Consider the following 57,671-nt stretch of genomic DNA (forward strand, 5'->3'; position numbering starts at 1 on the left):
AAGGTTGGTTTAAGATAAAGTTATATAAGACAAAGCCCATCAACTGAGGAGTTATCATGAGCCATTTAGTCATTCCGAGCCATTGGAAAATAAAACGGTCCACTCATTTTTTTACTAAGGATAAAGTACCCACAGCCTTATTAAACCATCACAATACCGCTGAAGGTGTTTACGGCCAAATTTGCGTCATGCAGGGAACCGTTACCTTTTACGGATTTGCTGATGAGGCCGCCACCGAACCTGAGCAAACTATAGTAATTGCAGCAGGACAATTTGCCGTCAGCCCACCTGAATATTGGCATCGGGTAGAATTAACAGATGACGCCCAGTTCAATATCAACTTCTGGACGGAAGGCGATACTGGCAATAAGTCGATGTTCAACAGCTCTAAGATTCACAGTAAACCGATTGAAGCCTTGTTTGATAAATCAGACGATGACAAACCAGCTGAGTAATAACCAACTACTCAATATATGCATGTTTTCAAGGCGCTGACTCTCAAGAATCAGCGCCTTATTTTTTGGCTTGCTCATAGGTTTTGGTATACTTAAACTCGTACATCAATACTTTTTACTCGGCTGTTAGCTCAACAAGTAGGTCATGTATTTCGTTCTTAAGTGCTTTATCTTCAATTTTGTTCGAACTAATTTTTGCGTTTTGCAGGTTAACGACAGCAGCTTCAATTTGGCCTAATTCAACTTGCAATACCGCCATAGAAAAGGCAATCGAGGACATAAAGTCTTTTGAATTAATCTTAATGGCTTTTTCCAAAGCTTTTTGATAGATAACTAAAGCCTCGTCTAATTCCTCGGTAAAATCAGCAAGGGTCTCCCATTGTACGGGATGGTCTTTATCGGTATTTTCGTTATCGGTACATATAGTTTGCAGATCTATATAAAGCGCATCGAAAGCCTCTTGATTATGTCTATTATTAGCCTCTAATAGCTCTTCAGCTAAGATGTAAACTGACTTATATATTTTGGTATTGACCATTACTCATTTCCTTTTTTCTACTACTAATAAAATAACAACAAGTGAATTAATAAATGGATTTACTTATTAATTGGGTAATAAAAGCTTTAAGGTTAACTCTTTTACGTTTGCCCAGATAAATATAGCTTTTGCTATAGTCAGTTCAAAATCAAAGAGAGTCATTCATATCAACAAGCTACTGGTATAAATTTTTCTGGCGTGCTGTTCGCAAACGGGACAGAGGCTGCAAAAAATTCATTCCAGTAACCCAGTAACCTTGTATCGTTTTTAAATTGGATCGACGATAACGTGCTATCTACGTTTACTTTTTATAACCGACAAATTGCACCACTGCGCTGAGGCCTTGATGGCGCGTTCCTTCTGAAACAGTACGTTGCTTTTCAATACCTATTACTTCCTCAAGCTCTACAAGCTCACTCTGCAAATCTTCTAATGAGACAAATCTGTCTTTTTGCGTAGCAGGCGGCCCACCGACTCCTGTCATGGTAGTCTGCTGATAAGTATAAGCTTCTAGAATAAACACCCCGCCCTGCTTTAACGCCGGTGCAACCTGCGCATGGACGCGCTGCTGTATTGCTTCAGGCATATGCGCCCAAATAGAGACAATGCCATCCCATTGCTGCTCCCCTAATGCATAGTCTGCTAAATCTGCAACTTGGGTTGAGATAGTAACGCCTTTATCGCTGGCTAATTTTAGTGCTTTATTTAAACCAACTTTAGATAGATCCATAGCAGTGACTTGGTAGCCGTTTTGCGCTAAGAATACCGCATTTCTCCCCTCGCCCTCAGCTAAGCACAGCACACGCCCGCCTGCTGGTATTTTGTGAAATGTCTCTTTTAAAAAGTCATTAGCTTCTGTACCGTAGGCAAAACCTGCCTCATTATAGCGCTGATCCCACATTTTATTCTCCTTCTATGGTTTCTATTGCTTGATATTCAGTCTTATTTTACTATCTAATCAGTGCTATTGTCTGCGCTGATGGTAAAACTTGTATTATGTGCAATGTTTACCATTAGCGTGACTGAAGCGAAAGTATGATCCACGTTAGCTCCTGTGCCAATAATGCTAGCTTCTAACCTACTAAATATCGATGATTTGCAAGGATGCAACATGGCCACTCTGATACAAACGCTTAAAGAAGATTGGTCACTCTCAGCATCTATTGCAGGTTTTTTAGCGGTACTCATCGCTTATTCTGGCCCGCTGATTATTTTCTTTCAAGCGGCACAAGCAGCACAGGTTTCAGATGCCATGATGGCGTCTTGGATTTGGGGGATTTCTATAGGGGCAGCGATACCTAGTATTTATTTGTCCATCAAATATAAGACTCCTGTGGTCATGGGTTGGTCTGCCCCAGGGACTGCTCTGTTAATAACACTATTTCCACAGATGAGTATCAACGAGGCGGTTGCTGCTTATATTATCTCAGCCCTAGTTATCTTTATCATTGGTGCCACAGGCTACCTTGATAAAATTCTAAAGTTGATTCCTCCTGGCATTGCGGCTGGGATGATGGCCGGTATTCTGTTTCAGTTCGGCTTAGAGTTATTTGTCGCCACTGACACCATGCCATTTATCGTCTTCAGTATGCTGGCTTGTTATCTATTAGCCAAGCGTTGGTCGCCACGCTATACCATGATTTGGGTATTACTATGCGGCGTTATCTTAAGTGTGGTATTTGGTAAGATGAACCCTGTCGATATCAACTTCTCGATAACCATACCCACCCTCATCTGGCCAGAATGGTCATGGAATTCAACGTTTAACCTAGCCATTCCGCTTATCTTAGTGAGTTTAACTGGACAGCTCTTACCCGGTATGGCCATTTTAAGGTTGAGTGGTTACGACATTCCTGCCAAACCTATTATTACGGTCTCCAGTATTGCCTCGTTAGCCGTCGCGTGTGTTGGCGGTATTACGGTTATATTAGGGGCTATTACCGCCGCATTATGCACGGGAAAAGACGCGCACGAGCTCAAAGAAAAGCGCTATATCGCAGGAATAGCCAATGGTATTTTTTACTTATTAGGGGGCTTATTTGCGGGTAGTATTGTGACCGTATTTAGCTTGCTGCCCAAAGAGCTAGTCGCAGCCTTAGCAGGTCTCGCATTAATTGGTGCCATTTCTGCCAATATTACCGTTGCGATGAAAGATGATAACCAAAGGGAATCGGCGTTGATTACCTTTTTAGCCACGGCCTCTGGAATGCAATTTTTGGGGCTTAGTTCAGTGTTTTGGGGGATTTGTATTGGTATGATTGCGCATTATATATTAACTAAGAAGCGTGTGATTGATGTTGCTGTATAATTGGACTTGAAGCTGAGTTTATTGGGTGTTGAATATCTGTGTTAACTTGAGGATAAAGTAAGACTTGCATGTCCTCAGTAAGTGTTCATTAAACAAGTATTTTTTGAACAGTACATATACCTTTAAGAAATTTTATAATCAACAACTATAAGTTAGTTTTAGCGTGTAGCTACCACAGGTAATACACTCGAAAAACAACTATATCTCGCTGTCAGAAGTATTATGTTTCAATAGAAAAATCACTACCTGAAAGTTGGTTCATGTTTAAAAGCGACCTGATAAAATTCATGTTATCTACAGAGAGTAACGATAAGCTAGATGAATGGTATCTTTCTAAAATTGCTGAAAGAAGAAGCTTTCACAATCTATTTGAGTGCTCTAACATTAAGTGGTTTGAGTGACTATTTTATATGTGTCTATTAGCTAAACGTCTTCTGAGCACTCTCATAAAATCCGTTAAAAGCTCTAAAACAAGTGTTCAAAACATAGTGCGTTTAGTACCGTTTAGAAAGTAATATTTATAAAGATAGTAAACAGTAGCCATATTCAATCCTAACTTACCTTCTCTAACGTCTTACTTAAAAGCTTCGGTGATACGGCCATACTCGTTTTAATTAGTTGAAAAAACTAAGCACAGAGTGCACTAACGGTAATTTGGTTTTGATACTTGCTTAGAGGACCATATCCACCTTCAGAGCTGATATTACCAACGACACAGGTTTCAAAAAACTTATAATATCCATTTTGATTTATTTTATTTGAATACTTTATTAATAATTGGTCTGGATCTGATACGTAATAGGTTATACCATTAGCTTCTAGCTCATAAATTTCAAAACTTCTTTTAAATTTACCCTGTAGCTCTACCTCTTTTGCTACTACTTCTCCTTTTTGTATTGATATTTCTTTCACCTGATTATTGTTGTTAGCTAATGTTTTATCACAGCCTGTACTCATGAATATAGTTGCCATAAACCCCAATACTACCCATCTATAGCCAACCATGACTGTGTCCTCTGTTAAATATTAATGTATCAAATGAAATTAAGAAAACTTAGTTTTGAGAAAAAAATAGCCCCTTATCTTAGTCGAATATTATCGAATAAGATAAGGGGCTATACAAGAGAGTTGTAACACGTCGTCAGTGCATAAACTAAACAATTAAACTAACTTTTAACTCACCTTATCCCACATTTTACTGAGACGCTTCGGTGATACGGCCATGCGGGTTTTCATCGGCTGTGCAAACAATTGGATACGGTACTCTTCAACCAGCCAGCGGTATTCGCTGATAGATTCAGCATTGGCACGTCCTGACAGTCGCTCCATATGTAAATCCAATGCATAAACCCCGTCAAGATCCGCTTCAATATTGTGCTCAAGGCGCTCAAGGCGAATCTCCAGCGCCTCTAAATAACGCGGATACTGCTGCCAATGGCTATAATCCATCCGGTAGACAAAATTGGCTAAATACAAGTCTTCCAATTGATCTTCCATATCATCAATGGACTCACCAAATATTTCCCGATCGAGCATTAGTAACCCTTGGCGGATACGCTGCCAGCGGGTATAGACATTTTTAAGGGTCTTAATCACTGTCTGACCAGTTAACAGGAAGTTACTAACCACCACATCTGAGGTTTGCTGATACTCTTCTAAAGTGAAGGGTAGCTCTTCAGCCAGGCTTATAGCAATATCACCAGCGCTCTCAGGCAAGTCGTCACTATGATCAAACAAGATATAATGCTCTTCAAGAGCAGCATCTAACGCGGCATCAATAACGATTGTTTTTAACTTTTCCATATCACCAAGCGGTGCAAACGCCAATTTAAACATTTTATCAATTTGACTGGTCAGCTGCTTTTTCTTCGCGCCAAGCTGCCCTTTCATTAAAGTCAGCACACCAATACGGTGCGCCTGCAAAGCTGCGCTCACATCAGTATATTGATGAATCGAAACCGCCTCGCCTGCTTCATCAATCACTAAGGCAGCAAACTGCTTCATGACTACACCAGCGCTATGATGGTTTTTGCTAAACTTGAAATGCTCAGGGAAGCTGCTATGTACGCCTTGCTGCTCAGTCACGGCTTGACTGGTTTCGCTAGCATGACGGACTTGTAATGTCTGTAAGTCACGACCTTTTTCAATAATGCGATTCTTATCATCGACCACACAAATTTGCGGCTGTAGATAACGGTCAATGGTGGATGGATTGAAGTTATCAGGCGTTACCGACATAATCCCGCGGCGATTTAGCGCTTGACACAGTTGCTTTAATAACCCTTGCGATTGCGCAGGCTGTAGCTCATCAAATAAACTGTCAGCCGTATCAGGAATCGGTACTATCTGTCGGCGAATGTCTTTTGGTAACGATTTTAGTAGCTGTAACACTAACTCAAAGCGCCAACCAGGTACGCCCCATAATAATTCAATCGCATCCAACTGCGGTAACGCGGCTAATGGCACACGAATAGTCACGCCATCTTCGTCGCTTGACGGATCAAAGATATAGCGCAGTGGTAGCTTCAAATCACCTAATTGCCAAACTTCTGGAAAGTCACCGGTGGTAGGTGCTTGGCTATTAAGAATGTCATCGTCAGAGAAGAATAGGTGTTTGCTGTCTGTCTTTTCAACTTCCGCACGCCAATCTTCAAACGCTTTACGACTGGCAATATGCTCGGGAACTTTTTGATCATAAAATTGATACAGGGTTTCTTCATCGACCAATAGGTCACGGCGACGCAACTTATCTTCGATACGCTCAACATGAGCCACTTTATCCATATTGTGCTGTAAAAATGGTGCTTGCCGACCAAAGTTACCAGTCACTAAGCCATCACGAATAAATATCTCGCGTGCCTCAACCAGATTAACTTGTTCATAATTGGTTAGCTGTTTAGCAATGATAATTAGCCCAAATAAGCTAATTTGCGCATAAGCTTTTACCCGGCCGGTCTTCTTCGACCAATGCGGCTCAAAGTAATGATATTTTAATAGGTTGCCAGCGGCTGAGATAATCCATTCCGGCTCAATCTTGGCAACCGTACGCATAAAGACCTGTGAGGTTTCTACCATCTCAAACGCCATCACCCACGGTGGTATTTGCTTAAATACGGTACTGGCAGGAAATATCTTGGCCTTTTGCTGGCGTGCGGCTAAATATTCACCGCGATTTTCGGTTTTATGAGCAATGATAGATAATAAACCAGTCAATAATGCACGATGTAAATTGGCATATTTAACCGCTTTTAGTTCCTCATCATCAATACCTGTCGGATCACTATTAGTATCGAGCTCATCAAGGTTATTTTTAGAACCATTTTTAGTACTGGCTTTTGAACTGCTGACATCTTTCAGCTTCAGCTCGGTGACCATTTGTACCAGCTGACGATGGGTCTGATGCCACTCACGCACACGCGGAAAACTTAGATAGTTCTTTTTGGCAAATTGCCTACGCTGATTACCAGACAGCTTATTACCATCCTCATCTTTTTCAAACAGCATTTTCCAAAGACTGAGATAAAATAAGAAGTCGGAATCATCTTGGCGGAACTCTGCATGCTTTTGATCCGCTTGCTGGCGCTTATTAGCAGGACGCTCGCGTGGATCTTGAACCGCAAGCGCTGCAACTACAATCAGCATCTCACGAATACAATCAAAGTCACTACCGGCAACTAGCATACGTGCCAGCCTTGGATCTATTGGCATCCGTGCCATTTTTTGTCCGGTAGACGTAAGATGCAGATGGTCTAAGCCTTTACGTTTTGGCTTATTGTTTGTGTGATTAGTTGCCTCTTCATTTTTGGGTGTAATCGCGCCCAATTCATCAAGTAATTTATGACCATCAGTAACCAAACGACTATCAGGCGGCTCAATAAAGTCGAAGTCATCAACACTGCCTAAGCGCAGATTGGCCATCTGTAAAATCACTGAGGCTAAGTTGGTGCGTAGAATCTCCGGCTCAGTAAATTCAGGACGGCCACTAAAGTCCTCCTCGCTATACAGACGAATACAAACGCCAGGCGCAACCCGACCGCAGCGACCTTTACGCTGATTGGCTGCTGCTTGAGCAATGGCTTCAATCGGCAAACGCTGCACACGCGAGCGGTAGGAATAACGAGAAATACGTGCAAACCCTAAATCAATCACATAACGAATACCGGGTACGGTCAAAGCGGTCTCAGCGACGTTGGTAGCAATAACAATACGTCGACCTCTACCTGACGGTTGGAAGATACGCTGTTGCTCTTCATAAGTCTGCCGCGCAAATAATGGCAATACTTCTGTATGCTTTGGCCCATGACGCTCAAGAACTTCTTGGAGCTCACGAATTTCAGCTTCGGTAGCGGCAAACATCAAGATATCGGCTTGATCAGCATGACCTTTGTTTTGCGCGTCACTAAAACACTCATCTACGGCAGCAACCACAGCACGTGGTAGATTTTCTTCAAAATCATCGTAACTGTCATCATCTGAGCTGGTCACAGGCTCATCGGTTAGCGGACGATAACGTACCTCGACCGGAAAGTTACGTCCTTCTACATTAAAAATAGGCGCCGGTATTTGCCGTTTTAACTTGGCATCATAGCGGCTAAAATAATCACTAAAACGTTGGGTATCTAGGGTCGCTGAGGTAATAATAACTTTTAAGTCTGGCCGTCTAGGTAGCAATTGCTTTAAATAACCCATGATAAAGTCAATATTTAAGCTACGCTCATGCGCCTCATCAATAATAATGGTGTCGTATTTACTTAAAAACCGATCATGACCTAACTCAGCCAGTAAAATACCGTCGGTCATCAGCTTAATCACTGACTGCGCAGTACCTTGCTCATTAAAGCGAATTTTAAAGCTGACCGTATTACCTAACTGTTCACCCAACTCTTCCGCAATTCGGTTTGCCACACTACGCGCTGCCAGCCTACGCGGCTGAGTATGCCCAATCTGCCCTCTTATACCACGACCTGCCAGCATCGCTAATTTTGGTAGCTGGGTAGTCTTACCAGAGCCCGTCTCGCCAGCGACGATAATCACTTGATTATCAATAATTGCCTGCACTAAATCTTCGGCACGCTGGCTTACTGGTAAATCAAGATTTAACTTCGCAGCTAAATTGTCTGGAATACTATCCATACGCGCTTGTACTACTTGCTGTGAGCGAGTTTTTAGCTTTTCAAATTGTGCCTGCTTTTTCTCTAAATCATCACTATTTTTAGCATCGTGTTTGGCATCTGTATTAGGCTTTTTATTAGACGAAGAATTTCTAGACGAAGAGCCACGCTTCAACTCACGTTCAAGTTTGCTTAAATAAAATTCATCTTTAGCAAGTACTGGTAAATCAGCTGCGACTTTAGGCTGAGAAGCTGCTTTATCCTCTACCCGATTTTTGATATCAATATTATCATTTAGGTCGTTATTTCTTGAATTTTTGGTACTTTCTAAAGTATTAGTCATATTCACTTAGGCTATTTTTTTATATGAAGAGTGGGTAGGTTATGGGGCTAATTTGGCTGCGATTCAAGATAGCAGTAGATGGGATTATTTGAAATATAAAGGTTACTATCTTTCATGTTTTATTAAAATAAGGCTTTCATAGCTGTGACGTTGAGTGAATAACTATCTAAAACCTCTCAAAATTACGCTATTAAATGTTATTGGTCAAAAGTGAAGCATTAACTTGTCAATACTCGCCCCGTCCTCAGCGCAAATGCCCAATCCTCACGACCATTTATTAGAGCAAGATTGGCTGCCGCTTCATGATCGTAGGGGACTTTGATATGCTGAGTTTGCCAGCGGCTGCCCTGCGCAGTTTCGATACATTCAATTAAGGCGTAATTGGCATGCGGTGAATAGGTTTGCATTTTATGTATAACGGGCAAATTATCTTCATAGGCGGGATAACCAACACTGCCTGTATTAACAATCATCTGACCTGTTGACAGCATTACTGTTCGCGGAATGTGCGTATGACCACATACGATCATTTCAGCTTTGACGCCATTTAATAATGTCAAAATATCTACGTCACTACGTACATTAGGCCGACCGCAACTCACATCTTCTAACAGGTACATCATGTCATCGGTTGGCGAGCCGTGGCATAAATATACGCCTTTACTCAAATGATAATCAAAAGGCAACGCGCGCATCCACTCAACGGCGGCTGTTGGTAAATCGCGCATAATAAAGGCCAGTGTTGGATTGCTAGCGATATCCGCTGCCGTAGCATCGTAAATCTGTCGATCTTGATTACCACGGCTGCTAATAATATCGCCTTGATTTGCCATCAACAGCCCGTAGGTCGCTTTTGGCGCAATCGGGCCGTATAGAATATCACCAAGATTAACGATTTGACTGACAGCGCGACGCTTAATATCCGTAAGCACGGCTTCTAGCGCAAATACGTTGCTATGAATGTCTGAAATGGCAGCGATTGTCGCTATCGGTTTGGTTTTTAAATTAGTCATATGAGTCAATACTTAGTTTATGCTTCAATAAGTTAGCCAAGGGCATCTAAGCCGGAATAGAGTTATGATAACGACTTACCCCCGCAACTACCGTCTGCTCAATCACTCTATCATCGCCTAACATCATCAGCACAAATAGACGCTCATCAAGCGATTTGGTTTGTGTCATACGGCGCTCAAGTAATTCAGTCGCACCCATATCTATAACTACAAAATCTGCCTCTTTATTAGGCATAAAGTTACCGAGTTTATTATTTAATAATAATGACTGAGCATTGCCCAAAGTAATCTGATACAACCCTTGATGAGCGGGTAACGGATTACTTTGTAGTTGCTGGACTTTATACGCCTCTGACAAGGTAGTCAGCATCGATAGACTGGTTCCCGCGCCCACATCAGTAGCAATACTGACGCCGGTATAGCTTAAGGTTTTGGACAAATCAAACAGCCCACTACCCAAAAATAAGTTGGACGTTGGGCAATGTGCTATTTGTGTGCCAGTCTCGCGCAGCCTTTCATACTCTGAAGTCTCAAGGTAGATGCCATGCGCCAAGGTCGTACGCCGACCAAGTAGCCCCATATCTTCATAGACGTCCAAATAGCCTTTATGATTGGGATAAAGCTCGCGCACAAAAGCGACTTCATCACGATTTTCCGCCACATGCGTTTGCAAATAAACGCTGTCGTAACTGGCATATAACTCACCGGTTAGTCGCAGCTGCTTTGGAGTCGACGTAATAGCAAATCTTGGCGTAATGGCCACATGCTGACGTCCGCGCTCATGCCATTTATCTATGATATTTTGAGTGTCACGAATACCCTGTTCAGCAGGAACACACAAGTGCGCAGGCGCGTTTTGATCCATCAGTACATTCCCCGTAATCATACGGGTATTTAAGCGCTGGCTTTCAGTAAAAAACGCCTCCACTGATTGCGGATGACTGGTAGAAAACACCAAGGCGCTGGTCGTACCATTGGCAAGCAATTGATTTAAAAAGAACTTTGCGGTGTCATGCGCAACCTTTGGATCCTCGAAATTAGCCTCAGTGACAAAGGTATAGTTATTGAGCCAATCAAGCAGCTGCTCACCAAAAGCGGCAATCATATCTATCTGCGGATAGTGCACGTGGGTGTCAATAAAACCGGGCATGATCAGTTTATGCTGATAGTCATGAATCTTTACCGGTTCTCGTCCCTCTTCGTCTCCTGTATTACCGTAACCCTCTAACATCGCCTTACTGCTACCATAATCTGCAATAAGACCGGTCGCATCGTCGACGACCAGTGCACCATCGGCAATGTATTCAGGATAAACACTCACGCCTGCGACAACGGGTATTAGCGTGATATTTTTATCAACCGTCGTAGTTGTTGGTGAGCGCTCAGCCCTAGCTTTAACGTCATCTTCGGTAAGATAGTGTAGCAACTGGGCTTGATAAATATGTAGGGTCATTTATAGGTCTCATATTGTTTGATAATACGGTTTTGATAATACAGGGCATTTTAGCCAAAAGTTAACAGTAGAGTTGGAAGTCAATACTCTTTAGAATCGTTTAAATTATTGCTGGTGATAATCGTGGTTGTGGTAATGCTGCAAAATTTGGGCAGCCATAGACACGGCAACGGCCATCGGCTCTTTACCACCGATCGGTAGTCCGATTGGCATGGTCAGTTTATCGACTATCTGCTCACTATAACCACGATGAATCAGACGGTCTTTAAAACGTTTTGCTTTGGTTGCTGAGCCAATACAACCAATATAGGGTGCTGAAACTCGTGGATTGCTAGCTAATATATTAGTATCTAAAATTACATCTACAGACGCGCGTACTAGCTCAAAATCGACACCGTGGTCATGGGTCATGATAAGAATAAAGCGCTGAATGCCTGAGCAAGGTGGAGAATTTTGAGAGTTATCAATGATAAACGGACGAATAAAATCAACAGGCTCATCACTAACATGCGGACGGATATGCGCAGGAAGTTGATAAACAGTAGATTGATCGGTTTGATTCGCTCTATCTATTAAATAAGGTTCAAACCTCTCAGGGCGACTGTCTACCCAGTCCACTTGACAAGGTAATTCAGCAAGTATCGTCATCAAAGCCGCTGCCACATGCCCTGCCCCAAATACCAATATCGATAGCGGCGGCGTCACATTAAAGCACTCAAACATGACCGTGACACTACCACCGCAGCACTGTGCCAATTTGGCACCAAGAGGATAATGCTTGGTATAAACCGTATCGCGGTGTACTACTTTGGCTGGCTTCGACTCCATTTCACTACTAATAATTTTTTTAGAAATTTTATCTTTTTTAGAGCTCTTTGATACGGTTGCCTCTATCTCACCATTGAGCAATTGCCGCGCGGTAGTCATAACGTCATGCTCCAGACCACCGCCGCCCAGCGTGTCGCAACAGCTATCATGCGTGATAACCATTTTAGCTTGTAGCGCTCGGGGCGCTGACCCGTTAACGGTAACCACAGTAGCCAAAACGTGTGCGACACCTTGCTGCTGATATTGCGCTAGACCGTCATACCAGCGTGTGGGCGGCATTGTCGGAGCTGATGATAAATCATTCACTGTGCGCAGGCCCTCTAGCCGTTGACACGTTAGGATGTTCTATCGCTTCAGGCTGGTCGTCCGTTAATTTACCTTCGACCTCTGGTGGATTTACATCTTTACCATGAGGTACTTGCTGCGGCATAACTCGATCATCATCAATACCACAGTCATCATCAACCGGAGTTAAACTATCAATAGTGTCACCATCTACCTTAGCTTTAATTTCCCATTCCTGCCCTTGCATACGCATTACTGCTTTTAGTACGGCTTCTGGGGTCGCAGGCATAGTAAGCTCTGGATTTTTCTTATAATCGCCTAAGCTTGCTACCGCATTATTAATAGCGCACCAGACACTAGCGGCTAACATCAACGGCGGCTCACCCACTGCTTTAGAATTGTAAATGGTCTGCTCTTCATTTTTACGTTCAAACAGCTTAACCTGCCACTGCTTCGGCAAATCATGGGCCGTAGGAATCTTATAGTTGGCCGCACTGTTGGATGCTAAGTTGCCTTTTTTATCCCAAGTAAGTTCTTCAGCCGTGAGCCAACCCATACCTTGAATAAAGCCACCTTCAATTTGACCGATATCAATGGCAGGATTTATCGACTGCCCCACATCATGTAAAATATCGCAGCGCAGTACCTTGTACTCACCCGTTAAGGTATCAATTTCAACCTCAGAACACGCCGCACCCAATGCAAAGTAAAAGAACGGTCGACCCCAAGCTTTGGAGCGGTCATAAAATATCTTCGGTGTTTTATAATAACCGGTAGAAGACAGACTGATACGATGTTGATACGCCAACTGAACCATCTCAGCAAAGGTGAAGTTTTCTTTATCACCGATATAGACATGATTACGCTCAAATCGTATATCCTCTTCTGCTACGTCAAAATGCTCAGCAGCAAACTCAACGATGCGCCCTTTAATGGTTATACAAGCGTTCTGCGCTGCTTTACCGTTAATATCCGTACCCGATGAGGCAGCAGTCGGTGAGGTGTTGGGTACTTTATCCGTCCGTGTTGCCGATACTTTAACAGTGTCTAAGTCAACGTCGAATTCATTGGCAACGATTTGGGCAATTTTGATATAGAGCCCTTGTCCCATCTCAGTACCACCGTGATTGAGGTGGATACTACCATCGGTATAAATATGTACTAGAGCGCCACCTTGATTCAGCGTCTGCACTGTAAATGAAATACCAAATTTCACAGGCGTTAAAGCCAGACCAAGGCGCTTATCACTGCCCTCAGCTTCGGCTTGCTGATTGGCCTTCGTAATTTGCTGGCGACGCTTATCATACTCACAGTCTTCTGCCAGTGTATTGATGATAGTTGCCAAATCAAAATGCTCAATCGGCTGTCCATAATGAGTGCTTTGTCCATTCTGATACAGGTTGTTTAGTCGCACTTGTAAGGGGTCTTTTCCTAACGTATAAGCAATATCGTCCATCATATATTCAGCAGTGATAAGACCTTGCGGCCCACCAAAACCTCGAAAAGCAGTGTTAGATACCGTATGCGTCTTGCAACGATGTCCTGCGACATGGGCGGCAGGATAATAATAGCCATTATCACAGTGAAACATCGCTCTATCGACAATCGCATCGGATAGGTCTGGCGCATAACCACACAATCCTGCTAACTGCATATCGACCCCAAGTACTTGGCCTGATTCATCTACACCGACTTCATAACGATTGGCAAATTCGTGACGCTTACCGGTCACCACCATGTCATCTTGCCGATCTAAACGCATACTGACTGGCACATTATGGCGTTTGGCGACGATACCGCACAGGCACGCCCATGCTGCTGCTTGGGTTTCTTTGCCACCAAAACCACCGCCCATTCTGCGCACTACGGTATTGACTGCATGAAAGGGTAAATCTACCACTTCAGCGACCAGCTGCTGCACTTCACTTGGATGCTGGGAAGAGGTGTACACTTCAAGTCCACCATCATCACTAGGCACTACGTACGACACTTGACCCTCAAGATAAAAGTGTTCTTGGCCCAACATGTGAATGTGCCCTTTGATGCGAATAGGCGATTTCTCAAGCGCAGCTTCAGTATCGCCGCGCTGCATAGTATGACTAGGACGAACAAAATAATCCTGTTCTAACGCCTCATCAACACTAAGCACTGCTGGTAATATCTCATATTCTACAACGGCTTTGAGCACGGCTTTTTTTGCGGCGCGGTGATTGGTGGCTACCACCACAAATAGCGTCTGACCTGCATACTCAGTGATTTCATCCACCATTAGTGGCTCACCGTCAAACACCGCACCGATATCGGTCTTAGCAGGTAAGTCTTTAAAACTTAAAACATCCAACACCCCATCGGCTTCTCTCACCGCACTCAGATCCATACTCAATACGCGTGCATGAGCATGAATACTTTTACCCACTGCTAAATGCAAGGTTTCTTGTGGCTTTAAAATATCGTCCACATAAGTTGCCGTCCCCATGACATGACTAATCGCACTGTCATGCTTGGCTGAAGTACCGATTTTATTTTTGGCCGGACGCACTCGGCGGATGCTGTAGCTGTCAAATAACGAAGATTCATGGCTCATAGTGGCTCTCTCTTTTATTGATGCTCTTTTATTTTAATAAAATTTATGCTGTAGCAGTTTTATAGTTGGCAGATCATAATTAGTACTAAATAAAATGGATGCCAATAAATTTTTCATATAGCAGGTAAAAATTTTTCTAGCTTGCTGTGTGACTGAGTCACTCCAGAGGCTTCGAAAATTTCTCCCAGCCATACTGACTTTTTCAAAGTGGCTCAACGGTACCCCGTTAGGCATTCTCAGTTTGCAAATTTCTTACTAATTGCTTACCACACTTAATTAATAAACGCTGCACCACATGCAAGCGATACTCACGACTGGCTCTAACATCCGTTAATGGTGAAACGTCTAAAGGTAGCGCTTGTGCCGCCATCGAGAAGCTTGCAACCGCAACAGGTTGTCCGATAAGTGCTTGTTGACAATGTGCCGCTAATAAGGGTATCGCTGCCATACCGCCTAGACCGAATCTTGCTTGATTAATGGTTGTACCATCCGCTGAAAGTTCTATTTTTGCCGCGAGTAGACAGGCAGAAATATCATCTTCGTAACGCTTACTAATCTTATGAATAAACAAGTGCTGATGGTCTTGCATCAGTGGAATATGAATGGCGACCACATAACTGCCGGCTCGCAACTTGGTTTTTTTATAATCTAGAAAAAACTCTGATAAAGGTATTATTTCGTCAGTACAAGATTGTTCGTTACCATCACTGTCACCGTTAGCCTGGCTATTAGCATCAGGGCCGCAGTGACGCAAATGAATACGCGCTTCCAATGCTAGCAAAATCGGCGGTAAATCACCGATTGGAGAAGCATTGGCAACGTTGCCACCGATGGTGCCCATGTTACGGATTTGCGGTGAGGCAATCCGTTCAAACAGTTGCGCAAATTCAGGGAAATATTGTTCAAGTACTGGTAGCATCCCTTTATAGCTCATGCCAGCGCCAAACACCAAATCCTGCCTCGCTGTTTGAACTGCTGCTTGCTTAGCATTACTGTCAGTGGACTCATCTACATCGGACAGCGACCAAGATTTCAGCTCCTCAATAGCCGACAGCTGAATAATCACTTCATGATCGACCAAGTGCTGAGTCACACTCAACCCCAAGTCCGTACCACCTGCCCAAATAGTCGCTTTTGGATTCGCAGTTAGAACCCGATTAAATTCCTCAATAGAGTGTGGAATAAATAGTTTCCGCGATCCTTCAGTAAGTGCAGGTTCGATAGACGCGGTTGACGACTCTTTTGTGCTTGTCTTATTACTTGTGTCAGTACTTATGTTATTACTGCTGTTGGTATTTGCCATCGCATCAATAGCTAAGTTGATAGTTAAATCTTTCACTGCCGTCTGATCAGCTTCTCTTTGCTGGCCAATTCCTTCCATTGCCAGACCTGCCTCGATGATAGGTCGATAGCCTGTACATCGACACAGATTGCCTGATATTGAGGCGACAATGTCATCGTAGCTTAGGTCGTCATAACTTAAATTATTTTCGCTTGGCTCATTACTTTTAACACTCTGCTCTTTACGCATAAGATTATTTTCATATACAGAAGCAAGAGACATCACAAAACCAGGGGTACAAAAACCGCACTGCGAGCCATGACACTCGACCATCGCTTGCTGTGCCGGATGCAACAGCGCACGCTCTGGGTGATTCTCAGGATTGTCTGCCAGATAAGAAGCCGTCATAAGATGATGACCATCCATGAGCGACAGCAATGTAATACAAGAATTCAGAGTATAAAAAGGAGAGTTGGCATCGGCATCATTATTGGAGTTGTCAGTAGCGTTAAAAGGCAATCGTTGGGCCATAATAGTACAAGCACCGCAATCCCCACTACCGCAGCCTTCTTTGGTATCCGTTTGACGCACGTATAGGCGTAGGTACTCAAGCACCGTCGTATTAGGATTCAATTGGGTTAGCTCGTGGCGCTTTCCGTTCAGATAGAAATTAATCATAGCAAGACTCGGCTTAATAAAATAATAAGTATTGAGCTTCATAAAACATGAAGACTTGAACATTTAGAGTAGGCTCTTAGTACATCAAACTAATCGACCAGTAGATATTTAATTAATATTATATAGTAGCTACTTCTAATGGCTGCTTCAACAACCTTTTATCCACAGCTTATCAGCGCTTTGTACGTCCACGGGCAAAAAAAATCAGTACTATTGTTGTTATAGCGCCTATTGTCACCGAGGAATATTGGTAGTTTATGATAACGCATAAAAAAACGATCAGTGCCTACTTACTAAAGAAACCAGTAAGCAAACATTGATCGTAGTTTGGGCTAGATTAAACACTACTCAGTTTCTATAATACTAAACCAAACAGTGCTTTACTAAGCTTCTAATGAATTATTCAGTACCCAACTCTAGCAAACTCGCATTACCACCAATCGCGGTAGTATTGATCGTTTTCACTCGTTCAGTGATAAAGCGATAGAGATAATCTGGGGTAAGCATCTCCGATAAGCTTTCCATATCAGTCACTGCAATCACTTGCGTTAAGATACCGTCAGTATTAGCAAGCTCTTGGCTAACTTCTTGTACTTCAGCGTGGCTGCCAGCGACTGCAACTTGTGCAAGACGGTCAATATATAGCAGGGTAATAGTCTGCGAATCGTTAGCAATACTGATCACATCCTCGCTAATACCGGTCTCATAAAGCACTTTCACTGCTTCTATGCACATCTCATCTTGGCTTGGGCAATGTAGTATCACCTCATTACCGGTTAATAATGCGGCGATAAGCTGCCCAAGTACCGCCATGGTTTTGGCAGATTCGCCACCAATCACCATGGTTTTACCACGAGCAGTCACATATAAATCATTGGACTCGCCAGTCGCACCGGTCATGCGCTGCACCTTATCAAGCTTAGGAGCAAAGCTTAATAGATGATTAAACAGACGCCGCGCTTTATTACCATCACCGGTAAGCAATGCTAATTTAGGAATGGCCGCTTCAAGATAGGCGGCGCGATTGACTGCGCCCAGTAGTCGCCAAGCTTCACAAACTTGGGCATGATTTTTTTTGAATTCAGTCGCCATGTTGCTACTCCTTATGCGATGTTGGTTTGAGTGGATGAATGAGCCGTATCGTTGGCGTTGCTTTCAGTAATAAAACGCATTAAACGTGCCACATAATGCGGGCCACCTGCTTTGGGGCCAGTACCTGATAGACCACAACCACCAAAGGGTTGGACGTTAACCACCGCACCTATTTGGTTGCGGTTGATGTAAGTGTTGCCAACATAAGCACGGCGCTCAATGTGCTCAGCGATATTTTCAATACGGCTATGGATGCCTAAGGTTAAGCCAAAGCCAGTTCCATTAATCGCATCAATGAGCTTGTCTAAATCACGCGCCTGATAACGCAAGACGTGTAATATCGGACCAAAATGCTCACCGCCGATGACGTCAATACTTTGTACCTCTATCGCAGTTGGCAATACAAAGGTAGACTCATCTTCACTAACTACAGAGCTAGCACTCATCGGCGTCTGCGATAAAATAGTGGCTGTTGACTCAGATTCCATACGTGCAATATGAGCTTCTAAGCCTTGTTTGGCATCACTATCGATCACTGGGCCTACATCAGTGGTGGCATAAGTAGGATCGCCCACGATTAACTCAGCCATATTGCCTTGCAATAGCTCAATGATGCCATCTGCAACTTCTTCTTGTACACATAAGATACGACAAGCCGAGCAGCGCTGACCCGCTGAGCCAAAGGCAGATAATACTGCGTCTTTGACCACTTGCTCAGGCAAGGCCGTTGAGTCAACGATCATAGCATTTTGGCCACCGGTTTCAGCAATCAATACTGGCAACTCACCGCTGGTTTGCGCATGATCATTCAAGCTTTGGTTAATACGTTGTGCCGTTTGGGTCGAGCCGGTAAAGATAACGCCAGATAAATTATCTGCTGCCGTTAATGCCCCACCAACTTCGCCAGCACCCGTGACGAACTGTAGCGCTTCTGCAGGAACCCCTGCTTGATACATCAGTTGGGCGCCAAAGTGAGCAATCAAACTGGTTTGCTCAGCAGGTTTTGCTACGACTGTATTACCAGCAGCTAATGCGGCAACGATTTGACCCGTATAGATCGCCAATGGAAAGTTCCATGGACTAATACAAACGAATGTGCCACGTGGCTTATAGACTTGGCGCGCTTGCTTGCCAGACAAATCTATAAATTCATATACTTGAGTCTCTAAACGCTCAGCTTCATCCGCATAAAAGCGGCAAAAATCAACCGCTTCTTTGATTTCATCAATGCTGTCTTGCGTGGTTTTCCCCGCCTCAACTTGACATAATGCCATGAACTCAGCGTAGTTTTCTTCGTATAAATCCGCCGTTTTGCGTAGTATGGCAGCACGCTGAGACGCCGGTACCGCTTGCCAGCTCTCTTGACCAGCAACGGCTGCATCGATAGCTTGGCGCGCGATATCAGCATTGGCATATTGCACTTCACCAGCGATAATATCGTGATTCCAAGGTGCACGAATGCTGTGGCTATCAAGCTTATGTTGTGCACCATCAACCACATGTCCACTAATAGCCTGGCCATTGATAATGGGCGTTGCTGACCATGTTTTAGTCAACTGACTGTCAATTGCCGCTTTAAACGGCTGCCACTGCGACTCTACAAATATATTAGGGCCAAAACTAGCACGACGCTTGCCGTAAATGTCAAGTGGCAATGGAATATCTGGATTATGTAAGCTTTCATTGGTTAGCAGTTTGTCGTATGGATGCACGACCAACTTATCGATAGGATATGTTTTATCTAGTAATTGATGCACAAATGAGCTATTCGCCCCGTTTTCAAGTAAGCGGCGTACCAAATACGGTAGCAAGTCTTTATGCGCGCCAACCGGTGCATAAATACGCACAGGGATTTTATAAGCTTGCAAAATATGATCGTATAGCGCATCGCCCATGCCATGCAAACGCTGAAACTCAAAGTCTCTATGAGTGCTCATGGTCATGACTGTCGCTAGTGTGTGCGCGTTGTGAGTCGCAAACTGTGGCCAAATTAACCCACGCAAATGATCTGCTAATAAGAAACGCGCGCACGCTAAATAAGCAGTGTCTGTGCCTTCTTTACGCGTCCATACCGGATAGCCAGACAGACCTTTTTGCTGTGCCAGCTTAATTTCAGTATCCCAATATGCCCCTTTTACTAGGCGTAACGGAACACGGTCACCGACTTCAGTTGCCAAACGTGCCAACCAAGCAAAAATAGCAATAGCGCGTTTTGAGTAGCCTTGAACGACCAGACCAAGACCATCCCATCCAGCCGTTAGTGGATCACGATATAGTGATTCAAACAGCTTTAAAGATATTTCTAAACGATCGGCTTCTTCAGCATCAATGCTGAGATCAACGTTCACTTCACGTGCCGCTTCAATCAATAATAAGCAGCGTTGACGTAGTAAACCCATTACTTGCGCTTCTTGGGTCGCTTCATAGCGCGGATGCAAGGCTGATAACTTGATAGAAACGGATGGCTTAGGCATACCTTCTTTTACTTTAACATTAGCTGTTGACTTAATGGCATGCAGATAATCGTTAAAATATTTTTCGGCATCTTTATGGGTAATCGCCGCCTCGCCGAGCATGTCAAACGAATAGGTATAGCCTTTATTACGGTAGCTTTGGCTGTTTTTATTGGCATCTTCGATGGTCTCGCCCAATACAAACTGATGTCCCATGATGCGCATGGCTTTTTGCATGGCACCGCGAATCATCGGCTCGCCCATCTTTTTGGTCATTCGATCCAAAAATCCTGATGCGGTAGTACTGCTGTCAATGCTTACCACACGGCCAGTCATCATCAAACCCCATGTCGAGGCATTAACGATCATACCGTTATCATCTTTGAGATGTTTTTTCCAATCTGCTACGCTCATCTTGTCGCGAATCAGGGCATCAGCAGTATAATTATCAGGCACTCGAATTAAGGCTTCGGCCAAACTCATCAGCAAGATACCTTCCTGGGTATCTAAGCTATATTCGAGCAGTAGTGAATCGACCATTTTGACTGCTTTGCCATCATTACGGACATGCTCGACCAGCTTACGCGTCTGCTCAGCACTAGCATCACGCTCTTCATCGGTAGGTTTGGCAAGGGGTAATAATTTGGTTAACCAGCGGTCTTCATCAACGCTATATAATGGCGAGATACAAGCATACAGCTCATCTGCTGTCTGCTTAATATACTCGGGCGCCAGCATATCGACGGGGTTAAATAAAATCGGCTCTTTCGGGGTAAACTGGTCTATTGGGTTCATACCAACTCCACAACTATCGTTTAAAAACCATAATAAATGGTGCGCAAGGACTTTTTATGAGGGCTATTAATAAAATGATAATAACTGTTAATAAAAAACCAAACGGCGCCATCACAAAACGAGCAAATCCAGCAAAGGCTGGAGACGGTTAAGTATGTCGTCGAACGTTAGACGGACTACATTAACAATGCAAAGGCAACAACGAACAGTTAAGCAGCATTAGTGCCTTCTTCTTGTTTGTAGTGAAAGGAGCGTGATCGACAGTTAAATGCTATTAACGTTCAAAAAAGCAAAATTCAACAAAAATCGCTTTTATGAACCCAACTTATTAATCCTGTTGGTGATCTTGTATGAAACTAATTCACTGTAAGAAAAACCTCTACGGCGTTGATTGAGGTGATGCGCTTAACCTCATCATATTATCATGAAATTTTTTTTCAAACTAACGATATCGGTCATTTTAGTGAATAAACATACTATCTAAAACAAATAGATGACACAGTCAGGCTAGCAATAACTATTAGTTTACGATTTCTTGTTTACTCGTTGTGATTGTCTTTACATGCCTGCATTATTAATCTTAATTTTGCAATGGCAAATACTCTCATTCTTAAGCAAAAAATCCTCCTTACCATCAATTAATAAGGAGGATTTAAGAATAGCTACGCTAAACCATCAACAGCTAAAAACTTATATAAACACAATTTTGGCCAGTAATACGAGGGTTAATATCCAAACTGGGATACTAATTTCAGAAAATTTACCCGCTATTACTTTGACTGCTGTATAGGTGATGAAACCAAGCGCAATACCGTCAGCGACAGAATAGGTCAACGGTGTGAACAACAGTACCACTACCACAGGTCCTGCTTCTGTTAAATCGTGCCAATTGATATCTTTTAGCGTGCCCATCATCAGTACGGCCACATAAAAGATAGCCCCAGCAGTCGCATAGGCTGGAATCATACCAGCTAAAGGCGCAAAGAACGTACTGAGTAAAAATAGTACCCCGACCGTCACTGCCACCAATCCAGTGCGACCACCTGAGGCCACCCCTGCGACACTTTCGATATAGCTGGTCGTCGATGACGTACCAAGTAACGTACCAGTCACTGTCGCTGTTGAATCCGCTAACAGGGCTTTGCCCATGTTGGGAATTCTACCGTCTTTGTCAACCAGGCCAGCCTGACTGGTGGTTGCTATCAAGGTGCCTGCGGTATCAAATAAATCTACGAACAAAAAGGCAAAAATGACACTGATCATACCCACGTCAAACGCACCAGCAATATCAAGCTGCATAAGCGTAGGCGCAATTGAAGGCGGTGCGGACATAATACCCGTAAACTGGGTGTTACCCGTTAATAAACTAATCAAGGCGACGAGCAAGATACCAATCGTTACCGCACCAGGGACCTTTTTATAGGATAGGCCAATAATAACAATAAAACCTAAAGAGGCCATTGCTGGTGAAAACGCGGTCATATCACCGAGGCCAACCAAAGTCGCGTCATTATTGATGATAACGCCTGAGGTTTGGAGCGAGATAAATGCTAAAAACGCACCGATACCGGCGACAACCCCTTGTTTAAGACACATGGGGATGGCATTAATAATTATTTCACGAATCTTAAACAAGCTTAAAAGTACAAAAATACAACCAGACAAAAACACTGCGCCAAGCGCTGTTTGCCAGGCATAACCCATACCTAAAACCACGCCATAAGTAAAGAAGGCGTTGAGTCCCATGCCTGGTGCTAGAGCAACCGGCAGGCGGGCATAGAGGCCCATAATAAAGCAACCTATGGCCGCTGCCAAACAAGTAGCAACAAATACGGCACCTTTGTCCATGCCCGCGTCTGCTAATACGTTAGGGTTGACAAAGATAATATAGGCCATTGTTAAAAAGGTGGTTATACCAGCGAGAATCTCTGTTTTAATAGTGGTGTTGTCACCGTTAATCCCAAAATAGCGTTCAATTGCGTTCATAATTTTCGCTTCCAAAGTGCGTTCATAAATGTCGCTTCCAACTGGTTAGTGAAAAAGTTACAAGTACCGAAAAATAGCGATGTCACAATAAGAAAGCTGTAGTAACAAAGCTCAACATTTTAGAGAATTCAGCTTACAAATTCAATCACTACTGATATCTTTTAGTATAAAACTGCCATTTAACATATTTAATAAACAATAGTGTACTAGATTAGAATACCAAAGAATTTTTCTTTGGAAATGTTTAATTATTTATGCGTAATTTTTACCAGGACTTTATTGTTTCTCTGCTAGTACTGAATAGTTACTTATATAATAGGTATTTTAGTGGCTGACGATTTATGAATTGCGACCAATCATGTTACTTGCGACAATCACCTATCAAACTGGCAACTCAACAAAAATTTTGCTTGTAAACAAAAAAAGATCAACAACTCTAAGTATCAAAAGCTTGCGGTTGCTTATGTTTCTGAAAAAATTGGACATCCACCTGTAGACTCTTACCATAGAACCACTTATCAACTTATATGTGATAACTATTGGTTACATTGCGAACTTATAAAGCAGCGTAGTACGGTAAAAATATACTTACAATAAATCATTTTACCATTACGGGTCAGACAGTGGCAGAGAGAGAGTAGCAAAATATGGCTGTTATAGGCCGAAAAGACTTCTCCACGAAACCTGTGACTCAATAGTAGAAGTAGATGAACACATTAATAAATGACCTTTTCACCATTTAGCAGTACACTAGCGGGTTGATATAAGCATACAGAAATGCTGCTATGCTAGTATTTTTAAGAAGCACTTTTAATATACGGTAAATAAAAATAGCGTTTCAAACATTGATGTGAATTTTTATCGTTATAAATTTGGCTTTTATAAGCGCATAAAATTGTTGTTATTAGAGGTTTTATCTGGCCTAAGTGCTTAAATTTGGTGCTTAGGACGGTTTTTGTTAATTGTCAGTGAGTCCCTTATGCCTGAATCATTAAATATTATTGACCTTATTACCCAAGCTAGCCTGCTAGTACAGATTGTGATGGCGCTATTACTATTGGCCTCGCTACTCAGCTGGGTGATTATTTTTCGTCTCAGTTCCCGCCTTGGTACGGCTAAAAACTTTGATGAGCAGTTTGAAACCTGGTTTTGGTCAGGTGAAGATTTAGCCAAATTATACCAAGGTATTCAAGGGTCACCAGATCGCCAAGGACTTGAGCAAATTTTTTATGTGGGATTCTCTGAATACTTGAGAATGCATAAAAAACGGCAGCCTAAAGACGATATCATTGATGGCGTTGAACGTAAGCTACGGGTAGGACTTGGTCGCCAGCAGCAGCAGCTTGAGTCCGGTATTGCCACTCTTGCCAGCATCGGTTCAGTTGCGCCCTATGTTGGTCTATTTGGCACAGTATGGGGCATTATGAATGCCTTTTTAGGTCTCTCACAAACGGAGCAAGCGACTCTGGCTTCAGTCGCTCCCGGTATTGCTGAGGCGTTGATTGCCACCGCGATGGGACTGTTCGCTGCTATTCCAGCTGTGTTGGCCTATAACCACTTTACATCTAAATCAAGCCGACTATATGACTCACGCGCGCTGTTCTGTGATGAGATGACCGGTATGCTGCAACGTGAAACCAGTACTGAGAATCCTACGACGACTACACCGACGACTCAGGTAGCGGGGCTATGAAACCAAGTCCCTACGCCCGTAAGAAAATAGCGCTCAATGCCGAGATGAACGTCGTGCCTTACATCGACGTTATGCTGGTGCTGCTGGTGATATTTATGATAACCGCCCCGATGCTGACCACAGGTGTCGATGTGGATTTGCCCAAAGAGCAAACCAGTACTTTAAGTCAAAACCAGTTGCCAGTGATTGTCTCTTTAACAGACAGTAACGAGATTTTTATTAGTTATGAAAACAACATAGACATGCCCATCAGTGAGCCAGAGCTGGTTAATACCTTATCCAACTTGCAGGCACAAAGTAGCGCTGAAGGTCAACAGCCTTTACAAGTGATGATTAACGCCGATCAAAACAACCAATATGGGGCGATTATGGCACTGATGGCAACCTTGCAACAAGCCGGCATTCAGAAGGTAGGACTATTAACCGGTGCACCCCTGCCCACGCCTCAGTTATAATACTTACCTATGACAAATTTTAGATAGTATTGCGCCAAGACTTTTTTGAAAGATCCAATATTTAAAATCCCCTGTTTTCAAAGCAAACAACCCGATGAACCTTACTCATGAATAATGCTCCTGCCGTTTATGTTCCTACCCAGCCTGAAGGCGATGGGCTCACGCTGCCTACGCTATTGAGCTTGCTGGCGCACGGCATTGTGATTGGGCTATTGATTTACAATTATCAGAGTACAAAGATAGAAAACGCCGGTAGTATTGAAACCATCATGGTATCGCCAGAACAGCTGGCTGAAATGCAAGGGCAAATACTAGCCAATCGCGCAGCGGCCTCTGCTTCCTTACAAGCGGACAGTACTGCTAGTGGTGCCATGAGTAGTGAGCCATTGAACCCAAACAATACCAGCATCTCAACACCGAATAGTTCAGGGTCAACCTCACAAAGAATGCCGGTTTTTTTGCCATCAGATATTTCTGCAGACACTTATAGCGATGAGTCGATGCTAATGAGTCAAGAGCAACAGCAACGCTTCATTGAGAAATCACAAGAATACGAGCGCAACATTGATGAATGGTCAACGCAGCAAGATGACATGACGTTGGAGAAACTTGAACGCGTTGAGGACAATAAAAAAAGTAAGCTCGACGAGAGACGTGAGCAGCTCAAAGACTTTCGGGCCAAAAAGAATAACCCACCCAAAATTGAGAAGCCCAACAGCTCCCAGCGTAATATAGAAATAAACTCGGGCAACGCGGGTAAAAACTATAGCTTATCAGACGGTCAGTCGACATTATCTGGCGATACCTCAACCTCTAGCTCTTCCAAAGGTAGCAGCCGTTCTGCTTCAAGTAATAGTGGCGGTGCCAGTAACAGCGAGATTATCAACTTAGTCAAACGTAACTATAATCCACCAATAGGCGCTAAAGGTTCTACCCAACGTGCCACCTTGACCATTACTATCAATGCTAATGGTGACGTAGTGAATGTCTCGGTCTCAGGTTCTGATAGTGCGGTTAATGATGCGGCCAAACAAGCGGTGTTGAACACCCGAAATTTACCGATAGACGCTGACGACCCTAAATACCCTACTTTTACTATACAATTTAATGGTAGCAACTAATATTAAGTATATATTGACGAATATCATGGCAAAACAGATCTCAGCCTTACTCTTAACTTGCCATAACAATGCTAAATAGGAATACGGCTTTTACCTTAAGCAACTTGTGCCGCATACCATATTATTTTACCGTGATACCCAACTAAAGCGTATAAAATACGTTTACCACATGATTTTAGGAGCCTGATTTGGTCATGCGTACCCATAAAAAGCTATTGATTATCTTACTTGCTAGCGCCTCAAGCATGTTGGTTGCCCCAAGTACCTTTGCTACACCTGTTATCTTACAGTTGGATTATGAGATTCCTGTCCAGAAAAACCAGGTCGCCTTTGTGCCTTTTGCTGGAGATTCAATACTATCACCTATTATTCTAAATGACTTAAGTAGGACTGAGCTGACAGTCACCAATAAAGACTTACCACAGCAACCGCGCAGTAGTAGTGAGCTTGCGGGTACCTTACCGATTTGGCAACAACTGGATATTCCGTATTTGGTCGTTGGTAGCACCCGTACTGATCGCGGTAAAGTTGTTATTGATTATGAAGTGATTGATGTTAAATCAGGTCGCGTCATCAAAGGCAAACAAAGCTTAATATCAGATAAAGATCAACAAAGCCTACGTTATGCCGGTCACGTCATTGCGGATAAAGTCTATGAGCTGATTACTGGCACTCCAGGCGACTTCTCAGGGCGTATTGCCTATATTGAAGAAACCGGAACTGTTAAAAATAAGATATCACGTCTAAAAGTCATGGATGCAGATGGCGAAAATGCCAGAACTATTACTGAGGTTCAAGGCTCTATTTTTTCGCCAGCATGGTCACCCGATGCTTCACGGATCGCTTATACGGTGCAGCGCGATAAATCCTATCCCCTAATTTATGTCCAAAATGTCAACGGGGGTGCCGCCACTGTGGTTACCCCTTATCCTGGTAGTAACCTAAGCCCCTCATTCTCGCCTGATGGCAGTAAAATTCTATTTTCTAGCAGTTTTGAGGGTAGTGCTGATATTTATGAAATCAGTGCAGAGGGTGGCAATATAAGAAAATTAATCAACTGGCCAAGTAGTGAAGTACAACCAAGCTATGCGCCTGATGGTAAATCCTTTGTTTTTGTCTCAGATAGAGCTGGCTTTAATAAGCCGCAGATTTATCGTTATGAATTCGGTTCAGGACGCACTATTAAAGTATCGAGCGGCGGCTATGCGACTAGCCCACAGTTTAGTAGCGATGGCTCGCAAATTGCCTTCTTAAGTGGGCGCTCAGCAGCTATTATGAATAGCAATGGCGCGGTAACAGCCAATCTAGGTAATACTGGTATTGATGAGGCACCAAGTTTCTCACCTAATGGCAAACGGGTAGTCTATGCATCAACCCAAGGCGGCAAAGGTTTATTAACGATCAAATCATTGAACGGTAGCGAATCGTTTGGTAAATCAGGCCAAGGTATTATACGGTCACCGGTATGGTCAACAAACCCTAAGTAGACCTATTAATTTATAAAAGACTGACCATAAAAAAGCGCTCGATAATGATATCGGGCGCTTTTTTATTGGATTGCCACTATGACTGCTTTGCCCATTGATTGAACACTGTTTGATTTAATCCTATTAATTACAATACGATCAATGGTCAGAGGCATCACCGCCCGGTGGATTAGCATGGCGCAGCTGCAACACATCTGCGGCCGTTACTGGATCTTTATAGTCGTTTAACTCGCTACGAACATACTGCGTCACAGCGGCCATCTGCTCATCATCCATCATTCTATGAAATGACGGCATACCGCGAAAGCCATTAATCAATATGCTAATAACATAGTATTTGGATTCCATCTTACTATTATCAGCCAAAGGTGGATAATATCCTGCCCCTATTGCGCCTTCACCTTTATGCATGTGACAAGCCGCACAAGAGTCATGATAAAGTTTTTCTCCATCCTTAGTAACAAAAGCGCTTGCGTTTTCAAACTTCGCATCCCATTTTTTGATATCAGCATCCTCTGACATCGTTGGTAGCACGCTGACATCAACAATGTTACCTGGGGGTGATCTGAGCTCATCGCGGCTCATATATACCGCGCCCCATGCGCCATTGTTACGGCTGGCTTGAACATTAAAAGCATTAGGGTTATCACTATTGTCAAGGTTAGCAGAGTCATTAGGCTGAGCCGCTGGCTGGGCTAAGGTTGCAGAATCTGCATCTTTTGATGAGCAACCAGACAGTGCTGCCATACTAAGACTGATACTAGCAAGGAGAGTCATAAGTGGATATTTAGAATAATTCATAGTCGCCTCTTTATTTCCTAGTCTATGACAGATGGCTATACGGCCAACTTCGCTCTTTTATGTAACCGTTTGGCGGTATCTAATCCAGACAAAATCGCACCCTCTTGCCATGCAGGAATGTGCGAGCAATGCTCACCAGCCAATACAATACGATTATCAATACTGCAAAGCGTATCGTAATACTGCTCACGGCTTGAATCACTCCAAATACCATAACAGCCTAATGTCCAGGGGATGCGATGCCAAACGACAGAGGTGCCTGAACGGAACTCTTTGGTATACTGGGGATGGATATACTTACCATAAGCTAGCGAGGCATCGATACGTTCTTGCGGGGTTAGACTATTAAACTTATAAGAGGTCTCGCCAAAGCCATAGCCACCCAGCAATACACCCGAACCGTCCTTGAACATCCCACCTGAAGGATAAGAAATTTGGGTAATAGGCATATCGGTATAAGTCACCCCGCCATAAATCCACTCATCTTCTTCCCAAAAGCGGCGTTTAAATTCAAGGCCAACTTTAAACGATGTCTCATAAGGCACTGCCGCCATGGCCTGCTTCATCGATTTTGAGACGTTGATATCAAGTTGCGTCAATACCGATAATGGAATCGTACAGATACACCAATCAGCGCGTTCTGTTTTGGCAACGCCACTGCCCTCGTTACTATCAACATAAGAGACGGTCACACCACTATCATCTTGCTCAATACGCGTTACTTTTGCATTCAAAGTAATCATTTCTTGACACTCACGGGTGAAGGCATCACCAATTTTTCCCATGCCACCAACAGGTTGAAACATCGTGGGATGATGGTCATAAACCGTAAAGTTAGACAGATCTGACCACATACCTGATTGTAACAACGCATTTAGCGGAATAGGTTTCGAAGGCTTAGCATTTGGCATCAAACCCCCACCTGGATTAATATCATAGCCTCGATAAATACTGGTTTCTTGACTGCTTAAATAGCGATAATCTTTATCAAGCACGCCCCAGCCTTTTAGACCTTCTAATAACTTCTCTTTATCTTCTTTATTCACTGAGCGGTCAAGACTACCGACATTAACGGCTTTTGATAGTAGTTCTGAGACATGGCCTCTAATATCCGTTTGAACATCGCCTAAGCGTTGCGGTACGCCATTAAAATGATCCGTACGGTGTAAGTATGCTCGAGAATTTTCTTGAATAAAGGGTTCCATTGCCACGCCGAACTTCTTGCAATAGTGCAGCACACCATAATGATGAGTGGGAAGACGCCAAGGCCCCCCGTTAAGATAATTGCCTTCCTCAAAGTCGCAAGTGACGACTTCACCGCCAAGCTCGGTATATTTATCACCACTGTTAAGTGTCCAACTGCGACCGCCACCGCGGTTTTGATACTCTAGCACTTTAACACTGTAGCCTGCTTTTCTAAGCTCATAGGCCGCAGTAAGACCGGCAAGACCAGCTCCTAAAATGATAATACTGGCTCCTGGAGGCGCCCCTTTTAGTTCCATTTCTTCTTTAAAACTAGATTCTGAGGCAAAACCTAAGGTAGTCATCGCCTGATACATGGCAGTTGCCCCAGCGGTCTTACCAATCATTGAGAGCAGTTGACGCCGCGTGGGTGATTGAAGCATGTCTTTCATAATCGTGTCCTTATGGTGTGACGTTCGTGCGTGGCGATAAGCGTTTATGGCAATCTTATTAGAGAGTTATAGGGTTAATTGCCATGTTACTTAAGCGCTATTGAATTAAAACCATTCAAATTAAAATCGCTTACATTAACCGCGACGCCTTGAACGTATAATTCCCCGAATAATAAATGCGATAATAATGAGGGCAACAATGATGCCAAGAGTAGCCAGAAAGCCTGCATATTTGATTAAAAATGGTTGGTCAGGCTTCGCTGTCATCACCCGATCAACTTCAGCGGCACTCACATCGCTATTTTGTAAGCCGCCAAAGTTTACACGCACGTAATTGGCAACACCGGCAATTTGCTCACTGGTTAAATCTTCAGCGAAGCCGGGCATTTTAGGACTGGTGTTAGTCGCCCCATCAATACCATGAACAATCACATTAATTAAGGCGTCAGGTTTATCACGGCGAATACTACTCAGACCCACAATGGGCGCATAGCGAGCATCAGGTTGGGCATAACCGTTAACACCGTGGCAGCTACCACAAGCAGCGAGATATAGCGCTTCTGGTGAATTACTACCGCCGCCAACGCTGGCTTTTGCTTGGGCTAAATAGTCTTTTTGAGCAATAAGGTCATGGGTAATCGACTCACTTACTGGACTGGGTAGACGCGAGGCATCGACCGCCGTCACCTTATCTTCCGTTTCAATAGCAGGAACTGCTTTTAAATAAGAAGCTATCGCCCCTAGGTCTTCATCTTTGAGATAACGGGTACTGTGGGCCACTGCTTCACCCATAGGTCCGCCAGCATAAGCACGTTGATCCAGCTCACCAGTTCGCAGATAGGTGACGATATCTTGCTCACTCCAGCTGCCGATACCGCTAGATTTATCAGGAGTAATATTCGGTGCATGCCAATTACCAAGAGGCGCACCAGATAAATACATGTCATTATCAAAGCCCATCGTACTATTACGCGGGGTATGACAAGTGCCACAATGCTCTAGATTGTTGACGAGATACTCACCGCGCTGCTGCGTTTGGGTCAACCCATCACGGTTTTCTGTAGATGGTATGTTTATGGCATTCCAACCCAACATTAAAATACGAAAATTAAAAGGAAACGGTAGATCTGTTTTATGCTCAGGCGCCATGTCCACTGCGGGTACCGTCTGCAAATGAGCAAACAAAGCGCTAATATCTTCATCAGTCATACCATTATAAGAAGGGTACGGCATCGCTGGATAAAGCATATGATCTGGTGTACGACCTTCTTTTAACACTTTTTTGAGATCAGCTTCAGTATAGTTGCCAATACCGTAACGCTTGGATGGAGTAATATTAGTGGAATAAATAGCCCCCATTGGCGTTTCGATAGGCGAGCCACCGGTATAGTCTTCACCATGACAGGCAACACAGTCAGCAGCGCGGGCAATATATGCCCCACGATTGGCCAAATCGCTATTGGCTGGACTTACATAGGGAAGGCTGGGTATAGGAAGAACAGCACCTGCAGCCATTGCAGTGCTGGAAGTAATACCGATGGCAAGCATCGATAACATCACAGAAAGTGGCTTCATAATATCCTCTTATAGCTGGCATTTAGATATAGCTGGCATCTAGGTTATTTTTCTCGTTTCAGTTACTTTTTAGTACTTAACGGTCACATGATGTTTGCTCATCATATTAACTACAGTAAAACTATTTCGCTATTATTACCTGAATATTAACCTATTTATCTTATTTTTTTACAAAATTAAAAGTACTTCTCAAACGTGATATTATTTTCTAGTTCATATTATATATAATAATATTATGATTATAATCAATATGATAATTCTTTTAAAAACAATGACTAAGACATAATTAGTTAAGGTATTTTAACAAGCTATTAAGTACTAATTTTTAATAATACTCATAATATTTCATTTATAGACAGCTATTAGCTATTTTACTTGTACATAATAGATACACTTTTGAAAGCAAAATGAACACAGCCCAGTTATATTGTAAGATTTAATACGCCTCTTCAATAGCTGGCTATTCCTACATATCCTATGTTGTCCTTATATCTGAGCTCATAAATTAAATAAATAATCTTTGTTGTCTTTAAATAACAACAGCATACGACTGCTTAATATCAAATTTTGATTATGAGATATCTCATTTTCATTGCCGCTAACGGGATGCTCAGAATAATTATGAAAATTTTTAATTTTAGCTGTATTCTTATAGTGCTGACCCTACTAACTGGTTGTCAGTCATTTCAATTTGTCGATAGCCCTATTCCAGTGACCAGTTACTCTGTCAAAACTAACAGTACCTAAATGCCTATTTATTAGCTTAAAGCTATTTATAGGTAAGATATGATTGATTTGATTGTCATTAATGGGATATTGATAAGTAGTATTTATAGATAATGGCATTAATTATTAGCAAATTTATATAAATTGAAATTAAAAAAGCAGATACTGAGTTCAGTATCTGCTTTTTAATGCTTGTTTTAATAACTATAGATTGTCGATGCTAGGATTGCCTTTAACGCGCTGGCTGGTGCTTAATAATCGTCTTCGCTAAATGATCACCGAACCAAATAGCAGTATCAATATCACCTTTACCCGGCGTTTCTTCAGGCGGCGCGTTAATAGACTGAGTCATTAACCCTAAAAAGCTTGATAGCCGGTTTAAATCATCGTCACTATGTCCCGTTGGCATCAATGGCATCCCAATCCAGTTCATACCATGCTGCATAGCATATAGGCAAATCTGCTGTAACACTGACAGCTTATCCCCGCTTAATCCACCTGAATTGGCAAAACCTGCTGCCCACTTCCCTTCCCATTCGCGGTTATACCAGCGCTTTGAAGTTCCATCCATAAAGGTCTTAAACTCTGCTGGCACGCTGCCCATATATACGGCACTACCAAAAACCAGCAGATCTGCTTTATCCACAAAACCCCAATCGACATCATGAATGTCGATCGCTTTGGCCTGTGCTTCTGGCAACTGTTGGCGCGCTCCAATGACCACCGCTTCAGCAACACGCTTGGTATGACCATAATTGCTGTGATAAATAACGGCTATCGATACGCTAGGGATGCTATCAGTATGGATAGTAGATGGCGATGACGGTGCAAAAGATGGTTTCATACGAACTCTAATAATGGCTAATAAGTAATTGAATATAAAAGGTCAAACTCAACAGGCTAAAAATTTCTCAGCGTAATTTATATCAGTAAGAGCCGAACTGCGCACGATAATAAGCGCCATACGTCCTGTCGCTGGCTGTTGCAAATGGGTCTGACGCCGATAAGAATAGTAGCGCTCGTCTGTATAGCTACACTGATAAGGCGCCTCAGAACATACGGTAATACCTGCATCTCTCAGCTGATAAGCAGCAAGCTTTGGTAAGTCTAGCTTTATTTTAGCAGAGTCTACTGTAGCGCGACTGGGTAGTTTATCACTGGTCTTATATAAGGATTCATTAGCCGTCTGAAGATCAGAGTTCAAACTGGTATTGGTATCAGTAGGCATACAGAATAGGGAATCAAAATTATCGACGTGTGTTGATGACAAAGATTTATTAGCCAAGCAACCTGCCAATAGTTGATCGCGGACATGCGTACTTACTTCATAGCAATTTTGGCTAATGCATGTCCCTATCCAGGCCATGATTGGCCCTGATGCGGTAAAGCGCTCTACTGTGGCTTTGATAACAGCGCACGCCAATCCTTGCCAGCCCGCATGAATTGCTGCTATCTTTCCACTTGCCGGTTGATATAAGACGATAGGCACGCAATCTGCCGTCATTATTGCTAAACCAAGCCCCGCTTGCTGACTTACTATCGCATCAGCATCCATTGGACGCATACTAAGGTTTGCCGTATCAACATCACAAATCTGTTTGCCATGAACTTGATTGACCCAATGCAAACTATTAATAGGTAAATGTTGCGGCTTCGACTGTTGAGCATTTAATGGCTGATTAATAGCCGCTAACAGACGCATACGATTATCTAGTACCTTCGCAGCGTCATCGTTGACATGCAAGCCCAGATTCAACTCACCATAACTTGCCTGCCCTGATTGGAGCAGTTGCTGGCTTGTCTTTTGGTGTTTTTGTTTAGTTTTTTTAACAGTATCAGTATCAAAGTCGGCCGCTTGAAGATCTATCGTCTGAAAAGCAGCAGTTTGATAGACAGTCACCTCATCGAGCTGTGCCAGTACCGTCATAGGTAAGAGTATCGGTAGACGATTCATGAGATTTTATACAGCATCGTAGCCATCACTTAATACTGCCATCAACTGCTGCATATCTTCAGGCATCGGCGTAGTCACTTTAATATCTTCACCGGTGGTTGGATGCACAAAGCCTAAGATATAAGCATGCAAAGCCTGACGCGGAAAATTACTGATGATTTGACGCTGCGCTTCGCTCAACCCTGCACGTAATTGACGACGTCCGCCATAGACACGGTCACCGACTATTGGATAACTGATATGACTCAAATGCACGCGTATTTGATGCGTCCGACCTGTTTCAAGGCCAACATCCACTAAGCAGTAATTGTCATTAAGGGCGGTGATATCTAGTAAATGGGTTACCGCGTCGCGTCCTGCTGTCATGACTGTCATTTTGGTACGTTGATTACGATGACGACCAATCGGCGCATCAATACGGCGATGACGCATTAAGCTTGCCTGATCACCAGCCACCACACACTGATAATGACGATAGACTGATTTATCCTTGAGCTGCGCCATTAACGCCATCTGCGCCGGTTTGGTCTTGCCAATGAGCAATAACCCAGAGGTATCTTTATCAATACGATGTACCAAACCGGCCCTTGGTAAATGATGTTGCTGCGGATAATGATATAGTAGCGCATTAACAAGCGTACCCGTTTGATTGCCCGCACCCGGATGTACGACCATGCCTACTGGTTTATTGATGACCAGTACCGCCTCATCTTCATAGACCACATCGATATCGATATTTTCTGGTTGATCTTCGCTATGCTGCTGCAAGGTAGTAGATAAATGCAAAACGTCGCCAGCTTTACAGCGCTGCTTGGGTTTTTGCACGCTATCGTTGTATAGCAAGCTGCCATCGCTAATCCAACCTTGTAGCTGGGCGCGTGAAAAGTCCGTGAATACTTGCGAAGCCAGTTTATCAATACGTAGACCAGCCTCATTTTCAGTGGCAATATGAGTCACATCGATGATATCTAGCATCACTTGTCCCGCTACAGGTGTGTCCTCATCGTGTTCATCATCAATTACCTCATCATCTAACGATAGCTCATCGTTATCGAGTGACTTATCATTGTCTAATAGCTCATCTTCAGATGCTAACGGTTCATTCATGCCATTCTCTTGCAGCTGACGCTCATCCTGCGCTGATAATTCTTTCATTGATAACTCGGTATCTAGCGACTGATCTGAGGTTAAATTTGTAGTCATAGCATCATCATTCATAGCAGATTCGTATATGGCAAAGTCATAAAATGGACTTTATAAAAAAAGTAGGTAGACAATTAGCTGACTATTAATACAAAAAATAGCCAAGACAAAAAGCTGGTTTAATATCGTCATAGTGTAGCATGCCAAGCGCTTAAGCCCTATAGCGGCTCACAGTTATCTGCTATCTTCTATTCATAAGTTAGTCTATGATCAGTCAATCAATAACTCTTTACAATATAACATTGCGGTAATTTACTGTATATTTATCGGTGGTGGCAGTATTCAACATCGCCCATTAGCGCCGCCCATGCTAAACTGTAAAAAATTATTATACTGTCTATATTTGTTTATAACTGTCTAGATAGTAGTGATTAACATAATAGTTTTCAAATAGTTTGGATTTAAAAGCATTTAAAATACTTAACTCATTTAGAATCAGTAACCGCTTGCTCACGAAAAAATAGCTCACGAAAAAATAGACGAGGCCCGCATTATTCTATAAAGTAGGCAGGGTTTTGTGGGTTGCGTTGCTATACCCATGCTCAATCGTGCAGATAATTTATTGATTATTGTCGTGATAGTCTTTGTTACCATTAACCTGTTATATAGTATGATAGCACCGCTGCTATTGTGCGTTTTGTGTCGGAGAAAAAGTATGCGCCCTGTTGGCAACACGTTTATCAAACTATCCTCAGTAACCCTGCTTGCGCTAAGTGTGAGCTTGGTTGGCTGTCAGACCTTCAAAAACCTGACCGGTAAAGACGTCGATGCGGTCGAAACCGCTGAAAAGTCAGAACAAGCCTACTACCGTGATGCCATTACTCAGATCGATAAAAGTCGCTACACGCAAGCTATCGAAGACTTGACCAGTCTGCGTACTTTTTATCCTACTGGGGAGTACGCTGAGCAAGCATTGCTTGATATGATGTACGCCCAATATGCCAGTGGTAACTATGAAACGGCGTCTGCCAGTGCCGAGCAGTTTATCCGCTTATACCCCTCAAACCCACAAGTCAGCTATGCCTATTATGTGCGCGGTGTGGCTAATATGCAGGGGGCGTCTGAGGGCATCAAGCTTTTTAAACTCAATCAAGCTGAACGTGATACTGCCTATCTACGCTTAGCTTTTGCTAATTTTCAAGAGCTTATCAATAAATATCCAAGCAGCCCTTATGCGCCAGATGCCGCTCAGCGTATGACTTTTATCTATAATCAATTTGCTCAAAGTGAGCTGACTGCCGCTAATTGGTATATTGAACGTGAAGCTTATGTTGCGGCTGTCAACCGTGCCAAGTGGGCATTTCAATATTATCCCCTAAGTGAGTCAGTGCCCGAGGCCATTGCTATCCTTGCCTATAGCCACCAAAAATTGGGGCTAACAGACTTAGCAAAAGAATATAAGACACTGCTACAAATTAACTATCCAAACTGGCTTACCAGTGACGGACAGGTCAAACTCGATATTAAGGGCGATCGCTCTTGGCTAAATAAACTGACCTTTGGACAGCTTGGCCGTGCCAGTGTAAAGGATGCCTCAATCGCTGAAGGTCAATATAGTGGCGCCACTAAAACCCAAATGATTCGTACGGCTACTCAGCTCAGATTGCCTGCTGACAATGCTGCTGCCCCAATTACCGGCAATACGCCTCGCCGAAGTGGTATCAATATCGGCCTAGGTCTGCCTGAGAGCGCAACCGACCAAATATCTAGCCAAGGTAGCGCGACTGCCGCCGCTGAAGACGCAGCTGTCGATCCACAAAATATCAATCCCACACGCCGTACGACCCTACCTAATGATAGCGACCGCGATCGTATTCGTTTAACCCCTGGTAATAATAATACAGTGGATTTAAACGACGATAGTAACTAAAACTTTGAGCTATTGGTAGCTTAGCAAGTAAAACAAATATATAGATAATAGTTTGTAAATTACAATAAAATAAGGTCAACTGCGTGGTTGGCCTTATTTTTCTGCCTTTGCTTGCGCCATCTATTTATAGGTTAATTCTTAATTATAAAGTCAGTCTTTTAGATTCGATGTCTCAAATTACGATGTATTATTTTAGTTATTACACTTAGGCTATTTACTTAAAGTAGATTTCAAAGTAGTGATAACCACATAGTAATAAACATCGTTAGCACAAATTCTGCCCTCTTTTCTTATGGTAAAACATTTTTTGCATGAGTATTCCCAATCATATTCTCGAACAATTAAACAGCCAAGCTGATCTAATCAGTATTATTGGCCGTCATACTACGCTTAAACGCGCTGGTAGTGAGTACAAAGGCTGCTGCCCGTTTCATGGTGAAAAATCACCCTCGTTTTATGTCAACCCTCAAAAGAATATCTACCATTGCTTCGGTTGTAGTGTGGGTGGTAATGCCATTAGTTTTTTGCGTGATTATGAAAATCTAAGCTTTATTGAAGCCGTTAATGAGCTTTCAAAGCAAACCGGTATTGAGATACCAGTCGAGGAACAACAAAATGTAAGCTATCAACGTAGTGCACTTAAATCCGTTTCCAAACCGCCACAAGCAATGCCTAAACCACCGCCTGATGCTTTATCGTCAGAAAACAGCCCGCCTAGTTACCATAATGAGGATCATAATAACGGTCATTCTACCTATAACGACAGCGCAAGCTATGATAGCGTTCCCAATCATATTCCCTATGCAGATATCGATTATAGCGGTGCAGATTATGATCCTGTTGAGCAACAGAGCTACTCACCAGCATGGCTGACAGACGATCACTCCATAAAGATAAGTAGCAACAGTACTACTGCCGATAAAGACGGTAATCTATATGAATTACTGATCCAAATTCAGCAATTTTATCAGCGCAATTTAGCAACTCATCCGCATGCCAAGCATTACTTTATGGCGCGCGGAGTCACTGAGCAAAGTCTTGAGACTTTTGGACTGGGTTACGCACCATTTGGTTGGCAGCACCTTGAACATCAGTTTCCGCAAGATATCGCAGGACTTAAGGCACTAGGCTTAGTTCGCAGCTCAGAATCCGGACGTGATTATGACTTACTACGTGATCGAGTCATATTCCCTATTCGTGATAACCAAGGGCGTATTATTGGATTTGCTGGGCGTGCTTTAGACAATGAAGTAAAACCCAAATATATTAACTCCTCAGACTCGCCCGTTTTTCATAAACAGCATGTGCTATACGGCTATTTTGAATCCCGCCAACAGCGTGCAGATCGCTGGTTAGTGGTCGAAGGTTATATGGATGTCATTGCTCTATACCAAGCAGGTATTTATGGGGCCATTGCATCAATGGGAACAGCAATTAATGAAAGCCAAATTTCTCGTTTATTAACTCTAAACCCGACTTTAACTTTAAGCTTTGATGGTGATAGTGCGGGACAAAAGGCCGCGTGGCGAACGCTTGAGATCAGCCTGCCGGTGCTTGGTGATGATAAAGAATTGCGATTTTTGACCCTGCCCAATGACCATGATCCTGATACCTTTATTAAGAGTCAAGGCAGTGATGCCATGCGTGAGCAAATTGCGACTGCCATGCCGCTATCGCAGTATATTTTTGCCTACTTAAGTGAGCGCTACGACTTGGCATTGGCAGAAGGTAAAGCCAAGCTGATGTCACAAGTGCGCACTTTGACTACTTTATTACCTAAGGGCAGTAGCTTTCGTTACTTGCTCAATAATGATATTTACCAAAAGCTTGGTGGCAAACGCAGCCAAAACGTCGAAGCCAAAGACGCTTTGCTAGACTTTGATGGGGATATGACCATCAGTCAGCAGTTACAGCTGTGCTTTTTGTTTCAGCCACGCGCATTAATCGATGATCCAATTGAGGCGATTTGGCAGCAGGCAGGTATCAATGGCTTAAACTTGCCTACACACATTAAACAAAAGGCCTCGCCTGATGCCTTGCGAGCAGTGGCTTGGGAAGACTTACAAGATGATGCCTTACAGGATGTGGTCAGCACCATTAACCGCTGTCTGAATTATCTGCCAACAGATGCCAATGCTGCCGCGCATTTTATTTTATCCAACCTTAAGCCGATTACTCAAGAGGCACTTAGCCGCAGTTGGGGGCCATTTTATAAGACTCTGACCGCAAGAAATATATTGAGCCTTGATGAGCTTATCGAAAATCTAGTGATGCAATTACTCAAACTTCATATGAAAAAAAAGATGCAAGACCTGATACAGAATCCCGATAACATCAAGCTTGCCGTTGTACGCAAGCAAGCCCAGCGACTAAATGACTGGTTACTCATGCAGCAAGCTGAGCAGACATCGTAAATAATCCGTTCTTAGGGTTAGTTTTATCTCAAATTTGGCTTTATAAGTGGCAGCCCTTTAAAACCATACACCTTGACCCCATTATTTATAATCATGCCCAGCAAGCATCGAGAGTGAAACATCAGGCTATGACGGTTTATCGATACCGTTTTTGATAGCAATAGTCTGGGTCAAGCAGACTGTGTTAAACTATGCCGCTGTTATATTAAGCTGGCACCTGTGCGCTATCATGTACCATACTACTATTTATTAAAATCTTGTTAGGATTGTGAATTTTAGAGTTGTTGACCGTATTTTTAGCGGCTTTTTTAGCCGTTTTATTGTAGTTTTTTGAGTCTTTATTCATATCAATTGATTTTCATTATTATTGACACCCTTGACGTTTTTTGTGATCACTCTCTAGATTAGATCAGCGCCCTCATTACGTTACAGCAGGTCACATAATGAAAATTCCCGACGTAAGCAAAGCGAGTATTTATGAACGATAAGTCAGTTTCTAAGTCCACGTCTCAACTGGCCACCTTAATCCAAATGGGTAAAGAGCAAGGTTACTTGACCTATGCTGAGGTGAATGACCAACTGCCCGACTCTATTACCGAAAGCGATCAGATCGAAGATATCGTCCAGATGCTGACTGACGTTGGTATCAAAATTTTTGAGTCCGCGCCTGACGCTGATGACATCTTAATGAACGATGACTCGAGCGATGATGAATCGGCAGCTGACGAGGCGGCAGCAGTCTTGGCAGCTGTTGAAACTGAACCGGGTCGCACTACAGACCCTGTGCGTATGTATATGCGTGAGATGGGTACGGTCGATTTGCTGACGCGCGAAGGCGAGATTGCCATTGCCAAGCGTATCGAAGAAGGTATTCGCGATGTTCAGCATGCCATGTCTTATTGGCCAGGAACGGTGCAATACGTACTGGATGATTATCAGCGCGTATTAGATGGCGATAAAAAGCTCTCTGATGTTATCACCGGTTTCCTAGATCCTGAAACTGATGAAGATAAGGCGGCAGCAGCGGCTGCGAAAGAAGAAAAAATACCAGTTATCAAACCGAAAGTTAACGCAAAAGCGGATCGTGATGACGACGAAGATAGCGATGATGCTGAGGCGACTGAAGACGAGGATGCCGAAGAAGAAACCGGTGGTATTGATCCAGAAGAAGTGCGCGCACGTTTAGAAGAGATCGAAGGGTTATTTATTACCGCCAAACAAGCCTTGCTAGATTTCGGTCGCGGTAGTGCGCAAGTTGACGAAGCCTACGCCCAGCTTGCCGGCCGTTTTATGATGCTTAAGCTCAACAACCGCATGTCAGACCAAGTTATGGCCATCATGCATGATGTTTATGATGATGTCCGTAAACAAGAGCGCCAAATTATGCGCTTGGTGATTCGCCGTGGTCGTATGCCACGCGAAGAGTTCCGTAAAACCTTTCCAAGTAATGAAGCCAATGTTGATTGGTTGACTGAGCGTCTAAAAGGTAAGCCTGCATTCGCTGAAACCTTAGAAAAAGTCACCGACGATGTTATTCTACTGCAACGAAAAATCCGTGATTACGAGCAAAAGCTCGACATGGAAATTCACGATATGAAAGATGTTGCTCGGCGTATGGCTATCGGTGAAGCCAAAGCTCGCCGTGCCAAAAAAGAGATGGTTGAAGCCAACTTACGTCTTGTGATTTCAATTGCTAAGAAGTATACCAACCGCGGCTTGCAATTCTTAGATTTAATCCAAGAAGGTAATATCGGCTTAATGAAGGCCGTTGACAAGTTTGAATATCGCCGTGGTTATAAGTTCTCAACTTATGCGACATGGTGGATTCGCCAGGCAATCACCCGCTCTATCGCGGATCAAGCGCGCACTATTCGTATTCCAGTGCATATGATTGAGACTATTAATAAGATTAACCGGGTCTCACGTCAACTATTGCAAGAGATGGGACGTGAGCCAACCCCTGAGGAATTAGGCGAACGCTTAGAGATGGACGAAGTTAAAGTCCGTAAAGTGCTCAAAATTGCTAAAGAGCCAATCTCTATGGAAACCCCTATCGGTGATGATGAAGACTCACACCTAGGCGACTTCATTGAAGATCAAACCATCTCAAGTCCTGTCGATGATGCGACGTCTGCTGGACTGCGTGAAGCCACTCGCGATGTCCTTAGCAATTTGACTGAGCGTGAAGCACGCGTGCTAAAAATGCGCTTTGGTATTGATATGCCAACCGACCATACGCTTGAGGAAGTCGGTAAGCAGTTCGATGTGACTCGTGAGCGTATTCGCCAAATCGAAGCAAAAGCCTTACGCAAATTACGTCATCCGTCGCGCTCTGAGCATCTGCGTTCTTTTCTTGAAAACGACTGATTAAAGCTTTATAAAGAAAGTTAGACATAGCCCTAAAAGCTGAGCGCGTCTCAGCTTTTTTGTGTTTGTATGATAATGACTGATAACGTGGCCAGTTGGCACGTCATTACGATAAACCTAAACTTTTAATTATGCGGCTGTATAAAACCACGTTAAGGGTCAATATTCCCTGGTGTCTTGAGCAGCAATCCTATCGCCCTTACCCTATTGAAATATCAATCAATAAAAATATTAATATAGTACACACATATTCACTTAAACATATATTCACTTAAACGTATATAATGCCTACATTGTTTTACAACTTTTTGGGATTAGTGTCTCTATGAAATTTAGAAAAGATATTAACGGCCTTAGGGCATTTGCAGTCATCGCTGTTGTGCTATTCCATTTTAATACTTCTTGGATGCCGGGCGGCTTTGCTGGCGTTGATGTCTTTTTTGTTATTTCAGGGTTTTTAATGACGGGAATAATATTCAAAGGTATCGAACAAGAAAATTTTTCTATTCTAAAATTCTACGTCGCTCGTGCTAACAGAATTATTCCTGCTCTGGCATTACTTTGCTTAGTGTTGTTGATTTTTGGCTGGTTTTATCTTACTCCACTGGAATATCACGCCTTAGGTAAGCATGCTGCTAGTAGTATAGGCTTCGTATCCAATTTTATATACTGGACAGAGGCAGGTTATTTTGACGCGGCTTCTCACGAGAAGTGGCTGTTACATACTTGGTCTTTATCGGTGGAATGGCAGTTTTATATCCTTTATCCACTAGTGCTTGTTGCTATGCGCAAGTTCTTATCTATCAAGACCATGAAATCAATGCTAGTACTCGGAACAGTGCTTGGCTTTATTTTCTGTGTTATTGCTTCTTATAAATCACCTAATGCTTCCTATTATCTATTACCTACTAGAGCGTGGGAGATGATGATTGGTGGGGTGGCTTACCTCTATCCTTTTACGTTACCAGAAGACAGAAAGAAGCTTGTAGAGAGGGTGGGCTTAGCTTTGGTTATCGGTTCTTACTTCTTAATATCAGAAGACAACCCTTGGCCTGGTTACTTAGCCCTATTTCCTGTTGTAGGCTCGTTTCTTATCATTCAAGCACAGCGTAATGACAGTATCATCACTAGCAATATAGTCTTCCAAAAATTAGGGACTTGGTCTTACTCTATTTATCTTTGGCACTGGCCTTTTGTCGTCATTATCTATACATTCTCTTTGCCTGAATACTATATTTATTTAGGTATGGCACTCTCTATCCTACTGGGCTTTTTAAGCTATAAATATGTGGAGAAAATTAAGTTTAGAAATGATTTCTCTAACCTGCTTAGTTACTTTAGAAGTAAACCAATATATATTGCAGGGATTGTAGGAGTGTTAGGAAGTGTACTCTTTGTAAAGTCTGAAGCTTTTACACCCTATCGTATGTCAGCAGAACAAATATCAATAGTAGAACAGTTAGAGAAAAACCCTAGAGAACCCGTTTGTGGAAAAATAGAAAATGGAGTGTCTCCAGGCTGTACTTATGGCGATGGTCCCATCAAAGCAATTGTGGTAGGAGACAGTCACGCAAACGCTCAAATGGTTTCTATTGGTAATAGAGCCACTCTAGCGGGTGGAAGCATTTTAAGTATGGGTCTGTCGGAATGTAGCACAATAAAAGGATTATATTCAGTCGAAAAAAATGGCCAAAACCCAAATTATAATTGTGGGAAACTGGTTGCAAATGCAATTGATATCGCGGCAAAAAAGTACCCAGGTATTCCTGTCATTATTATTAACAGAGTATCTCAAAATTTATATGGAGCAAATGAGAATAAATACTTTCAATTAACCTCTCCAAAATACTTTGTCGATAAGGTCTTTAGTGAAAGGAATGACGAATATAGGGAGAATTTAACAGGGCATATGATTGATACCATATGTGAGTTCACTACAACTAACCCTGTTTATTTAGTACGACCAACCCCTGAAATGAAAAAAAACATACCATTAACTATGTTTAAATCTTTGGTTGTAAATGGTAACAAAGCGTCAGTTAAGATAACGCGTGATGAATATAATCAACGTCAAATTCTAGCCTTTAAGATGCAGGATGACGCTATAAAACGCTGTGGGGCTAAGATGTTGGATCCTCTTCCTTATTTATGTGATAGCAAGTACTGTTATGGTGATATTGAGGGTATCCCTCTCTATGCTGATGATGACCATCTAAGCAGTTATGGTGCAGAAGTCATTTCACCGATCTATGATGAAGTCTTCAAATAACACCAATATACTACTAACGTTAAAAATCAGTATGCGCACACAAGGCAAACTGTAGTGGTCAACTAAATTAGGACACATGATAAGGGTTTAGGTAGTAGTATGCACACCCGCAAAGGGGCTGTATAGGCAAGTATCATGAGGCAGACGTTTTAGCAAATTAACCCCCTGTAATCAAAGTGGAAGCTAAGAAGAGTGATTTGAAGTAGTGGCTAACTGACACGTCATTATGATGAACCCAAACTCTCAATTGTTCGTCTGTATAAATCCACATTAAGTATTGGCCACCGCTAGTGGTAGCTTAAATATATATGACAGCACTTGAATAGCTGGCCAAGTGCCATTATAAATAGTTAATGCACATACTACCCTTACTTATCATTACATTATTTTATAGTGGCAAAACTATCAAAAATAAATTCAAATGGTGGTAAACGTGGTAGTCATTTTGAATAACGAACTAATAAAATATATTTATATCAATAACTTAAGCTGTAAATAAACATGAGCGCGTCTCAGTTTTTTTGTTGCTTATCGATAAGTTTATTAAACTTAAGTTTAAATAATATGATCAAATAACAAGAAGGATTCTATAATGAGTGACAATCAACAAAACCCCAATAAAGAAGTCAATGTCTCTGACGTGTTATTAAATAACGATGAAATTAAAGGCAAAAAAACCGACATTCAAAATCCTGAGCTCTGGGATTTTCCAATGAACTATCCAATGAGCATCATTGGCCATGAAGGCGAGCATGATAGCTTACTCAATGAAGTCAAGCTTATCCTTGGCAGTCAATTTCCAGACTTTGATTTGGCTTCTATTCAAGTAAAACCGTCTAAAACAGGACGCTTTCATTCCGCTCGAGTCAATCTGTACCTAACCACTGCTGAGCAAGTCAATACTCTTTATGCGGCACTTGACAATGCCCAAACCGTACGCATAGTAATGTAGCCTAATTCTGATAAAAAATTGAGCATTTTTCAGTAAGGTCACTAACGATAGCTTTTTATAATAATCACAATCGTCACTTATATGGGTGGCGATTTTTTATAGTCTCAGGTACAATCAGCACCCGTATTTTTACCCTTATTATCACTATTATTATTGACAATTTCACCAGGTGATAAAAAATAAATCTTAGTTGTTTTTTTACAAATATTTTATTTTTAAGCCAATCACAGCTAACCCTTATCCCATCGTTCTTTACGTCGCAAACGAACCCTTCTGTTCTACTCGCAACATATAATTCTGATAAAATCAATCTAGTATTTTTAGTATTTTCCCGCTATATTGTGCCTACTTACTACTACACACGCTATATATAGTGTTCAGTGATTTTTAACATCACCATGAGCAGCGGTATTTTTTTGCTTAAGAAAAGCTCAGATAACGCAATACTAAATAGCCGTGTACTACAGAAAAGTCAAACGGTTTTATCCGTGCGACAAATAATATCAGCAATTAATAATAGAGGGTAGCATGACACATATCGATAAAATTCAAGTGACCAAACGTGATGGACGTCTTGAGCCAATTGATTTAGATAAAATTCATAAAGTCATTGAGTGGGCCGCTCACAATTTAGATAATGTGTCAGTATCGCAAGTTGAACTCAAATCACATATTCAATTTTACGAAGGTATTAAGACCCGTGACATTCACGAGACCATCATAAAGTCTGCCGCTGACCTTATTTCTGAAAATACACCTGACTATCAGTATGTAGCCGCACGCTTGGCTATCTTTCATTTGCGTAAAATTGCCTACAATAGATTTACACCGCCGCATTTGTTTGACCATGTACAGAAGTTAACGGATGCTGGCAAATACGACCAACATATCTTGGCTGACTACAGTCGCGAAGAGTTTGAAGAGCTAAACGAGTATATCGACCACTGGCGCGATATGAATCTTGCTTATGCTGCCGTTGAACAAATGGCAGGTAAATATCTCGTACAAGATCGGGTCTCCAAAACTGTTTATGAAAGCCCACAGTTTTTATATATGCTCGTTGGCATGTGTTTGTTTGCTAGCTACGATAAGTCAGATCGTCTTGATTTCGTAAAACGTTTTTATGATGCCACTTCACAATTCAAAATCTCTTTGCCTACACCTATAATGTCTGGTGTGCGAACCCCATCACGTCAGTTCAGCTCATGCGTCTTGATTGAGTGTGGTGATAACCTAGACTCTATCAACGCCACCACCAGCGCTATCGTGCGCTACGTGTCGCAACGTGCAGGCATTGGCATCAATGCGGGTCGTATTCGCGCCCTTGGTAGCCCTATTCGCGGTGGTGAAGCGCAACATACAGGCTGCGTGCCATTCTATAAGCTATTTCAAACCGCTGTTAAATGCTGCTCGCAAGGCGGCGTTCGTGGCGGCGCAGCGACCTTATTTTACCCATTATGGCATTTAGAAGTAGAATCGTTATTAGTCCTTAAAAATAACCGCGGCGTTGAAGACAACCGTGTTCGTCATATGGACTACGGGGTTCAGCTCAATAAAACCCTCTATACCCGTCTGATTAAAGGTCAAGATATTACTTTATTCTCACCATCAGATGTGCCTGGCTTATACGATGCGTTCTTTGAAGATCAAGACAAATTCGAAGAACTTTATACCAAATACGAGCAAGATAAGTCAATTCGTCAGCGTCAGATTCCAGCGACTGAATTATTCAGCTTGATGATGCAAGAGCGTGCTAGCACGGGCCGTATCTATATTCAAAACGTTGATCATTGCAATACCCATAGCCCATTTGATGCTAGTGTCGCGCCTATTCGTCAGTCGAATCTATGCATGGAAATTGCGCTACCGACTAAGCCACTTGATAACATCAATGACGAGGAAGGTGAGATTGCCTTATGTACGCTATCTGCGGTTAACTTAGGTAAAGTCGAGAATGTTAGCGATATCGAAGAGCCCGCTGAGTTAATCGTACGTGCGCTTGACGCCCTACTCGATTATCAAGATTATCCGGTTAAAGCCGCTGAAAATGGCAGCATGCGTCGCCGTACGCTAGGTGTCGGGGTGATTAACTACGCATATTATCTTGCGAAAAATGGCGTACGCTATTCAGATGGCTCAGCGTTAGGTCTGACTCATCAAACCTTTGAAGCCTTGCAATATTATTTATTGAAAGCATCAAACAAATTAGCCAAAGAGCAAGGCGCCTGCCCTGCTTTTAATGAGACTACTTATTCGCAAGGTATCTTGCCGATTGATACTTATAAGAAAGACTTGGATAAAATCTGCCAAGAGCCGCTACATTTAGATTGGGAAACGTTGCGTACTGAGATCACTACTCATGGTCTGCGTAACTCAACCCTAACCGCCTTGATGCCGTCTGAGACTTCCAGTCAGATTGCCAATGCCACCAATGGTATTGAGCCCCCACGCGGTCTAGTGTCTATTAAAGCGTCAAAAGATGGCATCTTAAAACAAGTCGTTCCTGAAATCGGTACCCTAAAACATCAGTACGAACTCTTATGGCAAATGCCAAACAATGACGGTTACTTAAAATTAGTCGCCATCATGCAAAAGTTCGTTGACCAAAGTATCTCTGCCAATACCAACTATGACCCATCGCACTTTGAAGGGGGTCGTGTGCCTATGAAGGTCTTACTCAAAGACTTATTGACTGCATATAAGCTGGGTGTAAAAACGTTGTATTATCACAACACTCGTGATGGCGCGAACGATGCCCAAGCGGATATGGAAGATGATTGTGCTGGCGGGGCTTGTAAGATTTAAGTTTGTAAGAGACGTTCTTTAAATAGAATTTCTGATGGATGGCGGGTTTGGCTTTCGGGTTAAGCCTGCCTCTTAATTCTATTAAACTATAAGAGTGGTTTTGTATATGGCAAAGAAAACGACAGATAAAAAACCTAGAAATGAGTTTATTGAATTCTACGTAGATGACTTTAAAGGTAAGCTTGAGTTCACATATAACTTTGTTGAGGATTCGTTAGAAATAAGAAATCAAATCATCGATAACGCAAAAGTCGAAACCTCTTATAACAAAATCTCTGGAAAAGTGAAAAGAACTAATTCGACGCCACTCAAGAATATTGAACTGCCATTTGATTGTGATAAGGCAATCTTCAAAAATTTTGACGTTCTTGTAGCAATAGACACAAATACAAAATTGATTAGCGATAATTTAGTTAGTGTAACTTCATCTTACTTTGTTAATAAACCTATAAGCGAATGCAATAAAACAGGTAAATATCCTTTTATTCCTTTCGCCTCTCATTTATTCATTAATATAAATAATAGCATTAATGCTGAGAAACTGGGCTGGCACACTATTATTTCTAATTATGTGCAAAATAAATTTCCTAGAAATTATAGAATAGGCATAGTAGTTGATTGCGATCTTGGGGCACACGACTCAATTAATAGCTATAAAGATCCATACTTTGAGCAATTTAAGCTTCCAGAAAATATACAATTGATTTATGCTTCATCTGACACTAAAAATGACTCTATTGCTAATCAGATGATCAACTTTAGCGACAAACTTGCTAATAACATTATGCAATCTGATGACCTAAATAGGTTATTAAAAGCTGACTACTTAATAGATAAGACCAAGCATTGTGAAAAATATTTTCCTATTACCAGTTTAAAGCCTTCGTAGTCATAGGATGCACCCAGCGCACCAATTATATGAAAATTATGCTTAAAGGTGCGCGAGGCGCACTCTACAAATTACGCGTAAATAGATTAACAAATAAGACCTAATTTTCGTGCTAAAATCAGCCCTATATTTAGAGTATAATATTAGCGGAGAATAAATCATGCAACCGATATTTGCAACACAGACAGCCAGTATCTCAGAGCTGAAAAACAACCCTTCGGCACTGATTAAACAGTCAGACGGTGAGTCTATTGCTATTTTAAACCACAATAAACCCGTGGCTTACTTAGTTTCAACAGACGTTTTTGAGCGCATGATGGAAGCGATGGACGATATGGCATTAAGCCAAACCGTTAGCGCACGGATGAATGACGGGCAAATACCTATAAAGGTAACATTGGATGACTTATGATCTTGAGTTTCATCCATTAGCGTTGAAAGAATGGAAAAAGATAGCACCAAGTATTCAGCAGCAGTTTAAGAAAAAATTACAACAGCGATTATTAAACCCTCGTGTTCCTGCTTCAAAACTCTTGGGACACACCGATACCTATAAAATTAAACTACGCACGATAGGATATCGTCTGGTATATACCGTCAAAGATGATGTGGTCGTGGTTTATGTGTTAGCAGTAGGTAAAAGAGAGAATAATAAAGTATATGACAGTCTTGCCACGCGCAAACCCTAGTCTGCATCAAGGTAGTCACTATAAAAGGCGTCTGACGTCTTATATCCTATTCAATAAGAACCCTTTAGCTTTACCACTATATAATTAAAACACACAGACAGAATAAAAACGACGGAGGTCATAGGCGTGCAATATACCGCAATTATCAAAGACGGTGGTTTGTTTATCCCTAACGTATTTTCAGACCTAAACGATGGTCGCTCATACATTGCACAAGTGAAAGTAGACATCGAAGACGTTCGTAAGCAATTAAGCGCAAACGAAGAACCAAAGAAAGAAGCACCAAAAGAACCCAAAAAACAATTAAAGAAACCACCCAAGATAGAACCTCAAGACGTTGGTTTAGGTACGCTTCGCAAGAGTGCTATCGATGAATTAGAAGCATTAGATGATGGTGAGCTAAGCGAAATACTTAAAGCTTATATGAATGATGGACAAGTACCGACACAAATATCTTTAGAGAACTTATAGCGCATTTTTGCTGATGTTTTTAAAGCAGTATTTTTCAATACGTTTAGATTAACAATCTGTATAACTTATAAAGGCAGCCCCATGACTTATTCCATTTTTAATCAAACGCCAAACAATGCCCTTGAAGAACCGATGTTCTTTGGTCAGCCGGTCAATATTGCCCGCTATGACCAGCAGAAGCATCCAATCTTTGAGCAATTGATTGAAAAGCAGCTGTCGTTTTTTTGGCGACCAGAAGAAGTCGATGTCTCACGTGACCGGATTGACTATGGTAATCTATCCTCGCATGAGCAACATATCTTTATTAGCAATCTCAAGTATCAGACCCTACTCGACTCTATTCAAGGTCGCAGCCCAAACGTCGTGCTATTACCTTTGGTTTCTATTCCAGAGCTTGAAACTTGGATTGAGACTTGGACATTTTCTGAAACCATTCACTCACGCAGCTATACCCATATTATTCGTAATATCGTCAACGATCCAAGTGTCGTGTTCGACGACATTATGGCTAATGACCATATTTTAGAGCGCGCTTCTGATATTGCAAAATATTATGATGATCTCTATTACAATGCCCAGCTATATAACTTATATGGTGCAGGGACACATACCATTAATGGTGAGCAAGTTACGGTTGATTTAACCTCACTGAAAAAGCAGCTTTATCTGTGTATCATGGCGGTCAACGTATTAGAAGCCATTCGTTTTTACGTCTCATTTGCCTGCTCTTTCGCCTTTGCTGAACGTAAGCTAATGGAAGGTAATGCCAAAATTATTAAGCTTATTGCTCGTGATGAAGCGCTACATTTGACCGGTACGCAGCACATCCTAAACCTCATGCGTAATGGTAAAGATGATCCAGAAATGGTGCAAATTGCCAATGACTGCTATGAAGAAAGCATTGAGATATTCCGCAAGGCGGCTGAACAAGAGAAAGAATGGGCAAGCTATTTGTTTAAAGACGGTTCGATGATTGGATTGAATAAAGACATTCTATGCCAATATATTGAATACATTACCAATTTACGTATGGAAGCAGTCGGCTTGCCTTCAGCGTTCCCAAAATCTAAATCCAATCCGATTCCATGGATTAATACTTGGTTATCGTCTGATAACGTTCAGGTGGCCCCACAAGAGACTGAAATCAGCTCTTATTTAGTCGGTCAAATTGACTCTGATTTGTCAAACAGTGATTTTGATGATTTCGAACTATAAATATGAGCTATAGCGCGTTATCGATAAGACAAGGCTCCAGGTTAATATTTAATGAATACTCAAACACTCAACGATGAGGCAGTATAGGATTTACTATGACATGGGTGATGACCAGTAAAAAGCAATTCTACTTGCATGATGATGAGAGCCTATTAGACGGACTACTGCGAACGGGTCATGAGATCAATTATCAGTGTAAAGAAGGTTATTGCGGCAGCTGCCGTGTGCGGAAAATTGCAAGCTCACATCCAGTCGATTATCCATTTGTGCCGTTAGCGATGATTGAGGAAAATGAAATACTACCCTGCTGTTGCCGTGTGCAAGGCGTTATTTATATCAATGAGGAGTCGATAAAAGAGTGATAATATTTAAAATTTTCATATAATTTTCTCGAATATCATTATAAATATCATCTAATAAAAAGCGCGTTATCTTCAATAAGATAACGCGCTTTTTTTGATCACTTACTTCCTATAACCTATTACCTATTACAACTACTGGATAGAAGCATCATTTTCAAACAATTTTAATAGCTCTTCACGCATACGTATGCGTTCTTCTTCCGACATCACCGCCTCGTCCTGTCCTTCACCGTGATAGCTAGGCTGTCCACCAAGACTTTCGTCATGAATAATGGTTGGCGGCTCGACTACTTCTTGCGCAGGACGCTCCTCTAACATGATTTTAATTTGTTTGTTCTTACCATTACGCAATATTTGGGCGTTGAGTTCAGTTGTTGGCGGCTTGCGAGCCACATACTGAATCAACTTATTGGCGTCGGTCATCTCCACCCCATCAATGGTTAGGATAATATCGCCAACTTTCAAACCACTTTTGGCGGCAGGACCTTTATCGATAACGTTAAGTACTTCCACACCTGTGGAGGTTTCAAGTCGGGTTGGATCACGTAACTGTGACTGAATCTCGATACCCAGCCAACCACGGCTTACGCGTCCATCTTTAATTAAGGCATTCATTACCTGCTCAACCAGTGCGGTTGGAATAGCAAAACCGATACCCATTGAGCCACCAGAGCGCGAGAAAATAACGGTATTAATACCAACCAATTCACCACGCGCATCGACTAAGGCACCACCTGAGTTACCAGGATTAATAGCCGCATCAGTTTGGATAAAGTCTTCAAACTTATTGACACCCAGTCCAGTACGATTGGTCGCTGAGATAATCCCTTGGGTAACTGTCTGTCCGACGCCGAATGGATTACCAATAGCTAAGGCTAAATCACCGACGCGGCTGGGAGCTTCACGAAAACCAAGTGGGGTCAATCCGGTCATATCGACTTTAATCACCGCCAAATCGCTATCAGGATCCGTACCAATAATTTTGGCACGGCTCTTACGACCATCATTAAAGGCAACTGTAATCTCATCCGCCTTTTCGATCACATGCGCATTAGTGACAATATAGCCATCTTCTGACACGATAACACCTGAGCCTAAGTTGGTAGGACCTTGGCCTTGTGGGCCATCGCTATGGAACTCAAAAAAGCGGCGTAGAACGGGGTCATCCATATAAGGATGCTCAGCCATCGTTTGGGTAGTATAAATATTGACTACCGACTGCGATGCCCGAGCGACCGCATTATGATAAGAAGAAATAGGCGCTGGTGTATCCGCAGCGGGAGCAGACGCTTGCTTCTCAGCAGCCGTAGTTCTAGGGGGCTCCCACGTTGCCTCTGACGGTGTCTTCATACTCATAAACAACCAAATAAACGCTGCAATTAATATCAGCAATAAAATCCAAGGTAGCCATTTTGAAAAAGCTGCCCTATCGTTGGTGTTCGGGGATGACGACATATAGGAAACCTCTATAAATTTTATATAAACAAGCGTTAATAAGAGCTATCAGCTGATTGCTTCAAATGGATACTTTCATGTATGCAAATTATAACTGGCCTCACCATAAAATAGTAACGCATCGTGTACCATTTCAGTTATTTTGCTTGTTGTCAGATATTACTTTTCAATATATCGTTCCTAAAGAATGATAATTGGACGATTAAGCTTTGACGATAAAATTTTGGCGTTTTGTCAATATGCTAAAATGACGATTATAAATATTTAGGGTTTAATAGTGAGAATAAAATGACGACTAACGATAATAACATTGCTGCATCATCATCTAACTCAGAACGTATATCAATCACAGCGCAAACATTGACTCAATTTTGTGACGACTACTTGTCTGCTGATGTCTTTAAAGACTATGCACCTAATGGCTTACAAGTTGATGGTGGACGATCTATTGAGCGTATTGTTACCGGGGTAACCGCCTGTGAAGCCTTAATTGATGCTGCGATAGCCGCTAAAGCTGATGCCATTATGGTGCATCATGGTTATTTTTGGAAAGGCGAGCCTGAACCTTTAAGTAGTATGAAAGGTCAACGTATCCGCAAATTGATGCAGCACGGTATTTCTTTAATCGCTTATCACTTACCCCTTGACGCACATCCAGTCATCGGTAATAATGCCAAGCTTGCTGACATGCTAGGTTTAACCATCACTGGCGCCCTTTATCCTAATGAATCGCATCCCGTCGGTAATATTGCCACTTGCCCACCGCAAAGCGCAGAAAGTCTAACTGCTACCATCACCCAAGTATTGCAACGCGCACCATTACATATCTCAAGCAGCTATAACTATTCTATTAACAATCAAACAGATATTCCTATCAGGAATCAATCGAATGTTGCTGCTTCACCATTTATTAAACGTGTGGGTTTATGTACGGGCGGTGCACAGGACATGATTGAACAAGCAGCAATAATGGGCTGTGATGCCTTTATATCGGGTGAAATATCAGAGCGGACGACCCATAGCGCCCGTGAGCTTGGCATTGATTATTTTGCTTGCGGTCATCATGCAACCGAACGTGGCGGTATTCAAGCTTTGGGTGCGTTAGTTGCGCAGCACTTCGGCTTACCCGTAACTTTTATCGACATTGAAAATCCTGCTTAGGATTAATAATTAATTGGTTATGATGCTTAAATATATTTTGGTGTGAGCTTAGGGGATAAATTAAAAACCTGAAAGCTTGTTAGAAACTGATAGATAATTGTATACTATCAATAAAAACAGATGTATTTTTGACCGTCTACCGCTCAATTGTTAAGTTTTATCGATCTTTTATTAACTTAACTTGAATAATACTCATACAAACCGCATATTAGTCTCTTGTAAGAGAACGTTTTGTCATGAAACTTCCAATTTTCTAACGCCTCCAGTTATAACATTAAGCGCTCAGTTGGTTATCTTTAGTATTTATCATGTGATAGATAGTAAAGATAACTGCTATAGATACAGATGAAATACTACTTAATATAAGTATTTTCGCCCTCTTATCTAAGCTTAACGTCGCCATCACTGTATAGCCTATACTTTATGAAATAATATGCCACTGGCATAAAAACATATAAAGTCAGCTATTTATCAGTATTGCTAAACAGCAGCTTATTAATAAGACCCTCTTTACAGACGATAGGTCATATTTAATTAATAAAGCAAAATCTTATTGAGATTAAAGCAATAAAATTGATTGCTGTTCTATTTCAATATATTGCCCGCGCTGATGTTTTAATAACTTACTCATGACCTTACCGATGCTGAATCTTAATTCAACATAGTTGCTTTATATCATATATTGACTGCTTGGATATAAAAGGACTGTTTACACTACTCCTTCCTATAACTGCTTGTGATACAGACCTATTCTTAATATCTGTATTGCTATATCAGTACAATTACATAGGTTATATCCATAGTTTTTATAAACAGCTTCTATATTGGCGATTCATACAAGATGATATGGTGCTGATTTTATCGATAAGCGCTCTATGATTTAAGGTAAGCAGGATGGCTAACATTAGGAGACATCCATGCAGCGTATTACTTATCGTGTCAAAGTATCTGCGCAAGGTGCCAAACGCCGTATTTCTTATCTACTACGTCCGGCTAAACGCACACTTAGCACCAAAAGTAACTTCGTTCCATCGACTCGTTTTGCCAAAACTAAGAAATTAGTACAATTTTCTAGCATTGCTCTGCTGTCCCTACCCGCTGAAAGTCTGACGACGATGAACGCGCAAATACCTGCTTATGAGCATGTTATGCTGGATAAAACCTTGACCATTGCGGCTGTACCGGGCGGTAGTACTTATTTTGCGACTGATGGCTTTCAACATGGTTTCGGTTATGACCTGGCACGTGATTACGCTAATGAGCTCGGAGTTGCTATTGAACTGAAGGCTTATGCCAGTGAAAAAGCGGCCCTTAGAGCGCTACAATCAGGTGCTGCTGATATGGCGCTCACTACGGCCAGTACTCAGCTAAAAAGCCAGTTAAATTTACCGTCCGTCAACTTCAGCTGTGGCTATGACAGCAGCTTAACTAAAAATGGCTTGCACCCAAAGGTTAGCTGGACATTCAAGCAAGCAAATGATCCGTTAGCAAAACAAGCCAGTTATTTTTTATGTGACAGCATAAAGCTAGATAATACTCAAAAACTGGCAGCATTTTATAATCAGGACTTACTAAAAGATGCCTATAGTCAAGATCATTTCAAAAAAGCCTTAACTGAAAAACTTCCTGATTATCAGTCGTCTTTTGAACAACAAGCACAAAACTATAATCATGATTGGGAATTACTGGTCGCGATGGGATATCAAGAATCCCATCTCAATGCCAATGCGGTATCACCAACAGGGGTTCGCGGTCTCATGATGCTGACCAATAGTACCGCTAAAGCCATGGGAGTCTCTAACCGTGTTGACCCCAACCAAAGTATCAGTGGCGGAGCGCGTTATCTAGAAAAAATGAAATCTAACTTTGCAGATGTGCCCAAAACAGATCGCATTTGGTTCGCACTCGCTGGCTACAATATGGGGCCCAATGCGATTAAGCGTATCCAGAAAAAATTGCGTGCGAAAGATATTGATGATAAAAGTTGGGCGAATGTCTATGCTTATTTGTCCGATAATAAGGCTTCAAACAGCCGTTATCTTCAGTGCATGGACTATGTCAGTAATATTAGAAGTTATCTACAAACCATTAAGACGCAGATGGTTTAATTTATAATAAATAAAAAACTCATAGATAAAAGTATCCAAACAAAAAAGCTGCCCTTGATCTTTAATAAGAACAAGAGCAGCTTTTTTTATAGCAACACAGTACCGTTGCGAAACTCTAAGTATCTAGATAATAGCCATTAACGATTGGGTACTGTCAAACGCTGGCCACGTTGTAACATCGTGTCTGCTGGGATTTTATTCATATCAGCAAGCTCTTGGGTTGAGACCCCATATTTGCGTGCCAGCCCAATCAAGCTATCTCCTGAACCAACAGTATAACGAACCGTGGCTTTTGGTATCTTAATAGTTTGACCACGCTGTAACTCTGCATTGGCGGCCATATTATTGGTCGCTGCTAAATCTTCTACAGAGATACCGAACTGACGAGCTAATGCAATTAAACCATCCCCCGACTGCACTTTATAGTTCTGTGTATTGCCAAGCTTTTTGCCACTACTACTAGACGTATTGTTACTACTAGACGCGGAAACACTGCCTTTAGCAGGAATCGTAATAGTACGGCCCAATATTAAGTTTGAAGTATTATTGAGACCATTCGCTGATGCCAAATCACTCACTGCAATATTATAGCGTTGGGCAACACCCGTTAAGCTATCGCCTGACTGTACTTTATAGCGGACTGATTGATCATTTAACTGGAGACTCACTTGCGCCTTAGATGCAGGGACTTTAATCGTTTGGCCACGTTGTAAGCGGGCTTTGGCATCAAAGCTACTATTAACGGCCGCAACCTGCTCAGCACTAACGCCAATACTACTGGCAATACCAAT

41 protein-coding genes (1 of these 41 only partly in view) are annotated in these 57,671 nt (G+C 42.3%); 20 read left to right on the top strand and 21 right to left on the bottom strand.

What is annotated here, in order from left to right:
• Positions 1 to 56: 56 nt before the first annotated feature.
• Complete coding sequence (locus AAEY88_RS02035) at positions 57 to 455, top strand: DUF1971 domain-containing protein (protein ID WP_350558315.1); 399 nt, start codon at positions 57 to 59, stop codon at positions 453 to 455.
• A gap of 115 nt (positions 456 to 570) precedes the next feature.
• On the opposite strand, the gene AAEY88_RS02040 is transcribed toward AAEY88_RS02035, so the two are convergent.
• Both AAEY88_RS02040 and AAEY88_RS02045 read right to left on the bottom strand, forming a co-directional pair.
• Positions 571 to 993, bottom strand: a complete 423-nt coding sequence (locus AAEY88_RS02040; protein WP_350558318.1) for a tetratricopeptide repeat protein — start codon at positions 991 to 993, stop codon at positions 571 to 573.
• A gap of 301 nt (positions 994 to 1,294) precedes the next feature.
• Complete coding sequence (locus AAEY88_RS02045) at positions 1,295 to 1,894, bottom strand: class I SAM-dependent methyltransferase (RefSeq protein WP_350558321.1); 600 nt, start codon at positions 1,892 to 1,894, stop codon at positions 1,295 to 1,297.
• Positions 1,895 to 2,104: 210 nt separating this feature from the next.
• Here AAEY88_RS02045 and benE point away from each other — a divergent pair, with 210 nt between their 5' ends.
• Positions 2,105 to 3,301 carry a benzoate/H(+) symporter BenE gene (benE, locus tag AAEY88_RS02050; protein ID WP_350558324.1) on the top strand — a complete coding sequence of 399 codons (1,197 nt, stop codon included), beginning with the start codon at positions 2,105 to 2,107 and terminating at the stop codon, positions 3,299 to 3,301.
• 627 nt (positions 3,302 to 3,928) lie between these two features.
• On the opposite strand, the gene AAEY88_RS02055 is transcribed toward benE, so the two are convergent.
• The 10 genes from AAEY88_RS02055 to AAEY88_RS02100 all read right to left on the bottom strand — a co-directional run bounded on the left by AAEY88_RS02055 (position 3,929) and on the right by AAEY88_RS02100 (position 23,204).
• Positions 3,929 to 4,306, bottom strand: a complete 378-nt coding sequence (locus AAEY88_RS02055) for a hypothetical protein (RefSeq protein WP_350558327.1) — start codon at positions 4,304 to 4,306, stop codon at positions 3,929 to 3,931.
• Between the two features lie 168 nt (positions 4,307 to 4,474).
• Positions 4,475 to 8,755, bottom strand: a complete 4,281-nt coding sequence (hrpA, locus tag AAEY88_RS02060) for an ATP-dependent RNA helicase HrpA (protein WP_350558330.1) — start codon at positions 8,753 to 8,755, stop codon at positions 4,475 to 4,477.
• 218 nt (positions 8,756 to 8,973) lie between these two features.
• A complete protein-coding gene (locus AAEY88_RS02065; RefSeq protein ID WP_350558333.1) occupies positions 8,974 to 9,768 on the bottom strand; it encodes a metallophosphoesterase family protein in 795 nt (264 codons plus the stop codon).
• Between the two features lie 46 nt (positions 9,769 to 9,814).
• Positions 9,815 to 11,221, bottom strand: coding sequence for a guanine deaminase (gene guaD, locus AAEY88_RS02070; RefSeq protein ID WP_350558336.1), 1,407 nt, complete (start codon positions 11,219 to 11,221; stop codon positions 9,815 to 9,817).
• A gap of 105 nt (positions 11,222 to 11,326) precedes the next feature.
• The gene (locus AAEY88_RS02075; protein ID WP_350558339.1) at positions 11,327 to 12,355 is read right to left on the bottom strand and encodes an XdhC family protein; all 1,029 of its coding nucleotides are present in this window, start codon (positions 12,353 to 12,355) and stop codon (positions 11,327 to 11,329) included.
• Positions 12,348 to 14,918, bottom strand: a complete 2,571-nt coding sequence (gene xdhB / locus AAEY88_RS02080; RefSeq protein ID WP_350558342.1) for a xanthine dehydrogenase molybdopterin binding subunit — start codon at positions 14,916 to 14,918, stop codon at positions 12,348 to 12,350. Before xdhB ends, AAEY88_RS02075 begins: the two co-directional genes overlap by 8 nt.
• Before the next feature lie 226 nt (positions 14,919 to 15,144).
• On the bottom strand, positions 15,145 to 16,941 hold the full coding sequence (locus tag AAEY88_RS02085; RefSeq protein ID WP_350558345.1) for an FAD binding domain-containing protein: 1,797 nt from the start codon (positions 16,939 to 16,941) through the stop codon (positions 15,145 to 15,147).
• A 336-nt stretch (positions 16,942 to 17,277) separates the two neighbouring features.
• On the bottom strand, positions 17,278 to 17,970 hold the full coding sequence (locus AAEY88_RS02090; protein ID WP_350558348.1) for a 1-pyrroline-5-carboxylate dehydrogenase: 693 nt from the start codon (positions 17,968 to 17,970) through the stop codon (positions 17,278 to 17,280).
• 11 nt (positions 17,971 to 17,981) lie between these two features.
• Positions 17,982 to 21,218: a bifunctional proline dehydrogenase/L-glutamate gamma-semialdehyde dehydrogenase PutA gene (gene putA / locus AAEY88_RS02095; protein WP_350558351.1), complete on the bottom strand. Its 3,237-nt coding sequence runs from the start codon at positions 21,216 to 21,218 to the stop codon at positions 17,982 to 17,984.
• 690 nt (positions 21,219 to 21,908) lie between these two features.
• Positions 21,909 to 23,204 (bottom strand): NCS2 family permease, encoded by a 1,296-nt coding sequence (locus AAEY88_RS02100; RefSeq protein ID WP_350558354.1) that lies wholly within the window; start codon positions 23,202 to 23,204, stop codon positions 21,909 to 21,911.
• A gap of 979 nt (positions 23,205 to 24,183) precedes the next feature.
• Between AAEY88_RS02100 and tolQ the strand changes: the two genes are divergently transcribed.
• The 4 genes from tolQ (at position 24,184) to AAEY88_RS02120 (ending at position 27,960) form a co-directional block, all read left to right on the top strand.
• Positions 24,184 to 24,897 (top strand): protein TolQ, encoded by a 714-nt coding sequence (gene tolQ / locus AAEY88_RS02105; RefSeq protein ID WP_350558357.1) that lies wholly within the window; start codon positions 24,184 to 24,186, stop codon positions 24,895 to 24,897.
• Positions 24,894 to 25,352, top strand: coding sequence for a protein TolR (gene tolR, locus AAEY88_RS02110; RefSeq protein ID WP_350558360.1), 459 nt, complete (start codon positions 24,894 to 24,896; stop codon positions 25,350 to 25,352). The genes tolQ and tolR overlap by 4 nt, the downstream gene beginning before the upstream one ends.
• A 107-nt stretch (positions 25,353 to 25,459) precedes the next feature.
• Positions 25,460 to 26,473 carry a TonB family protein gene (locus AAEY88_RS02115; protein WP_350558363.1) on the top strand — a complete coding sequence of 338 codons (1,014 nt, stop codon included), beginning with the start codon at positions 25,460 to 25,462 and terminating at the stop codon, positions 26,471 to 26,473.
• 194 nt (positions 26,474 to 26,667) lie between these two features.
• Positions 26,668 to 27,960, top strand: coding sequence for a translocation protein TolB (locus AAEY88_RS02120; RefSeq protein ID WP_350558366.1), 1,293 nt, complete (start codon positions 26,668 to 26,670; stop codon positions 27,958 to 27,960).
• Positions 27,961 to 28,098: 138 nt separating this feature from the next.
• On the opposite strand, the gene AAEY88_RS02125 is transcribed toward AAEY88_RS02120, so the two are convergent.
• The 6 genes from AAEY88_RS02125 to AAEY88_RS02150 form a co-directional block, all read right to left on the bottom strand.
• Positions 28,099 to 28,761 (bottom strand): cytochrome c, encoded by a 663-nt coding sequence (locus tag AAEY88_RS02125; protein WP_350558369.1) that lies wholly within the window; start codon positions 28,759 to 28,761, stop codon positions 28,099 to 28,101.
• A 35-nt stretch (positions 28,762 to 28,796) separates the two neighbouring features.
• The gene (locus AAEY88_RS02130) at positions 28,797 to 30,395 is read right to left on the bottom strand and encodes a flavin monoamine oxidase family protein (RefSeq protein WP_350558372.1); all 1,599 of its coding nucleotides are present in this window, start codon (positions 30,393 to 30,395) and stop codon (positions 28,797 to 28,799) included.
• A gap of 135 nt (positions 30,396 to 30,530) precedes the next feature.
• Positions 30,531 to 31,970: a cytochrome c gene (locus AAEY88_RS02135; RefSeq protein ID WP_350558375.1), complete on the bottom strand. Its 1,440-nt coding sequence runs from the start codon at positions 31,968 to 31,970 to the stop codon at positions 30,531 to 30,533.
• A gap of 958 nt (positions 31,971 to 32,928) precedes the next feature.
• Positions 32,929 to 33,540 (bottom strand): flavodoxin family protein, encoded by a 612-nt coding sequence (locus AAEY88_RS02140; protein WP_350558378.1) that lies wholly within the window; start codon positions 33,538 to 33,540, stop codon positions 32,929 to 32,931.
• 48 nt (positions 33,541 to 33,588) lie between these two features.
• Entirely contained in the window at positions 33,589 to 34,650 is a 1,062-nt protein-coding gene (locus AAEY88_RS02145) for a polyphenol oxidase family protein (protein WP_350558380.1), read from the bottom strand.
• Between the two features lie 6 nt (positions 34,651 to 34,656).
• Positions 34,657 to 35,757: an RluA family pseudouridine synthase gene (locus AAEY88_RS02150; protein ID WP_407074416.1), complete on the bottom strand. Its 1,101-nt coding sequence runs from the start codon at positions 35,755 to 35,757 to the stop codon at positions 34,657 to 34,659.
• 751 nt (positions 35,758 to 36,508) lie between these two features.
• Here AAEY88_RS02150 and AAEY88_RS02155 point away from each other — a divergent pair.
• Positions 36,509 to 37,723, top strand: a complete 1,215-nt coding sequence (locus tag AAEY88_RS02155; protein WP_350558386.1) for an outer membrane protein assembly factor BamD — start codon at positions 36,509 to 36,511, stop codon at positions 37,721 to 37,723.
• Between the two features lie 311 nt (positions 37,724 to 38,034).
• Positions 38,035 to 40,137, top strand: coding sequence for a CHC2 zinc finger domain-containing protein (locus AAEY88_RS02160; protein ID WP_350558389.1), 2,103 nt, complete (start codon positions 38,035 to 38,037; stop codon positions 40,135 to 40,137).
• 205 nt (positions 40,138 to 40,342) lie between these two features.
• Here AAEY88_RS02160 and AAEY88_RS02165 read toward each other — a convergent pair whose 3' ends face one another.
• A complete protein-coding gene (locus AAEY88_RS02165; protein WP_350558392.1) occupies positions 40,343 to 40,483 on the bottom strand; it encodes a hypothetical protein in 141 nt (46 codons plus the stop codon).
• 131 nt (positions 40,484 to 40,614) lie between these two features.
• On the opposite strand from AAEY88_RS02165, the gene rpoD reads away from it, so the two are divergent.
• The 10 genes from rpoD to yfaE all read left to right on the top strand — a co-directional run bounded on the left by rpoD (position 40,615) and on the right by yfaE (position 52,156).
• Entirely contained in the window at positions 40,615 to 42,504 is a 1,890-nt protein-coding gene (gene rpoD / locus AAEY88_RS02170) for an RNA polymerase sigma factor RpoD (protein WP_350558395.1), read from the top strand.
• 325 nt (positions 42,505 to 42,829) lie between these two features.
• Complete coding sequence (locus tag AAEY88_RS02175) at positions 42,830 to 44,773, top strand: acyltransferase family protein (RefSeq protein ID WP_350558398.1); 1,944 nt, start codon at positions 42,830 to 42,832, stop codon at positions 44,771 to 44,773.
• A gap of 592 nt (positions 44,774 to 45,365) precedes the next feature.
• Positions 45,366 to 45,725 carry a DUF493 domain-containing protein gene (locus AAEY88_RS02180; protein WP_350558401.1) on the top strand — a complete coding sequence of 120 codons (360 nt, stop codon included), beginning with the start codon at positions 45,366 to 45,368 and terminating at the stop codon, positions 45,723 to 45,725.
• A 528-nt stretch (positions 45,726 to 46,253) separates the two neighbouring features.
• The gene (gene nrdA, locus AAEY88_RS02185) at positions 46,254 to 48,530 is read left to right on the top strand and encodes a class 1a ribonucleoside-diphosphate reductase subunit alpha (protein ID WP_350558404.1); all 2,277 of its coding nucleotides are present in this window, start codon (positions 46,254 to 46,256) and stop codon (positions 48,528 to 48,530) included.
• Between the two features lie 106 nt (positions 48,531 to 48,636).
• On the top strand, positions 48,637 to 49,419 hold the full coding sequence (locus AAEY88_RS02190) for a hypothetical protein (RefSeq protein WP_350558407.1): 783 nt from the start codon (positions 48,637 to 48,639) through the stop codon (positions 49,417 to 49,419).
• A 160-nt stretch (positions 49,420 to 49,579) separates the two neighbouring features.
• The gene (locus AAEY88_RS02195) at positions 49,580 to 49,831 is read left to right on the top strand and encodes a type II toxin-antitoxin system Phd/YefM family antitoxin (protein WP_350558410.1); all 252 of its coding nucleotides are present in this window, start codon (positions 49,580 to 49,582) and stop codon (positions 49,829 to 49,831) included.
• Positions 49,821 to 50,108, top strand: a complete 288-nt coding sequence (locus AAEY88_RS02200) for a type II toxin-antitoxin system mRNA interferase toxin, RelE/StbE family (RefSeq protein WP_350558413.1) — start codon at positions 49,821 to 49,823, stop codon at positions 50,106 to 50,108. Before AAEY88_RS02195 ends, AAEY88_RS02200 begins: the two co-directional genes overlap by 11 nt.
• A gap of 126 nt (positions 50,109 to 50,234) precedes the next feature.
• Complete coding sequence (locus tag AAEY88_RS02205; protein WP_350558416.1) at positions 50,235 to 50,579, top strand: hypothetical protein; 345 nt, start codon at positions 50,235 to 50,237, stop codon at positions 50,577 to 50,579.
• Positions 50,580 to 50,660: 81 nt separating this feature from the next.
• Complete coding sequence (nrdB, locus tag AAEY88_RS02210; protein ID WP_350558419.1) at positions 50,661 to 51,794, top strand: class Ia ribonucleoside-diphosphate reductase subunit beta; 1,134 nt, start codon at positions 50,661 to 50,663, stop codon at positions 51,792 to 51,794.
• A 95-nt stretch (positions 51,795 to 51,889) separates the two neighbouring features.
• The gene (gene yfaE / locus AAEY88_RS02215) at positions 51,890 to 52,156 is read left to right on the top strand and encodes a class I ribonucleotide reductase maintenance protein YfaE (protein WP_350558422.1); all 267 of its coding nucleotides are present in this window, start codon (positions 51,890 to 51,892) and stop codon (positions 52,154 to 52,156) included.
• Between the two features lie 132 nt (positions 52,157 to 52,288).
• Here the strand turns inward: yfaE and AAEY88_RS02220 are convergent, their stop codons facing one another.
• Complete coding sequence (locus tag AAEY88_RS02220; protein ID WP_350558425.1) at positions 52,289 to 53,611, bottom strand: trypsin-like peptidase domain-containing protein; 1,323 nt, start codon at positions 53,609 to 53,611, stop codon at positions 52,289 to 52,291.
• A 288-nt stretch (positions 53,612 to 53,899) separates the two neighbouring features.
• Between AAEY88_RS02220 and AAEY88_RS02225 the strand changes: the two genes are divergently transcribed.
• Together AAEY88_RS02225 and AAEY88_RS02230 are read left to right on the top strand one after the other, a co-directional pair.
• Positions 53,900 to 54,772, top strand: coding sequence for a Nif3-like dinuclear metal center hexameric protein (locus tag AAEY88_RS02225; RefSeq protein WP_350558428.1), 873 nt, complete (start codon positions 53,900 to 53,902; stop codon positions 54,770 to 54,772).
• A gap of 917 nt (positions 54,773 to 55,689) precedes the next feature.
• Complete coding sequence (locus AAEY88_RS02230) at positions 55,690 to 56,880, top strand: transglycosylase SLT domain-containing protein (protein ID WP_350558431.1); 1,191 nt, start codon at positions 55,690 to 55,692, stop codon at positions 56,878 to 56,880.
• A gap of 137 nt (positions 56,881 to 57,017) precedes the next feature.
• Here the strand turns inward: AAEY88_RS02230 and AAEY88_RS02235 are convergent, their stop codons facing one another.
• On the bottom strand, positions 57,018 to 57,671 hold the 3' end of the coding sequence (locus tag AAEY88_RS02235) for a LysM peptidoglycan-binding domain-containing protein (protein WP_350558434.1). Its footprint extends 2,391 nt past the window's final position; the window shows 654 of its 3,045 coding nt (coding positions 2,392-3,045); the start codon falls outside the window, past its right edge — the gene reads right to left on this strand; the stop codon is at positions 57,018 to 57,020.

Origin of the sequence: Psychrobacter sp. CAL346-MNA-CIBAN-0220 (genome assembly GCF_040309805.1) — a bacterium.
Taxonomy (GTDB): domain Bacteria; phylum Pseudomonadota; class Gammaproteobacteria; order Pseudomonadales; family Moraxellaceae; genus Psychrobacter.

Excerpts from the sequence above, each read along its gene's own strand:
- AAEY88_RS02125 (WP_350558369.1), bottom strand. The coding sequence starts at position 28,761 with ATGAATTATTCTAAATATCCACTTATGACTCTCCTTGCTAGTATCAGT.
- AAEY88_RS02090 (WP_350558348.1), bottom strand. The coding sequence starts at position 17,970 with ATGGCGACTGAATTCAAAAAAAATCATGCCCAAGTTTGTGAAGCTTGG.
- AAEY88_RS02100 (WP_350558354.1), bottom strand. The coding sequence starts at position 23,204 with ATGAACGCAATTGAACGCTATTTTGGGATTAACGGTGACAACACCACT.
- AAEY88_RS02195 (WP_350558410.1), top strand. The coding sequence starts at position 49,580 with ATGCAACCGATATTTGCAACACAGACAGCCAGTATCTCAGAGCTGAAA.
- AAEY88_RS02115 (WP_350558363.1), top strand. The coding sequence starts at position 25,460 with ATGAATAATGCTCCTGCCGTTTATGTTCCTACCCAGCCTGAAGGCGAT.
- AAEY88_RS02140 (WP_350558378.1), bottom strand. The coding sequence starts at position 33,540 with ATGAAACCATCTTTTGCACCGTCATCGCCATCTACTATCCATACTGAT.
- nrdB (WP_350558419.1), top strand. The coding sequence starts at position 50,661 with ATGACTTATTCCATTTTTAATCAAACGCCAAACAATGCCCTTGAAGAA.
- AAEY88_RS02085 (WP_350558345.1), bottom strand. The coding sequence starts at position 16,941 with ATGTTCAAGTCTTCATGTTTTATGAAGCTCAATACTTATTATTTTATT.
- AAEY88_RS02175 (WP_350558398.1), top strand. The coding sequence starts at position 42,830 with ATGAAATTTAGAAAAGATATTAACGGCCTTAGGGCATTTGCAGTCATC.
- guaD (WP_350558336.1), bottom strand. The coding sequence starts at position 11,221 with ATGACCCTACATATTTATCAAGCCCAGTTGCTACACTATCTTACCGAA.
- AAEY88_RS02150 (WP_407074416.1), bottom strand. The coding sequence starts at position 35,757 with ATGAATGAACCGTTAGCATCTGAAGATGAGCTATTAGACAATGATAAG.
- AAEY88_RS02200 (WP_350558413.1), top strand. The coding sequence starts at position 49,821 with ATGACTTATGATCTTGAGTTTCATCCATTAGCGTTGAAAGAATGGAAA.
- AAEY88_RS02145 (WP_350558380.1), bottom strand. The coding sequence starts at position 34,650 with ATGAATCGTCTACCGATACTCTTACCTATGACGGTACTGGCACAGCTC.
- AAEY88_RS02165 (WP_350558392.1), bottom strand. The coding sequence starts at position 40,483 with ATGAATAAAGACTCAAAAAACTACAATAAAACGGCTAAAAAAGCCGCT.
- hrpA (WP_350558330.1), bottom strand. The coding sequence starts at position 8,755 with ATGACTAATACTTTAGAAAGTACCAAAAATTCAAGAAATAACGACCTA.
- AAEY88_RS02190 (WP_350558407.1), top strand. The coding sequence starts at position 48,637 with ATGGCAAAGAAAACGACAGATAAAAAACCTAGAAATGAGTTTATTGAA.
- AAEY88_RS02225 (WP_350558428.1), top strand. The coding sequence starts at position 53,900 with ATGACGACTAACGATAATAACATTGCTGCATCATCATCTAACTCAGAA.
- putA (WP_350558351.1), bottom strand. The coding sequence starts at position 21,218 with ATGAACCCAATAGACCAGTTTACCCCGAAAGAGCCGATTTTATTTAAC.
- tolQ (WP_350558357.1), top strand. The coding sequence starts at position 24,184 with ATGCCTGAATCATTAAATATTATTGACCTTATTACCCAAGCTAGCCTG.
- AAEY88_RS02155 (WP_350558386.1), top strand. The coding sequence starts at position 36,509 with ATGCGCCCTGTTGGCAACACGTTTATCAAACTATCCTCAGTAACCCTG.
- AAEY88_RS02120 (WP_350558366.1), top strand. The coding sequence starts at position 26,668 with ATGCGTACCCATAAAAAGCTATTGATTATCTTACTTGCTAGCGCCTCA.
- AAEY88_RS02065 (WP_350558333.1), bottom strand. The coding sequence starts at position 9,768 with ATGACTAATTTAAAAACCAAACCGATAGCGACAATCGCTGCCATTTCA.
- AAEY88_RS02040 (WP_350558318.1), bottom strand. The coding sequence starts at position 993 with ATGGTCAATACCAAAATATATAAGTCAGTTTACATCTTAGCTGAAGAG.
- AAEY88_RS02045 (WP_350558321.1), bottom strand. The coding sequence starts at position 1,894 with ATGTGGGATCAGCGCTATAATGAGGCAGGTTTTGCCTACGGTACAGAA.
- AAEY88_RS02135 (WP_350558375.1), bottom strand. The coding sequence starts at position 31,970 with ATGAAGCCACTTTCTGTGATGTTATCGATGCTTGCCATCGGTATTACT.
- tolR (WP_350558360.1), top strand. The coding sequence starts at position 24,894 with ATGAAACCAAGTCCCTACGCCCGTAAGAAAATAGCGCTCAATGCCGAG.
- AAEY88_RS02230 (WP_350558431.1), top strand. The coding sequence starts at position 55,690 with ATGCAGCGTATTACTTATCGTGTCAAAGTATCTGCGCAAGGTGCCAAA.
- AAEY88_RS02220 (WP_350558425.1), bottom strand. The coding sequence starts at position 53,611 with ATGTCGTCATCCCCGAACACCAACGATAGGGCAGCTTTTTCAAAATGG.
- AAEY88_RS02180 (WP_350558401.1), top strand. The coding sequence starts at position 45,366 with ATGAGTGACAATCAACAAAACCCCAATAAAGAAGTCAATGTCTCTGAC.
- AAEY88_RS02055 (WP_350558327.1), bottom strand. The coding sequence starts at position 4,306 with ATGGTTGGCTATAGATGGGTAGTATTGGGGTTTATGGCAACTATATTC.
- benE (WP_350558324.1), top strand. The coding sequence starts at position 2,105 with ATGGCCACTCTGATACAAACGCTTAAAGAAGATTGGTCACTCTCAGCA.
- nrdA (WP_350558404.1), top strand. The coding sequence starts at position 46,254 with ATGACACATATCGATAAAATTCAAGTGACCAAACGTGATGGACGTCTT.
- xdhB (WP_350558342.1), bottom strand. The coding sequence starts at position 14,918 with ATGAGCCATGAATCTTCGTTATTTGACAGCTACAGCATCCGCCGAGTG.
- AAEY88_RS02160 (WP_350558389.1), top strand. The coding sequence starts at position 38,035 with ATGAGTATTCCCAATCATATTCTCGAACAATTAAACAGCCAAGCTGAT.
- AAEY88_RS02035 (WP_350558315.1), top strand. The coding sequence starts at position 57 with ATGAGCCATTTAGTCATTCCGAGCCATTGGAAAATAAAACGGTCCACT.
- AAEY88_RS02130 (WP_350558372.1), bottom strand. The coding sequence starts at position 30,395 with ATGAAAGACATGCTTCAATCACCCACGCGGCGTCAACTGCTCTCAATG.
- rpoD (WP_350558395.1), top strand. The coding sequence starts at position 40,615 with ATGAACGATAAGTCAGTTTCTAAGTCCACGTCTCAACTGGCCACCTTA.
- yfaE (WP_350558422.1), top strand. The coding sequence starts at position 51,890 with ATGACATGGGTGATGACCAGTAAAAAGCAATTCTACTTGCATGATGAT.